The organism is Mesorhizobium silamurunense, assembly GCF_014843905.1.
Classification (GTDB): Bacteria; Pseudomonadota; Alphaproteobacteria; order Rhizobiales; family Rhizobiaceae; genus Mesorhizobium; species Mesorhizobium silamurunense.
In genome coordinates this window covers 1-57,671 of record NZ_LPVS01000037.1, presented here as the reverse complement: position 1 = coordinate 57,671, position 57,671 = coordinate 1, and the positions used below count along the sequence as shown (strand labels likewise).

Sequence of the window (57,671 nt, the reverse complement as noted above, 5' to 3'; positions counted from 1 at the left end):
GGCGATCGCAGTACTGCCAGTGTCGGATAGATCTCTCAAGTGGAACACTCTTGGCGTAGGGGATGTTGTAGGAGATCCCGCCGCCCTCGAAGCTGGAAAAACCAGCACAAAGGGTAATTTCGGCCATCAAGCGGGCGTCCGGGGTACCATGCCTGACCTGGACTGGCTTCTCCAAAGCATCGATAAGACGCCTGCAACCGTCCACGCCATGGTTTACAGGTGGGAATCCGTTCAAAAGGGAAGTGCCGGCGGCCCTGGATCTCTCGATGCCTTTCTGCGCCTCATGATAGCGATTGTGGCGCGTGTAAGCGTCAACAGTTGTGGGGAGAACATCGCAGTAGGGAGAAAGGTCCTGGAGTAGCTGGGTGTGTTCCCGCAGCAGCGCGACTCCAGCTCGCGGTTGCAGGAGCGTACGGCCATTAGCTGCCGCTCGCGCCAGGGCTATCGGAAACTTCTTCCTGTCCTCCATATCCCGATGACGAGATATGGCGCTCGCGAATTCAACGTCGCGGCCCGTGGGCCAGGTTTGGAGGACCTGTTCTCGCTCAGACTGATAATCGGCCCGAGATAGCTTCTTATTCTCGATCATCATCATGTTGCACTTCAATCATCTGACACGAGGTTGGACCTGGGTGATTAGATCTCTTCAACGAGTGTCTGGAGGCCGGCCCTGACTGCAGCTGACGGGTGGGTGGACGCTATGTTGGCCAGAAGAGGAAACAGATATCCTGGATCGCGCAGATAGCGCGCGTTGCGAGGAGCGAGCACCCGCTTCCCATGCTCGTCCGTTCCCAGGCTGGAGATGCATTCCCGGGGATTGAAGCTGGTCGATGCAGCCAGGTAGCCACCCGTCCCAATTACCCATGAGACTCGCGACAGGTCGCGTCCTGCCTGTATCGTCACAATTCCATCGGCGGTGCAGACTTCATGACTCCGCCCTGAATGTCGCATGACAGATTGCGCTATGTTGGCACTCGCGAGGACGGCATCGAACCGGGCCTCGTGGACTTCCTTCGTAAGCGTTTCCGGACAGAGAGCTGCCTTTTCGACAAACTCCGCGAATGCGGATCCTTCGTCCAGATTTTCTAAGGGGTAGAGTTTGCGCGCAGCCATTGCGGCGGTGCGGGCCGATACCCGCATTCCGAGGTCGCCTTCGACGGTTCGTTTGATCTTGCCTTCGGGCAGCCCGCGACGGATGACGCCGCCTTGGGTCTTCTCCTCATGCGCCGAATAGACGTCGGTGGTCGCTCCCCCCATGTCGATGATCATGAACTCCCCGAACTCCGGGGCTAGCTCCGCGATCGATCGGCAATACTCGAACAGCGAATACGGCGTGGGTTGAGGCTCGCGTCCGGTGGCAATAATGATCTTGTCGAGGCCCTTGCCTTTGGTGATCCGCTGGAGGAACAAGTCCCGAATCGCGGCGCGAGCCGGCTCAGGGTTAGGACACTCCAGACTCGGCAGGAGGTTTTCGACGCAGACAAGATCGTGCCCTGCAAGGGTGCCTTCGACTTCGTCGCGCGCGTCACGGTTGCCTGCAAACACGACGGTGGCACTTAGGTTGGCTTTCGCCAAGGCTGAAGCGTTTTTGATCGGGTAGTGACGGTTTCCTCCATCAGATCCGCCGGCGAGCAGAATGATGTCCGGGTTGGATGCGCGAAGAGCAGAAATATCGGCCGAGGACAATTCGTAGGCGAAACTGTTGGTTATTTTGGCACCTGCGGAATAGGCGGTAAGCTTTGCCATCTCCGCTGTCAGATCGGGCACTATCCCAATTGCAGCAATGGCCAGTCCGCCCTTTGCCGACGAGGAGTAAAAAAGCTCGTCGGGATTTCCGGCTTCGGTCAATTCGGCAACGACGCTTTCGAACCCGCGCGAAAGATCATCGACAGTGGTTGGTCGTGCCGCCCGTTTCGTCACATGCAGGCTATCGTGATCCGATAGCACAAAACTCGCGCCCTTCGTCCACGTGGACCCGATGTCGACCGAGACGAGTCTCATCCCACATTTCGCAGCGAGGCGACCCCACTACCGGCTGTGCCGGCAACGCGCCTCTTTTCAATGTCGGTTTTGAGCAGGTCGGCGACCACCGCAAGGTCGACGCTTGGCTTGAACACGCGATCAAAACCCATCCCCATGAACAGGGCCTCGATTGCCGAGAATTCACGTTTCCCAACCACCAGGTTGCCGCCGACATAAAGCAACATGTCTGCCAGCCCGCGCTCGATGCAGCGGTCCCTGAAGCCCATGCAATCGATCTCACCATGGCCATAAATTGACGAAACAAGGATCGCCTCGGCGCCAGTTTCGATCGCTGCATCGATAAACTCATCCTGGCTCACCATGACCCCGAGATTGACCACGTCGAAACCGAGTGGCTCGAGCACGCTCATGATGATTTTGTTCCCCACTGCGTGACAGTCGGCTCCAATCACGCCGAGAACCACTTTGAATGTCGGTGCAGCCACTTGGAACTCGCCTTTCGCTATTCACCGCCGGGTCTGTTAGCCACTTGTGCCAAGAAGTCAATATTGCTTAATGCTTGCAAGCGATAGATAAGGTTTGCTTATCTTTGAGATGCGAAGCGGGCCGCCCTTGAAATGCCGCTGGGATTGCCAGCCTTGTCTTGATGTCATTCGGTGATCATTGCGCGTTGACCGGTCGTCGGCCGCAACTTTGGAGACGACAGCCATTGGCGCATTTCTCACGAGCCTTTTCAGCGACGGTCTTGAATGCTTCCGCCGAATTTTATACAACGATAGCATGATAGTATACGATAGGCAATGGGTTGCATCCGTGTTCGACGACGGAAAGCCGCCTGTGGTCGCGACACCCGATGCTGTTTGCGTAGGTCAGCAGTAGGGGATCGCGGTCGACGCCCCGATCGTAGCTGGAAACGTTCGCCGCTCGAAACGATGGTCAACATTGTGTGCAATGATGTTCGCCGATCGAAGCGGGAAAGTTCCATGGCGTGATGGCGCCGACAACGCCCATCTGTTGCTAGATTGTCTTGCCGTAAATGCGGTGGGCCCCCTTGGCGTACCACTGCAGATACGCAGCCGACTTTCGATCAGGCTTAGAAAACCGCGCCAAGTGGTGAATCAAGTGGGGGCCGGACAACTCCTCGGCTGGTTTGCTGGCGGCGACAGCCTCGTGCCGCGCCACTGACAATCCTATTTCATAGGTCCTTGCATATACGAACGGCATCGTACATTGCGGCATGGATGTCTCTGCTGGCTACAGCGTCCCCCAAACGATACAGTTCGAACTCCCCTTGGGGATTTACACATTCTGTCTGCAGTCGTCCCGCCGCAAAAGCAGTGAGATCGTACATACCTCGGTTCACAGATCGTTCTACAAGATCGAAATAGATGCCGTCGTTCGGAATTGTACCGCATTCGATCACAACTTGCTCGACGCTTCTTTTCTCTATCAAATTCGAGTATTCGTTGCGTATCGTAACCTCGAAAGCGTTGCCTCGCCGTTCGACCTTCGTCACGCGCCGGTCGGGAGTAAGGACGACCCCCTGGCTGTAAAGATACTTGCGATGAACGATGGCATTCGTCGTTCCAATCTGATGCCCTACCTCGACATCCGGGGTGATCAATTCAACCTGGCTTCCCGCCGCGGCCAGATACTGGGCTGCGACGGGGCCCGCGTGACCACCATTGTCGTCATAGACCAGAACGTTATCGGCTGGCTTTACTGAGCGATCCAGGACTTCCCAGCTGCTTACGGCCAGCTCCCCCCCTTCAACGAGAGCCATGTTGGGCAATCCGCCAGTAGCAACGATGACGACCTCGGGGTTCAACGAAGCAACGTCGTCGGCTTCGGCATAGCTATTGTAACGGATGTCGACATCGAGCGCCTGAAGCCGATCTGCCAGCCATCGAGTAATGCCGATCAAATCGCGGCGCCATTCGAGTTGAGAAGCCAAAATAACCTGACCTCCCAATTCATCGGCTGCCTCGAAAAGGGTTACATGGTGCCCCCGTTCGGCTGCGACCCTTGCGGCTTCCATCCCCCCGGGACCACCTCCAACGACGACGACCTTTCGTTTCGCACCACTGGTCCGGGCAATCTTGTGCGGGATGAACGACTCTCGTCCTGTCGCGACGTTGTGCACGCACAGTGCATCTCCGCCCTTGTAAATACGATCGATGCAATAACTTGCGCCAACACACGGGCGGATTTCGGCTTCACGACCCGTCCGATATTTCTCGACGAGGTGAGGATCCGCGATATGGGCTCGGGTCATCCCGACCATATCAACGATTCCATCCTTTATGATCGCGTCCGCGGTCGCAAAGTCGGTGATGCGGGTGGCATGGAGCAGCGGCAGGCGCACAGCCTTGCGCACATCTCGAGCAATGTTTGCATAAGTCGGGCTTGGATAGGCCATGCCTGGGACTGTTGAAGCGACGCCTGCATTGGTCCAGTTGTTTGAGCCGTTGATGTTGAGGAAATCGACCAACCCGGATTTCTCATGGAGGCGGGCGATCTCGATCCCCTCGTCAAGACCAATCCCACCCTCCAACATTTCGTCCGCAGTGTAGCGGATTCCGACAATGAAATCAGGGCCAACGCGGTCCCTAATCGTGCTCAATACCTCGAAACCGAAGCGGAGTCGGTTCTCCAGCGATCCCCCGTACGCGTCGGTCCTTTGGTTCACCAAGGGCGACCAAAATTGGCCGATCAGATGGCCCGCGATGAGGAGCTCGCACCCATCCAAGCCTCCTTGCTGACATCGTGATGCCGCGTCCGCGTACGATGTCGCCACCCTTTTGAAATCCCCAGCCTCCATTGCCTTTGGAAAAGAACCGTGAGCCGGCTCTTTCAAGTTTGACGCAGACAATGCAGGCAGCCAGCCATCCCGGTTTGCATGTGTGCGGCGACCCACATGGCTCAACTGGCACATCAAAGCGGTGCCGTGCCTATGAATTCGTTCCGAGAACCGCGTAAAATGGGGTATGATTTCGTCGCTTCCGACGTATAGCTGACCGAACGAAGGCGGAGAGTCTGGAGCAATTGCCGAAGCGCCGCCGAACATCGTCAACGCCAGTCCGCCCTTCGCTTTCTCTTCGTGGTATCTTTGGTACCGCTCCGTGGGCATCCCGTGCTCGCCATATGCCGGGGCGTGCGAGGTGCTCATTATTCTGTTCTTAAGCGTTAGGTTCTTGATCGTGAACTCCTCGAAGAGCGCCCGGTACGCCGCCGGTTTCGCGCCAGAGGTCGTAGCGGCAACTGGCTGAGCATCACTCATTTTTTGCCCTTTCCTTCAACGAGTCACGCAGCCACCCGGCGGGGCGTGCCGTTGGCAGATTTATAAAAAATTGTCGAAGCGTATCCAATCATGCCGATTTGAAATAGGAAAGAGTTGAATTGCATCCGAACATCAAAACGTGAGCTGAAAGCCGTTCCCGCCTGAAAGCGGCAAACGGTTGGGCCAAGGCCTGCTCGCGATTGTATGCAATCAATTAATTGTGGATAACATTATCAAGCGTTTGCCTGCCGTTGGCGCGACATCCACCCACATGAGCTTCGACTGACAAGCTATGAAAGCCAAAACATCCGGCTACGTGTTCGCTCTCCTGACTGTGTGCACGTTCGCGGCCCTCGACGGCTTCAGCAGATTGCTGGGTGAGAAATACTCGCCATTCTTTATCACAATGGTGCGATTTTGGGGCTTTGCCGTTTTCGTAAGCATATTGGCCGCGACGTCACCGGGGGGAATGCGGAGCGCTATTCAAAGCCTAAATCCGCTTCTCCAGATCGCAAGGGGATTGCTTCTGGTTTCGGCAAGCGCCCTTTGCGTTTGGGCCTACAAGTATGCCGGGCTGGCGACAAGCATGGCAATTCTCCAAGTCACCCCTCTTCTCGTGACATTTCTTTCGGTGCCGTTGCTCGGAGAGATCGTCGGTTGGCGCCGTGCAACTGCCGTCGTCGTCGGGTTGATCGGTGTAATAATCATCATAAACCCAGTCACCGTGCATGGTGACTTTGCGCTGCTCCTGCCTGTTAGCGGTGCTATCTTGAACGCTCTATACGGTGTCGGAACCCGAGCTGTCGGCCGGCGAGACAGCTTTCAAACGAGCGCATTGTACACCGGCGTCTTTGGAGCGGTATTCTCAACCGTACCCGGAGTTCTGTGCTGGGAATCCATCGAGCACTCGGATTGGCTGCCCATGGCCTCGCTCTGCCTGACCGGCGCGCTGGGCCACTACTTCCTCATCCGCGCCTATGCGGTTCTCGAGGCGCTTGAGGTCCAGCCTTTGATCTATCTGCAACTCCTATTCGGCATCGCCGTCGCTGTCGTGTTCTTCAATGAGGCGCTTACCTGGAACATGGGCGTCGGAGCATTTCTGGTAGTCGGGTCGGGGATGTTTTCAGTGTGGCGGGAGCATTCTCAAGCAAAGCGATCGAGAACAGCGATACCGTAGTTCCCTGGCTGGCTCGCTGGAGCTGTGAAATTGGAAGTTTTCGACCTGAACGACGGGCCATGCGTTGGCAAACAAAGGTCGTGATGCCGTCGACGCGCGGCGCGACCGGTCCGTCGGGAAGAAAGGCGTTTGACGAAAGATTTGGAATACATTATCCAATTTTAGCCCGATGAGGATCTCGGGTGATAAGCCAAGGAAATGTTCCGTGGGCCTCCTCGCTCCCCGTCTTAACGTCATCAAGCCAAGCCCGAGCATGGCGGTCACCGCTCGCGCGATCGAAATGCGCGCAGCCGGGATCGACGTCATCGGCCTGAGTGCTGGTGAGCCGGATTTCACGACGCCTTTGCATGTCGTCGAAGCCGCCTATGAGGCGATGCGCAGGGGAGAGACGCGCTACACGGCGGTGGACGGAACGGCAGCGCTGAAGAAGGCGGTGGTGGACAAGTTCAAGCGCGAAAACGGCCTCGACTACAGGCCTTCAGAAATAACAGTTGCGGGCGGCGCAAAGCAGATCATCTACAACGCCCTGCTGGCAACGCTCGCGCCGGGCGACGAGGTCATCGTCCCCGCGCCCTATTGGGTTTCTTATACCGACATCGTGCTTCTGGGCGAAGGCAAGCCCGTGGTCGTTCCATGCGGAGAGGAGCTTGGCTTCAAGCTCACGCCGTATGCTCTGCACGCGGCCATCACCACCCGCACGAAATGGCTTCTCCTGAATACCCCCTCCAACCCGACGGGCGCCGTCTACAGCCGTGACGAGCTTGCTGCGCTGGCCGCAGTGCTGCTCGACCACCCCCACATTCATGTCCTGACCGACGACATCTATGAGCATATCCTGTTCGACGGCCGCGCTTTCCACACGATCGCCGCTGTCGAACCGCGGCTGAAGGAGCGCACGCTGACGGTCAACGGCGTGTCGAAGGCCTATGCCATGACAGGCTGGCGGATCGGCTACGCCGGCGGCCCGGCACAGCTGATCCGCGCCATGGCGACAGTGCAAAGCCAGAGCACGTCCAATCCGTCGTCCATCTCGCAGGCCGCAACCATTGCTGCACTGGAAGGACCACAGGATTTTCTGGGCCCACGAGCGCTTGAGTTCCAGTCCAGGCGCGATCGTGCATTGGAGCTCCTGCGAGCAATCCCCGGGCTTACCTGCCAGAAGCCGCAAGGCGCTTTTTACCTCTATCCCAACTGCTCGGCGCTGATGGGTCGCCGGCGTTGGGATGGTTCCCTCATCGATAGCGACGAGGATCTATCGCTCTATCTGCTCGATCAAGCGCGGGTCGCGGTGGTGCAAGGTTCGGCCTATGGCTTGTCGCCTCATTTCCGCATTTCCATAGCCACGTCGATGGACCTGATCGAGAAAGCAATCGGGCGCATCGCCGAGGCTATCCAAGCGTTGCGGTAGCGGCTATGGACCTGAAGTTCGTCCAGGAACTTATCGACCTCGTCTCGCGATCGCCGATCGGCGAGTTGCAGATCGAACGCGATGAACTTCGCGTCCGCATCGCCAAGCAGGCGTCGGCGCCGCAGGCCGGATCGCCATTGCAAGCAGTGCCGGTTGCCGGCGCGACCGCCGCCGCACCTTCGGATGCCACCGTTGCCCGGCATGCGATCCGCGCGCCGCTCACAGGCATGTTCTATCGCTCCGCCGGCGAGAATGAACCTCCGCTCGTCTCGGTGGGCGACATGGTCGAGGAGGGTCGCAAGATCGGCGTTCTCGAAGCCATGAAGACTTTCAACGTCGTGGAATCCGATCGCGCCGGAAGGATCGTCGAGATCGCTTTCGAGGACCATGCTGCCGTGCAGTCGGGCGACGTGCTGTTCGTTCTGGAAGAGGCGGGCTGAGCGCAATGTTCGACACCGTCCTCATCGCCAATCGGGGTGAAATCGCGCTGCGCATCCTGCGCTCCTGCCGCGACCTCGGATTGAAGACTGTGGCGGCCTATTCGGAAGCCGATGCGAGCCTTCGCCACGTGGCGCTGGCGAACAAGTCGATTTGCATCGGGCCGGCGGCTTCGGCCGACAGCTATCTCAACATCGCCGAGATCATCACGGCCGCGCAACTCACCGGCGCAGGCGCGATCCATCCAGGATACGGCTTCCTTTCGGAGAACGCGGCCTTCGCCGAGGCGGTGGAAAATGCGGGCCTTGTTTTCATCGGGCCGTCGGCGGCGGCGATCCGCATCATGGGTGACAAGGTTGCAGCGAAGCGGGCGATGATGGCTGCCGGCGTTCCCTGCGTTCCGGGCTCGGAAGGCGCGCTGCCGCAGGACGATCAAGCGGTGCGGGCCACTGCCGGAACGATCGGCTATCCGGTCATCGTCAAGGCGGCCGGCGGCGGAGGCGGGCGCGGCATGCGCATCGTGCGGGCGGAAGGCGCGTTGACGGAAGCCGTAGCGCTGGCACGCGAAGAAGCCGGCCGGGCCTTCGGCAACCCGCAGGTCTACCTGGAAAAATTCCTCGAGCATCCGCGCCATGTCGAAATCCAGATCCTGGCTGACCGGCACGGCAATGCCGTCTGGCTGGGCGAGCGGGACTGCTCCATGCAACGGCGCCACCAGAAGATCATCGAGGAAGCGCCGGCACCCGGTATCGCCCGTGAGGCGATCGCCGGCATCAGCGGCCTCTGCGCCCGCGCCTGCCTGGCGATCGGCTACACGGGCGCCGGCACGTTCGAGTTCCTCTATGAGGATGGGCGATTCTATTTCATCGAGATGAACACCCGCGTGCAGGTCGAGCATCCCGTCACTGAACTGGTTACTGGCATCGACATCGTGCGCGAGCAGGTCCGGATCGCACTGGGCGAGCATCTGTCCTTCAAGCAGGAAGACATCCGCTTCGAGGGCCACGCCGTCGAATGCCGCATCAACGCCGAGGACCCTTACAGCTTCCGACCGCATCCGGGACGGGTCGAGCGCTGGACGCCGCCGGGCGGCCCGGGGATACGGGTCGAGTCTCACCTCTACTCCGGCTACACCGTGCCGCCCCATTACGATTCCCTGGTGGCCAAGCTGCTCGCGCATGGCGCGACGCGGGCCGACGCAATCCGCAGGATGAAGGGGGCGCTGGCCGAGATGGAGACGGCCGGTATCGCCACCAACGCGCCGCTGCACGGCATCTTGATGGAGGAGCCCGGCTTCGCCGCCGGGGGGTTCGATATTCATCATCTCGAACGCCTGATCGAAGGCGGCCTGCTCGACGGGCGAGGTCCGCGATGACGGTTGAGGAGATCGAGAAGCTGGCAGCCTGGTGCGCGGCTGCGGGCGTCAGTGAGATCGAACTGGCGGAGACGGGCTTTTCGCTTCGCCTGCATATTCAATCCGGCAATGCCGAGCCAGGCGCGATGGTGGCCGAAGCCGCAAAGGCCGAGGCGGTCTTCAAGGGCGTGCGTGCGCCAGGCGTCGGGATATTCCGTCTCGTTCACCCGACGACCGGCCATCCGGTTGTCGAAACCGGCCGATCGGTCCGAAAGGGCGAGACGGTCGGTGTCTTGCAGATCGGCGCCTGCCTGAAGGCCATCGTCACGCCGGCGGACGGCGCGCTGGGAGCTGCGTTGGTCGAGGACGGCACTGTCGTTGGTTACGGCACGCCACTCTACGAGCTGCTGTGATTTTTTTTTGAGAATTCTGAGGAAGTCGTCATGACGGACAGCGGGCTAGAGGTCGACATCAATTCGGACATGGGCGAAGGTTTTGGCGCCTATAGGCTCGGCGACGACGCAGCGATCCTCGACATCGTCAGCTCCGCCAACGTCGCCTGCGGCTTTCACGCCGGCGATCCAGAGATCATGGCGGCGACCTTTTCGATGGCGCGCTCGAAGGGCGTCGCCGTCGGCGCGCATCCGAGCTTCGCCGACCTGTGGGGATTTGGACGGCGCACAATTCCGCATTCGGCCGACGAGATCGAAAGGCTGGTGGCATACCAGATCGGCGCGGCACAAGCGCTTTCCACCTACGCCGGGCACCCGATCCGCTATGTGAAGGCGCATGGCGCGCTCGGCAACCTGACCCAGACTGACCGCAACGTCGCCGAAGCGGTGACACGCGCCGTCAAAGCAGTCGATCCCGGCCTGATCTGCTTGGCGATCGCGCTTGGCTTCCAGGATAGGATCGCGCGCGAGGCGGGCCTGTCGGTCAAGTCCGAGATCTTCGCCGATCGCGCCTATACGGAAGAGGGGTTCCTCGTCTCGCGCAAGCTGGAGGGCGCCGTCATTCACGACGCCGAGAAGGCGGCGGAGCGTGTGGTGCGGATGGTTACGCAAGGCGCCATCGAGACGATTTCCGGACACTTGCTGAAGACGCCGATCGACTCGGTCTGCGTCCACAGCGACACGCCGGCGGCGGTCGCCATCGCGGCCCGCGTGCGAGCCCGCCTCGAAAAGGGCGGTGTCAGGGTCAGGGCGTTCGCCGCTGCGGTCTGACCTCGGCCGCGCCTTACTTCGACAAGGAAAGGTTACGTCCCTCTCTTAGTTCGCGCGTCAAGCGCCTCAATTGCCTTTCGGATGGTCGAAACGACGAACTCGCGCTCCTCGCCGACAAGCGGCAAGCGCGGAGGGCGGGTCCATTCGGGTGCGCCATAGACCAGATGCTCGGCAAGCTTGATGTACTGGACCAGTTTGACGTGGGTATCGAGATGGAAGGACGGAGTCAGGATGCGATAGAGGGTACGCGCCTCGGCATAGGCGTCGCGCGCGCATAGATTAAACAGCTCAGTGCATTCAGCTGGCCATACATTGGCCATCCCGGAAACCCAGCCCGTCACGCCCAGCGCCGAGCTCTCGACGATCAGGTCGTCGACCCCGCAGAAGATACTGAAACGATCGGCGAAGGCGACCTGCAGGTCGGTGACCCGGCGGATGTCGCCCGATTCTTCCTTGATGCAGACGATCTCAGGCGTGCCGACAAGATCCCGGAGCACATCGACTGTGACATCGACCCCATAGGCGATCGGATTGTTGTAGATCATGATCGGAAGGGCTGAGGCTCGCGCAATGCCCGTGTACCATTCGACCGTCTCACGCGCGTCGCACTTATAGCCGAGGCTCGGAAAGACCATCAGCCCCTGCGCGCCATAGCTTTCGTAGAGCTTCGCATTTGTCTGCGCACTATCAAGCGTCACCTCCGCGAGGCCGGAGAGCACGGGTACCCGTCCCGCCACAACCTCGACGGCGCCTCGGATGACGGCCTCGCGCTCGGTAAGTGTCATCGAGGCATTCTCGCCCAGCATCGGCAGGACTATGACGCCCGACACACCATTCCTCACGAGCCTGTCGATACTGTCCATCGTTGCCTTTAGATCGACTTTGCCGTCGCGAGCGAGCTTGGTCGTCACCGCGGGAAATAGGCCTTTCCACCTAGTCATTGGTTCATTCCCTTCTTTGCGAATTGAGGAAGCTTGCTTGCGATCCCTGTCGTCGGTGATTGCCAACTCAGGCCAGCATCGGCCAGGTATCGGATAGCCGATAGCCGGCGGGAAAGGGGTCATCCGGATCGAGCAGATGCTGCTGCGTCCCTGTGATCCAAGCTCGACCGGCTATCGTTGGGACGATCCCCGACCGATCCTCCAGCATGCATTCCGCCTCGATGCTGCAATCGAACTCTGTTCCAATGACTGATCGCCCTATGAAACGATCGCCGACCTTCATCTGCCCCCTGGCGTGGAGCAGCGCCATGCGGGCCGAGCAGCCGGTGCCGGTAGGAGAGCGGTCGAGCTTGCCCGGGCTGCAGACCACAGTGCTTTTCCCGGTCAGGATACCGTCCTCGACAGCGACAGGGTTGGTGAATTGGCAGAACGAGATGTGATCCCATGCATTCGTCGGGTGCTTGAAACCGAGCTGCTCATTGGCTGCGGCGGTGATTTTCATCGCCGTCTCGGCGATGTCGCGGGCCTCGTCCGGCTCGATCCTGAAGCCGACCAACCTGGCGTCCACCACGACAAAACTGTCGCCGCCGAAAGCTGTATCCACCGTCAGAGTGCCGACCCCAGCGACTTCCAGCTTGACATCCAGCTTGTCGGCGAAAGACGGCAGGTTCCGCACCCTGATTTTCTCGGCTTTGCCGTTTCGGCACTCAGCCGTGACATTGATCAGACCGCCGGGGGCTTCGAGGACGAAATGCGTCTCCGGCTCCTGCATCGGTATGATGCCGGCGTCGAGCAGAACCGTCGCCACGCAAATGGAGTTGGAACCTGACATCGGCGGCGTGTCGTTCGGCTCCATGATGATCCAGCCCATGTCTGCCTTGGGGTCGATCGGGGGAACGAGAAGGTTCACATGGCGAAAGATGCCGCCGCGCGGTTCGTTCAAGACGAAGTTGCGCAGGCCCTGGTCCTTCGCGATGAAGCGCGATTGCTCCCAGATCGTCGCTCCGGGTGGCGGGGCGACTCCGCCGACGATCACATCGCCGACCTCTCCCTCGGCGTGGCAACCGATTATGTGAATGGATTTGGTACTTCGCATGTTGGCTTCCTTGGATGGGTTGCGGTGCCGACGCGATCGGCGGGTGTTGTTTCAGAACCAGACGTCGCTGAGGCGATGTCCGCGCGGGTAGGGGTCTGTGGGGTCGAGACCGTACTGGCCGATGCTGGTGATCCAGGCCTGCCCGGCTATCGTGACGACGACGGCATCCAGATTTTTGACGCGCGTATTCCCAATCACGCGGGAATCGAAATGGGTTCCGATGATGGACTTGTTGCGAAACGGCTCGCCCTTGGCGATCTGCCCCTTTGCCGACATCACGGCAAGGCGCCCCGTGGTGCCGGTTCCGGTCGGTGAGCGGTCGAGCCTGCCATGCAGGCACACGGTGCCGTTGACGCTTTCGACGCGGCCGTTGACGCGCTCGATAGGACCTTCGAAGATCACGTTGGAGACGTCGCGGATCTTCGGGTTTTCCGGATGTACGATCTTAAGCTGTTCGTTGACCGCCTTCTTGATGCGTTGGCCCGTCAGTGACATCTGGTGGGCCTCGTCGGGCTTTATGGCGAAGCCGAGGGCACGAGCATTCACATGGGCGAAAGTCATGCCGCCATAGGAGGTATCTACGGTGATCGTACCAATCCCTTCGACCTCGACGGGCGTGTCGAGGTGGAACGCAAAAGCCGGCACATTGGTGAATTCCACTTGCTTCACCTTGCCGTTCTCGCAGGCGCAGCGGACCTCGATCATGCCGGCCGGTGCTTCCATGTGCAGCCGCGTCTCGGGTTCCTGCATCGGGACAATGCCGGTCTCAAGCGCAACGGTGGCGACGCAGATAGTGTTCGAGCCCGACATGGGCGGGTATTCGGTGCTCTCTAAGATCACATAGCCGAGATCGGCCGTCGGATCACAGGGCGGCAGGATGATGTTGGCGTTGACGTAGGGCGCGCCGCGCGGTTCGAACAGGACAAGCCCGCGTATGTCGTCCAAATGCTGTTCAAGATATTCTTTCTTCTCGAACATCGTCTTGCCCGGCACGTCGATGACGCCGCCGGTGATGACGTTGCCCACTTCGCCCTCGGCATGGCAGCCGACGACCGTGAATGTTTTTGACCAGCGCATTTTTCTCCTCCTGATGGTCGGATCCCAGTTGATCGCGGCAATGAAAGGCTTGGATACGACTGGGACGGCGGTCGAGTCAGACGGCGTCGAGCCCTCGATCAAGAAAATGATCGAGTTGCGCCATCTCCTGCTGAGAAAGGTTGATACCGTCCCTTTCCGACTTCGCACGGGCAAGGAATCGCCGCTGCGAGGGCAGGCGCGCTCCCTGGCCAAGTATCGCCTCGAATAGCGTCTCAGCACGAGAAAGGGGATTTCCGGCACGGCCAGTGGAAAAGGCCTCTGGCGAGAATGCAATGACCAGCTCACCGTGAGATGGATAAAGCGTTGTCGTACCCAGAACCTCGAGCGCCTCTGAGCTGGTCAGGTCCCCGATCATGATACCGGCCAGCAGCTCGATCATGGTTCCGATTGCTGACCCCTTGTGCCCGCCAAACGGAAGCATGGCGCCAGCAAGTGCTGCTTCGGGATCGGTCGTGGGCCTGCCTTTCGAGTCTATGGCCCAGCCTTCTGGCAGCGGCTTGCCCGCACGGCGATGGAGTTCGATCTCTCCTCGCGCGGCAACGGAGGTTGCATTATCGAATACATAAGGCTGGTGTCCAGGACGCGGCCACCCAAACGCAAAGGGATTGGTCCCGAGTAGAGGCTTATTGCCGCCAGTTGGGGCGACCGTCGCATAACTGGGACACATGGCAAGACAAGCAAGACCTCGGTCGGTCAACGCTTCGACCTCGACCCACAGGGCAGAAAAATGCGCAGCGTCATTCACCACAAGCGCAGCTGTGCCGCAAGAACGGGCCCGCGCGGCCAGCTCCGGTATACCCAATTCCAAGGCCGAATTGGCAAATCCACCTTTGGCATCGACTCTAACGATGGCCGGTGCCTGTTGCGGTACCAACTCGGCAACCGCATCCGGATTGACCTTTCCAGCCTTGATCGTTCTCAAAGCTCCCTCTATTCGATAGACACCGTGCGACTTACAAGCATCGCGTTCACCCGCGACGATCACCCGGGTGATAGCGCCGGCCTGGACGGGATTCAGCCCGGCCTTGCTGAAAATCGCCTCGACGCGCTCATGCAGGGCTTCGATGGTGAGGACTACGGTGCTGCTCATTGATGGCCTTCGTGATCTGGCTGCGGGGGCGAGCCGGCGCAGGGTCATGAAAATTTCAGCTCGCTCGCGAAGGCTCTCAGATCCTGCGCGAGCAGCCCAGGTTGCTCGAAGGCTGCAAAATGCCCGCCGCTTGGCATTATTGTCCATTGGCGCACATCGCGAAAAATCCGTTCGACCCAGCTCTTTGGGGGCATCGGCAGCTCTTTCGGAAACAGCGCCACTGCAAGCGGAACGTCGATCTTCGCACCAGGCGGGAATGCCAACGGCCGGGCGCGCGTTTCCCAATAGAGACGCATGGACGAGGCGACGGTTCGAGTGAACCAGTAAAGCGATATGTTGGCGAGGAGGTCGTCGCCCGAGAACGTGGCATTGTCCAGATTGCCGTCGCAGTCGCTCCAGTCGCGGAATTTCTCGATCATCCATGCCGCCAGACCGACAGGCGAATCGGTCAGCCCGTAGGCCAGCGTCTGGGGACGTGTTCCCTGGATATGGCTGTACGCGCCATGAAGGTCCACCCACCGGGCTTTCCTCTCCAGGAAGGCGCGTTCTTCCGAAGTGAGGTCGCCGCCTGGCCCTGCGTCATGCGGCGGCGAATATGAACCGGGGATGAAATTCAGATGCACCCCGGCGAGGTTGCCGGGATGGGCGTATGCCAGAATTGTCGACACGCTGGCGCCGAGGTCCCCGCCCTGCGCCAAATAACGCTCGTAGCCAAGGCGGCCCATCAATTCTGCCCAGAGGTCGGCGACGGCAAACAGGTTGAGACCGGGCCTACTTGGCCGGCTCGAGAAACCGTATCCCGGGATCGAGGGGATCACGACGTTGAATGCGTCTTCTTGCCTTCCTCCATTCGTCATCGGATCGGACAGCAGCGGAATAAGCTTGATGAATTCGCAGAAGCTGCCCGGCCAGCCATGGGTGAGTATGACCGTCCTGGCGGTTGGAACGGCGGCGCGGACGTGGATGAAATGGATGGTGTGGCCGCTGATATCGGTCTGGTAGTGCGGAAGGAGGTTCCAGGCGGCTTCGTGCTCGCGCCAATCGAAACCTGCGCGCCAGTGCTCAACAAATCGCTTCAGCTCCGCCTGCTCCGTTCCTTGGGCCCAGCCTATGCTCTCCAATTGGTCCGGCTCGCGCCAGCCTGAGATGCGCCGTCTCAGGTCGACGATTTCGGCCAGTGGAACCCGGATCGTGAAGGGGCGGATATCCGTGGACATATTCGCTCGCCGGTATGAGTTGAACCAGGGGTGGAAGTCGATATCGCGGCGGCTCGCTATCCGCCGATAGCGGCACGACGACGCCGTGTCGGCCGTCATCCTGGTCGGAGGCGACCAGCCCTGATGCTCCGCGCAGCTAAGAACTCGTCAAGCCGTTGCCTGGCCGTGCGCAACGCCTCGGTCGCAGCTTCGATCGAGACCGGCAGAAAACGCAGGCGCGCACCGACCGGCGCCTGCGCGAGCCGCCAGAGATCGGCTTCGATCACGGTTACGATCTTGGGGTAGCCGCCGCAGGTGTTGGCATCGGCAAGCTGGATGATCGGCTGGCCGGACGGCGGCACCTGAACGGTGCCCGGCACGATGCCATGCGAGAGCAATTCCAGCGGCGAGACGAGCGAAAGAGTTTCTCCGGACAGGCGATAGCCCATGCGGTTGGCATCGCTAGTAATCCGCCATTCGCTGCCGGTGAAGGCCGCATGCGCCTCCGGCGTGAAGGCGTCGAACTCGGCGGCCGGAAGCACCCGGAGTTCGATCGGGCAAGCAGCACCGTTGCAGGTAGCCCGCCGCTCTTCCAGGGCCAGTCCAAGGCCGCCTGGAGGCAGCGTGCACTCTGCGGTGTCGAGCCGAAGCCGATCGCCGCGCGAAAGGCCGCGCCCGCCAAATCCACCGAAACCGCTCTTCGCATCCGTCGCGCGCGAACCCATGACAGGCGGCAGGTCGAGTCCGCCGGCGAAGGCGATGTAGGAACGCGCGCCCGCCCGCGGCGCTTCGAGCACAAGCATCTCGCCGGCGCGAATGTTGGTTGCCCACCACGGTGGGCATAGCCGACCACCGACGGTGATCGGGCAGTCGGCACCTGTGATGGCGAGCGAAATGTCGACATGCGCTTTCAGCCGAAAGGGATAGAGCGCGACCTCAATTCCCGCAGCCGACGGATCGTTGCCCAGCATGAGGTTGGCGAACGCAAGCGCTTGGCTGTCCATGGCGCCGCCATGGCTGATCCCCAGCGCCAGATACCCGGGACGGCCGAGATCCTGGACCGTGTTCGGAAGGCCGGTGGTGAGGATTTCGATCATGTCTCTATTCCCGCGATCTGGAACCGGATCTTGTCTCCGGGCCTGAGCAGAATCGGCGATTGCGCCTGAGCGTCAAAGAGCCTCGCATCCGTGTGGCCGATGATGTGCCATCCGGACGGCGCGGTCATCGGCATGATGCCCGCCTGCGCGCCGCCAATGATGACGGCGCCCTCGGCCACTTTGACCCGAGGGCTGTTGCGCCGCGGCCAGGCAAGCCGCGGATCGAGTCCGGAGAGATAAGGGAAGCCCGGCATGGCTCCGATGGCGGCGACGGTGTAGGTGGCGGCTGCGTGCCGATTGACGGTCTCTTCCAGCGATAACTTGCAATGCGCGGCCCAGCCGGCGAGATCCTCGCCGCGCGCGCCGCCATATTTGACAGAGATCGTATGCTGGGTGCCGGCAATGGCTTGGACGTCGGTGCAGGCCCAAAGTGATTTCAACCGCTCACCGAGCCTGAGCGCATCCATGGCGAGCGGGTCGAACAGCACGAGCAGGTTGTTCATGCCGGGAACCGTCTCGCGCACGCCTTCGAGCGCGCGTGCCGCATTCGCCACAGCCCAGACCAGTTCCTGGGTGGCCTCGTCGAAGCTTGCCTGCGCGCCATCGAGAAGCAGCGCGCCTGATCCCGCTAGGCTGATGCGCGGCGCTTGAGCGACGGCCATGAGCGATCAGTCCTTCACCGGCACCGTATAGTTCAGGATCAGCCGGCCGCCATCGGGATAGATGGTCTGGCCGACGATATAGGAAGCATCGTCGCTAGCGAGGAAGGACGCGACGCTGGCGATTTCCGACGGTTCGCCGCAGCGCCCGCTTGGCGTTCGCGACAGGATGGTCTGGCGCTGCGCCTCGCTGGCCATGACCGAGCTCTTGACCATGTCGGTCAGGATGGTGCCCGGCCCGATGGCGTTGACGCGGATATTGTGCGGAATGAGCCCGACCGCCATCACTGCCGTCAGCTGCTTGATACCGCCCTTGGACACTGCGTAGGCGACGGAGTTGGGAATGGCCAAGATGGCATTGATCGACGACATGTTGAGGATGGAGCCGCCGCGCCCCTGGGCGATCATGGCTCGCGCCGCCGCCTGACCGAGAAGGAACGGCGCCTTGAGATTTACGCGTTGGACCCAGTCGAACGCCTCCTCGGGAAAATCGACGAAATCGTCGAGATGAATGACGCCGGCATTGTTGATCAGGACGTCGACGCCGCCAAAAGCGCCCGTCGCCTTGGCGATGATGCCGGCTGCCATCTCGCTGCTGCATTCTGAAAGATCCGCCTCAATCCAGGTAGCCCGTTCACCGAAATGTTCGGCTTTGTCGCGCATGGTGTCCGCTTTCACGTCTACGAGAACCACGCTGGCGCCTTCATCATGAAAGCGTTCAGCGCAGGCAAGGCCTAGCCCTTGCGCCGCCCCGGTTATGACCACGACTTTCCCTACGTGCTTCACGCTTAAATCCCTTCAAGGTTCTGATAGATGGATATGTTATCCAATCTAGCCTTAAGCTTTATGAGGTTGCAAGTCCGGGGAATGGTCGATTACGCATCCATGTCGGCCATTTCCAAGGCCTCAAGCTTGGGTTACCTGGGCCGGGATCATTTGTTGACACTCCTCAGTCGACTGTGATTGGATAAGATATTCATAATAGCTATGCGGGGAGGCGACTTGGATGGCAGATGGGTGTCGCGAGAACGAGCTGATCAGTGCCTTCCGGGCATTTGCTACCCCGCTGATTAGCGACAACCTAGCTCGCGTTCCTGGAGCAGTTGGGTTGCGGCCATTTCACAAGATGGCCGGCGTCATGGTGGGGAGGGCGCTGACGGTCAAAACGCGTGCTGGCGACAACCAGTTCATCCACCGTGCGCTCGATCTGGTGCAGCCAGGCGACGTCATTGTTGTCGATGGCGGTGGCTACGAGGGTCGGGCGCTGGTCGGCGAGATCATGACCAGCGTTGCGGCCTCGCGCGGCGCCGCCGGCATTGTCATCGACGGGGCCATCCGCGATGCCGGCGCTATCGGCCGCAACCCATTTCCCTGTTTCGCACGATCGGCCATCCATCTCGGTCCCTACAAGGACGGTCCTGGAGCCATCAACGTTCAGGTCTCAGTGGGCGGGATGGTCGTGGGCCCCGGCGACGTCGTCGTGGGCGATGAGGATGGCGTCGTGGCGTTTCCGCTGGACGGTGCCGCGACCCTGCTGGCTGCCGTCAAGGCGCAGGACGCGCGCGAAGCCGAGATCATGCAGAGCATCCGCGAGAATCGCTACAACGGCGCCTATGCCAAATCCGCCAGCGGGAGCCATTGATCGACCGGCCCAGCGCGTCCAAGGGTTGACTTAGTGTATAATATCATCCATCGATCGTATCAAAAAATCCAGCTTCGTATTCAACTTAGAGCGGGAGCCACATTGATCCTGCTAAATCCGCTCGACACCAAGCAGTAGAATGCTTCCGGGCACGCCGCCCGGATGCGCCAACAGGGGAAAATGGAGAGACTAATGGTTGATACCTTCAAGCGGCTTGCTTGCGCCACCGCCCTTGCCGGGCTGGCCCTGACGACGGGTGCCACAGCTGCCGAAATCAAGATCGGCATTGTCGCCCCAATGACTGGTCAGTTGGCCAGCGAGGGGCAAGACATGGAGAACGCGGTGAAGATGGCGATCGACGCGGCCAACGCCAAGGGCGGCGTCAATGGCGACAAGATCGTCATGACCACGGCCGACGATGCCTGCGATCCGCAGCAGGCGGTGACCGCGGGCAGCAAGCTCGTCTCGGAAGGCGTGACGGCAATCGTCGGCGGCTACTGCTCGGGCGCCGTTCTTCCGACATTGAAGATCTATGGCGACGCCGGCGTTCCCTTCGTCATCATCGGGGCGAATTCGACCAAGCTCGTCGCTGCCAACCCGGGCAACGCCTTCCTTGCCAATTCAACGGGCGATATGCAGGCGACGACGGCTGTCGAGCTCTTTAAGAAGAACGGCTACAAGAAGATCGCCGTCATAGATGAAGGCGACGCCTATTCGTCCGACCTGGCAAAACTGACCGCCGAAGCCTTCAAGAACGCAGGCGGCGAAGTTGCCGCCAAGGAAACCACCACTGCCGGCGAGCAGGACTATTCGGCGGTCGTCACCAAGGTGAAATCAAGCGGCGCGGACGCTGTGTTCTGGACCGCCTACCATGCCGGCGGCGCGCTGCTTACAAAGCAGCTCAGGCAGGCCGGCTTCCAGGGCGGCATCGTGCTCGGCGACGGCAACAATTCGCCGGAATATCTGGAGATCGCGGGCTCGGCCGGAGAGGGCGTATTTCTCCTGTCCCCGCCGACCGTCGATCTCCTCTCCGGCGCGGCCGACTTCAAGGCCAAGTACAAGGAAGCCTACGGCCGCGACGCTGGCGCCTACGCGGCTCTCTCGCACGACGTCGGCGACCTCATCGTGGATGCGATCGGGCGGGCCAAGTCGACCGATCAAAAGGCAATCGTGGCGGCGCTCAAGGCCAGCGACTTCAAGGGCATGGCCGGCGAGATCAAGTTCACCGAGAAGAACACGCTGCAGACGTCAAACTTCCGCCCGGTCGTTGCCAAGGGCGGCAAATGGGTTGCCGCCGAGTAACGGCGAAGACAGCTAGACGCCGAGGCGGCTCGTGAGTCGGCCTCGGCGTCATTGCCCGTTGTCTTGCCCTGGTGGCTGGCGCCTATCGATGCTGCGCCCGGCACGACATTTTCAATACCCGCAACCGGAGCATCAATGACGCTCGACCTTGTCATCCAGCAGCTGGTGAATGGCCTCATCGTCGGCTCGTTCTATGCCCTGATCGCGCTTGGCTACAGCATGGTCTTCGGCGTCATCAAGCTTCTGAATTTCGCCCACGGCGATATCTATATGAGCGGCGCCTTCGTCGGCCTCATGGTGTTTTCCTTCGTCGGTATATGGGTCGGCAACGGCTGGCTTGGCGTTGTCTGCGCTCTGCTGGTGTCGATGCTGGCCGTCGGCTTGCTCGGTGTCGTCATCGAGCGCTTCGCCTACCGGCCGATGCGCAATGCGCCGCGCCTCTCGATCCTGATCACGGCTCTCGGCGCCTCGATGGTGCTGAACGGCACCGCGCTCGCGCTCACCGGGGGGCGGCATTTTGCATTCAACACGGATCTTGGTTTTGCCGGCATCGACATCTCGGCTGTTCACGTCACCTACACGCAGATCGTGCTTGTCGGCGCCTCGATCTTGTTGATGGCCGGCATGCAGGCCTTCGTCTCGCGCACCATGTATGGCAAGGCGATGCGCGCCGTCTCGATCGACATGGCGGCGAGCCGCCTGATGGGAATCGATGTCGACCGGGTGATCGCGCTGACCTTCTTCATGGGCTCGGCGCTCGCCGCCGGCGGCGGTGTCATGGCCGGCGCCTACTATGGCAGCGTCCATTTCTTCATGGGCTTCGTCATGGGGCTCAAGGCCTTCACTGCGGCCGTCATCGGCGGCATCGGCAGCGTGCCAGGCGCCATGCTCGGCGGCCTGCTGCTCGGCCTGCTCGAGGCCAATGGGTCTTCCTTGCCCTTCGTCGGATCGGAATGGCGCGACGTCTTCGTGTTCGGCGCGCTGATCCTGTTCCTGGTTTTCAAGCCGACCGGCGTTCTCGGACGCTCTGTCGTGGAGCGGGTGTGATGAGCGAGGAAGTGAGGACCTTGCCCACCGTCACGCAGCCGCCATTGCTGCACAGATCGCTTCTGCTGCCTGGCCTTGCCGTGCTCGCCTTGGCACTGGTGCTGCCGCAATTCGCCAATGCCTATGTGACAGAGGTGGCGACCACGGCGCTGCTCTATGTCGTGCTATGCCTCGGCCTCAACATAGTCGTCGGCTACGCCGGTCTGCTTGACCTCGGCTATGCCGCCTTCTTCGCGGTCGGCGCCTACACGACCGGCATCCTGACCGCAGAATTCGGCTTCAATTTCTGGCTCACCATTCCAGTCGCCATGGCAGCTGCCTGCGTAGCCGGCATTATCATAGGCGCGCCGACCTTGAGGCTGCGCAGCGACTATCTGGCGATCGTGACGCTGGGCTTCGGCGAGATCGTGCGCATAATCGCCCGCAACCTTGATATCACCGGAGGCGCTAGCGGTCTTTTCGGCATCGAGCGGCCGGAGATCTTCGGCTTCCGCCTGATGCAGGTGCAGCATTTCTACTATGCGTTCCTGACGCTGGCGCTGCTTACGCTCTTCGTCTGTCTGAGTGTGGAGCGCTCGCGTATTGGACGTGCCTGGTTCTATGTCCGCTATGACGAAGACGCAGCAGCCGGTATTGGCATCAATCGCGTCTCCGCCAAGCTCCAGGCCTACATGATGGGGGCAGTGATCGCTTCCGTGGCGGGATGCCTCTATGCGGCCAAGATGACCGCCATTTCCCCGGAAAGCTTCACCTTCAACCAGTCGCTTCTCATCCTGCTCGGCGTCGTGCTGGGCGGCATGGGCCGCATCCCCGGTGTCGTCCTGGGCGCCATTCTGGTTGCCCTGCTTCCGGAAGTGCTGCGTGGTGCGGGCACCTATCGTCCGCTGGTGACAGCCGTGGCGCTGCTGGCAATCATGCTCTTCAGGCCGAACGGCCTGTGGCCGGACAAGCGGGTGTGACGATGGCCCTGCTCGAAGTCCGCGACCTGCGTCTCAGTTTCGGGGGATTGAAAGTCCTTCAGGACATTTCGTTCTCGGTCGAAAAGGGCGCCATAAACAGCCTTATCGGGCCTAATGGGGCCGGCAAGACCTCACTCTTCAACTGCCTCACCGGCTTCTACAAGCCGAAGGGCGGCTCCATCCAGCTGGGTGGCCAGCCGATCACGGGGTTGCCGCCGCATCGCATCACCGCGCTCGGCCTTGCCCGCACATTCCAGAACATCAGGCTATTCAAGGAAATGTCGGTCCTGGAAAACGCCATGTCCGGCCAGCATTGCCGCAGCCGCCACGGCATTGTCGCAGCGATTCTGCACCTGCCGTCACAGCGACATGAAGAGGAGAGGATACGCGAGGTTGGGATGCGCTGGCTCGATTTCGTCGGCATCGCGGAGCACGCGCATCGCCTTGCTGGCGGCCTTTCCTATGGCGACCAGCGACGGCTTGAACTTGCAAGGGCTCTGGCTTCGACGCCCGAGCTCATCCTGCTGGACGAACCCGCCGCGGGCCTGAATGAGCGTGAGAAGCTCGATCTCGTGCATCTTATCCGCCGCATTCGCGACGAAACCGGCGTAACCGTGCTGCTGATCGAGCATGATATGGGCCTGGTCATGCAGGTTTCGGAAAAGATCGTGGTGTTCGACTACGGTCAGAAGATCGCCGATGGCGCGCCGGAGGCCGTGCGGGCAGATCCCAAGGTCATCCAAGCCTATCTCGGTACGGAGGATTGATGGACTCCGAAATTGTCCTTTCGGCCGACCGAATCGTGGCGCGTTATGGCGCGATCGAAGCGCTCCATGGCGTCAGCCTTTCGGTCAGGCGCGGCCAGATCGTGGCTCTGCTCGGCGCGAACGGCGCCGGCAAAAGCACGACCTTGCGCACGCTGTCGGGCCTCATCGCGGCGTCATCCGGCAGTGTCCGGTTCCTGGGCGACGACATAACCAAGGTCCCCGCCCACCGTCTGCCTCACCGCGGCCTCGTCCATGTTCCGGAGGGGCGGCGCGTTTTCGGTGACATGACGATCAAGGAGAATCTCGACCTGGGTTCCTTCACACTGGCCGACGATGTCGAGCGGCGTCGGCGGATGGATCATGTGTTCGAACTGTTCCCGATCCTGGCGCGTAGGCACAATGGCGACGCAAGGAACCTGTCCGGCGGCGAGCAGCAGATGTTGGCGATCGGCAGGGCCTTGATGGCGGCACCGAAGGTGCTGCTGCTCGATGAGCCATCGATGGGGCTGGCGCCGCAACTGGTCAAAGAGGTCATGAACATCGTGCAACGCCTCAACCGTGAGGGCGTGACGATCTTGCTGGTGGAGCAGAACAGCAAGGTCGCCCTGAAATTCGCCGATTACGGTTATGTTCTCAAGGCCGGGCGCATTGTCCTCGAAGGATCTGGCAGCGAGCTAGCCAGCAACGATGCTGTCATCGGTGCCTACTTGGGAAGCACAGCGGCCTGAATTTGGTCGGGCCGGTTGCCATGCAATTCGGCGCCTTCGGGCGACGTGCACGAAGTGTTCCGTCGCGGCGGCATGGTTTGTTATTGCGCCTTGTTGTCTGTCGGCACCGGTGCGTCCTGTGGGATCAGCATTTCCTGCCGCAGATCATCCCAAACTGCCTTGGGCACGACGGCCGCCATTAACCGCACATTGTCCCTGACCTTGTCTGGCCGCTTGGCTCCCGGGATGACCGCGGCGACAGCAGGATGAGGCGCGCAAAATTGCAGCGTAGATCGAATGTCGGCACCATGGCGCTCGCAGATCGCTGCCGGCTACCAACAGTCGACCAATTTTGGTCGACAACACGAAATCGCTGCGTGGATATTGCACGTTGCCGAAGCGATGTTCGGACAGGCCAGCGCCGTAGTTGGGCGCGGTGTCAAAGTAGCGAACACCAGTTTCCCATGCGGCGTTCAATGCCGCTTCCGCGGTCGCTTCGTCGACTGTCTCGAACATGTTGCCGAGTGGGGCGCCGCCAAAGCCCAGCGGACCGGGAAGTTTGAAATTGGGCATGAGGCGATCCTGACCTTCGCGACCGGTGGCTACGCGGAGCGTCGCATTACCTTCCCCATCGGACCTCCCAAAGGGTGCGCCTCAATGAAGCAGCCCTCTAGAGCAATTCCAGGAAAAGTGTGAAGCGGTCTTCCGTCCGGAATTGGAGCGGTCCGGCGATCCTTCAAACGCTGAACCGCTCCAAGCAAACGATATGCGCGGCGAAATGACCCCTGAGCTCAGATGTCCTTCACAAGACGGAGCGCGTCATAGATCGCCGCATGGGTGTTGCGTGCCGATACGGCGTCTCCGATCCGGTAGAGCTTGAAGGTCCCTTCCTCGTTCTCGACTCTTGTCTGGGTCTGTCCGTCGATCAGCTCGCCATAGTCGACCGCACCGAGGTTCTTCGAAAAAGGCTTCAGCGCGAAATATAGGTCGTCGTTGGGCCGCGTGCCGTGATTGACGACGATCTGATCGTGCCTCTGCTCTTTGCTTATGCCGCCATAGTCGCTGCCGATGGTCGCGATGAGATGATTGCCTTCCTTGCGAACGGACTCCAACAGGTAAGTCACCGTGAACGTCACGTCCTTGTTCTGCAGGGCTCGCATGTAAGGCACCAGGTTCATCGCCATCACTTCCGGTGAGAACGACCGGTCGCGGGTCATGATCTCCACCTTCGCGCCGGTATCGGCGATAATCTCGGCGGCCTGTAGCGCGGCGTGGTCTCCGGCGTCGTCGTAGATCAGGACATCGCTGCCCGGCCTGACATCGCCCGCGATGATGTCCCAAGCCGAAACGACCAGATCATTTCCGCTGGTGAGAACTTCGACGTGGGGCATCCCACCCGTCGCAATGATTACAACATCGGGCTTTTCGTCCCTGACGGTTTCGGTCTCGGCCCATGTGCCGTAGCGGAACGTAACACCGAGCGCCTCGCACTGCGCGAGCCGCCAATCCACGATCCCTATCATCTCACGGCGTCTCGGACTCTGCGCGGTCAGCAAGATCTGACCCCCAGCCTTGCCCGCTGCCTCGAAGACCACGACTTCGTGCCCGCGCTCGGCCGCAACCCGGGCCGCTTCCAGCCCGCCCGGCCCCGCTCCGACGATGACAATTTTCTTCTTTTCTTGCGCTTTGGGGACGCTGTGCGGCATCGTTTCTTCACGCCCTGTGGCGGGGTTGTGGATGCACAGGGCCATGGCGCCTTGGTAAATACGGTCGAGGCAGTAATTGGCTCCGACGCAAGGCCGGATATCGTGCTCGCGATTCTCGAGAATCTTGCGCACGATATGAGGGTCCGCCAGGTGCGCCCGGGTCATGCCGATCATGTCGACTTTGCCTTCGGCTATGGCGTACCTCGCTGTCGCGACGTCCTGAATTCGCGTTGCATGGAACACAGGAAACTTAGTCGCGGCCCTCACTTCTCCCGCGAGTTCGAGGTGAGGCGCGCTGGCCATGCCCATGATCGGGATCTGGTCGGTAAGACCAGCATCGGTCTCGATATGTCCCTTCGTCACGTTCAGAAAATCAATCAGGCCGCTGTCCTTCAGCCGCCGTGAGATTTCCAGACCCTCTTGCTTCCCGTACCCAACCGGCGTGTCCTCGTCGGCGACATAGCGGACACCCAGAATGAGGTCCGGCCCCACGCGCTTTCGTACCGCCGCGAGAACCTCCAGCGAGAAACGCATCCGGTTTTCGAGCGAGCCACCGTACTCGTTCGTCAGTTCATTGCTCATCGGTGACCAGAACTGGGAGAGCAGATGTCCAAACGACTCAAATTCAACGCCGTCGACGCCACTTGCCTTCATGCGCTCGGCCGCGTCGGCGAAATCCTTCTTGATCCGCTCGATGTCCCACGTCTCCATGAGCTTTGGAAAGGCTCGATGCGCGGGCTCCCGCTCGAGGGTGGGGGCAACGGCAGGAAGCCAATCTCCCTTGTCCCATCGGGTGCGTCGGCCCAGATGCGTCAACTGGATCATCACCGCCGCGCCATGTTCATGGCAGGCGTCGGTCAGTTCGCGCATCCAACGAACGACTTCATCCTTGTAGGCCAGCACGTTGTTGAATACCGGCGGACTGTCTCGGGAGACGGCGGCCGAGCCGGCTGTCATGGTCAACGCAAGACCTGCCTTGGCCCGTTCAACGTGATAGGCGCGATATCGTCCTTTCGGCATCCCGTCTTCGGGGTAGGCGGGCTCATGCGACGTCGTCATGAGCCGGTTGCGAAGCGTCAGGTGCTTGATCGTGAAAGGTTGCAGAAGAGGATCGTTCAACATCGAGCTGCGCTCCGATATAGCGGTTGCTACCGCCAAAAATTAGAGAATGTCCGACCGCCAGCGCCGGCGTTTTAGATTCGCTTGTCAGTCACCATCTTTGTCCTGAGATAGGCTTCAAGGCCTTCGGCGCCACTTTCAGCGCCGTAGCCGGATTCGTTGACGCCGCCGAACGGGGTTTCGGCCTCGTGCACTGACGTATGGTTGATACCCACCACGCCAGCCTCCAGTTCCTCACTCGCCGCGGTGGCGACCGACCCATTGCGAGCAAATACGTAGGCCGCGAGGCCGTATGGCAACGAGTTGGCTCGGCTGATGACCTCGTCGAAAGACCGGAAAGGCGTGATTAGCGCCATCGGGCCAAACGGTTCCTCGTTCATTGCACGTGCACCGTCCGGCATGTCGCGCAGAACGGTTGGGGCGTAAAAATACCCTTTCCTGTCGATGCGCTCGCCGCCGAGAGCGAGGCGGGCGCCTTTCGAGACAGCGTCCTGCACAAGCTCGTCCATCATGCCCAGGCGTCGCCCGGTGATGAGCGGCCCCATCTGCACACCGTCCTCGAGGCCGTTGCCGACGACCACCTTCCGGCTGCATTCGACGAACCTGTCGATGAATTTCTCGTAGACATTTTCGTGGACATAGAAGCGGGTGGGCGAAGTGCAGACCTGCCCGGCATTGCGATATTTCGCTGCGGTCAGCACATTCACGGTGTGATCGAGGTCCGCATCGTCGAACACGATCACCGGGGCGTGCCCGCCCAGTTCCATCGTGCACCGTTTCAGGGTCTCGGAGGCCAGCTTCTGGAGAAGCTTCCCAACAGGGGTCGATCCAGTCAGCGAGACCTTCTTGGGGATCGTCGAAGCGATAAGATGTTCCGAAATGGGTGCAGACGGACCGAACACGATGTTCAGAGCTCCGCCTGGTACACCTGCGTCATGGAAGCACCGACCGATAGCCACCGCCGTCCCGGGGGTCTCGTCGCTCGGCTTGACGATGATCGTGCATCCAGCCGCCAGGGCGGCAGCGATCTTCAGCGTAACGTTGCCAGCCGGGAAGTTCCATGCTGCAAAGCCCAGCGACGGCCCGACCGGCTCCTTCAGCGCTGTCTGCCGAACGTCCAAACTGCGCGCCGGTATCACGCGCCCATAGGCACGCTTGCCTTCCTCGGCATACCAGCGCGTTGCGTCAGCGCAGAATTGCAGCTCCCCTTCGGCCTCGCGCAGCGACTTGCCGTTTTCCATGGTAAGCGTGCGGGCGATCATCGGCTTACGCGCCTCGATAAGGTCCGCTGCCCGGCTCAGCACCGCCCAACGAAAGGCAGCCGTCGTCTTCTTCCATCTCAGAAATGCGCGCCCCGAGGCCTCCAGGGCGCGGTCCAGATCCTGTGCCGATGCACATGGCACAGCCGCAATCTGCTCCTCGGTGGCGGGATTGATCAGGGGATGGCTGCGACCATCGCTGGCCGCCGCCCACTCTCCGTCGATAAGGAACTCGAGCTTTTCGTTGTACATCGGCTGTTTTCCCACGTCCTTGCCAACGGTGCTTCGACCGGTGAGGCTCGGCAAGATTTCTATTTGTGAAGCTTGTAGCGTGTTGTATAAAACATATGCATGATGATATGCAATCGAAAGATATCGCATATCGTGCTTCAACGGGCTTGAGGTAGTGACCCGAGCGCGTCGAGCTAGGCATTGGCGGCACTGTGCCGCGGCGTAAGGAGATGGAATGAGCGCGGACGGGCAGCATGTCGAGGTCGCAGTGATCGGAGCGGGGAGTGTCGGTCTAGCCGTCGCGCACTATCTCGTCCGCAACCATGGCGTTTCGCGCATTGCGATAGTCGACCCGCGCGATCCCATGAGCCTCACTTCGGCGCAATCTGGCGAGAATTATCGCAATTGGTGGCCTCATCCGACGATGACGGCTTATACGAACGACAGCATCCGGCTCATGGAGCAAATCGCGCGCGAGACAGACAACAGGATCAGCATGACGCGCCGCGGATATGCGTTGTTGACGCGAAGGAGCGATCCGGACGATCTCATCGAGGATCTCTACCGGGGCTACGCCGGACAGGCCGAAGATCTCATTCGCATTCATGAGGGCAACGGTGCCCACTCAGCTTACAAGCCGGCCTTGTCGGCTAACTGGGAAGATGCGGCTGATGGCGTAGACGTGCTTCGCGACAGGTCGTTTATCCGCCAGACTTTTCCCGCCTACGCCCACGACGTCGCGACGGTACTCCACATTCGTCGGGCCGGCTCTATCAGCGGCCAGCAGCTCGGCCAATATATGCTCGAAACGATCAAGTCCGCAGGGGGGCGCTTGATTCGCGGTGAGGTGGTCGGCATCGACGGACCGGCGCCCTTCGTCCTTTCTGTCGCAACAAAGGGAGAGGTTGTTCGTCTTCGTGCCGAGCGCATCGTCAACGCCGCCGGACCCTTTGTACAGAACGTGGCAGCGCTGTTGGGAGAAGACTTGCCCGTCTCCAGCGTCTATCAGCAGAAGATCGCCTTCGAGGACCATGAGGGCGCCGTTCCTCGCAACCTGCCGTTCTCCATCGATCTTGACGGCCAAACGCTGAACTGGACCGAGGAAGAGAAGGCCATCCTGGCCGATGATCCAGCTACCGTTCATCTGACGAAATTTATCGGCGGTGGCATACATTGTCGTCCGGACGGAGCCGAGGCCGGGAAATGGATCAAACTCGGCTGGGCCTTTAACGAACGGGCCAGCGATCCGAACGAACCAGAGCCTACGGACGAGCATTTCCCAGACATAGTGCTGCGCGCCGCAAGCCGCCTCCAGCCCGCGCTTGGCGCCTATGTCGGCCGCCTGCCGCGAGGCGCTCATCATTATGGTGGCTACTACACGATGGCCAAGGAAAACTGGCCACTGATCGGTCCGATGACGACACCTGGGGCGTTCGTGGCCGGGGCATTGTCAGGCTTCGGCACAATGGCGGCCTGCGCGACGGGGCTGATCTGCGCCGCCTGGGTGATGGGGACCGAGCTTCCCCCCTACGCAAGGATGCTGAGCCTCGATCGCTATAGTGACCCAGCGATCATGGCGGATCTGGCAACTCTTCAAAGCAGGGGCATGCTGTGATGCGATGGCGTTGGCGGCCGTCCGACAGTCAAGCGATCGCGTGGCGGACGCCATGAGAATCGGATTCGTCGGCACGGGCATCATCACCGAGGCGATCGTGAGAGGCCTTCTGAAGGCGGAATTCCCGGTTGTCGAAATCCTGGTCTCGCCACGCTCCAAGCCGACAGCAACGAAACTGGCCGCTTTGTCGCCTCTCGTGCGGATCGGTGAAGACAACCAGGATGTCGTAAGCGGTTCGGATATCGTCGTCCTGGCCGTGCGACCGCAAATCGCGGAGAAGGTTCTGCGCCCCCTGCAATTTGCGCCAAGCACGATCGTGGCCAGTCTGATTGCCGGCGTTCCGATCCCGACATTGCTCGATTGGATTGGTGCGGACGTCGATATCTCGAGAGCAGTTCCATTGCCGTTCGTGTCGGACCTGAACGGCGTGACTGCCGTTTATCCTGGGTCTGACGCGCTGACCGCAATCTTCGCTGCCTTGGGCACAGTGATCAACTGCGAGACGATTGACGAGTTCGATGCTTTTGCGGTGGCCGGCGGATTGATGGGCGCGTATTTCGGCTTCTCCGAGACCTGCGCACAGTGGCTCGTCTCCGCGGGAGTACCTTATGGCAAGGCGAGGGCCTATCTGGCGCCCTTTTTTCATGGGTTGGCGGGCAGTGCGGTCAGGAACCCGGAGAAGAGCTTCGAGGATTTGCGGATCGGCCATACCACCGTCGGTGGCTTGAACGATCAGTTATTCGAACAATTCCGAAAGGACGGTGGCTTGCAGGCGCTGACAGCCGCGCTTGATGCCGTAGGAGAGCGCCTCAGGCAGGCACGCCGAGAGGCATGACGAGTGAATCCCGCGTGGGCGGGACTTCGATTGCAGCAAATATGCAGGAGGCGACGTGAAGACCGATATTTTGATCATAGGCGGCGGTGCAATCGGATCGGCGGTCGCCTATTTCGTGAAGCTAAGATCGCCCACTACGGCTGTGAGTGTGGTGGAGCGCGACCCAACCTATGGGCTCGCCTCTACCCCAAGAGCATCAGGCGGCGTGCGGCGACTGTTCTCACTTCCCGAGAACATCGAACTGTCGAATTTCAGCATACCATTCTTCGAATCCTTCCCCGATACGATGGCCATCGACGGAGCAAAGGCGGAGATCGGCTTCAAGAAGAACGGATATCTCTTCATAGTGCCGCCTTCGGCGCGCGACATGCTGAAGAGCAACTTCGAGACTGAACAGAGGCTTGGCTGCAACGTCGTGTGGCTGGAGCCGGACGAGCTGAAGCACAAGTTTCCCTCGATGAATGTGGAGGATCTTGGTGCGGCGGTTTACTCTCCCGATGACGGATGGCTCGACCCGCACAGCGTGCTGATGGGCTTCCGCAAGAAGGCGCGGTCGCTCGGCGTGGAGTATCTTGCTGACGAGGTTACAGGGTTGGAGCGTGCTGGCAGTCAGGTGATAGCCGCTACGTTGAAATCCAATGGGCGCGTAGAGGCAGAGCATTTCGTCAACGCAGCCGGTGCATGGGCGAAGGATATCTGCGCAATGCTCGGAATCAAAGTGCCGATTGAACCGTTGCGTCGCTTCGAGCACTATTTCGAATCGGAGGATCCGATCGAGCCGCTGCCCTATCTAAAGGATCCGGAAAGGCTGGCCTTTCGGCCTGAAGGCAAGGGTTATTCGGGTGGTATTCCGACGCTGGCGGAGCCGCGCGGATATAATTTCGACGTCGATCATGACTACTTCGAAAACGTCGTATGGCCGGCGCTTGCCCACCGCTTCCCGCAGTTCGAGCGCACAAAGTGCAAGAACACGCTCCCCGGCCTTTATGATCAGAACGACTTCGATGGCAACGTCATCATGGGGGCAGGAGCTGACGGGCTCGGCAATTTCCATATGCTCGCCGGTTTTTCCGGTCACGGCCTCATGCATGCGCCAGGATGCGGCCGAGCCATCGCCGAGCTCATCCTCAACGGCCGCTACGAGACGATCGATCTGACGCGCTTCGGCTGGCAACGCCTTGTCGACGGCAAGCCACTTCCTGAGCGGGGCATCATCTGAGGTTAGGCAATATTGGCCACCGCCTGTGTGGCCCGGACTGACAACGGCTATCGGCCCGCTTCCATTCGCCGGCTGCTCGCCTGCAGGGATTTTTGGGTCTGTTCGATATGTCTCTCCAACAAATCCACGGCCTCGTCAATCTTCCCCTGCCTACAAAGGTCGAGCAGTTCATGATGCTCTTTCTGCGGGCGAACCTTACCGGCCGCCCGCGATACCTGACGGCGTATGAAGCGGCTGACGTGCCCATAGTTAGCCTCAATCATGGCGAGCAGCTTCGGCCTGCTGCAGGGCGCATAGAGTGTCCAGTGGAAATTCCAGTTCATCTCCCCCCAGGCTTCTGGGTCTGAAGCCGCGTCATAGCGGTCGAGAATTTCCTGCGCCACTTCGAGGTCTTCGATTGCCATGTTCGGGATGGCCAGTTTCAAAGCCCTGGTTTCGAGCCCAATTCGGATATCCAACATTTCGAGGACATCTTCGAGGGACAGCCCTTTGACAACCGCACCCTTGTTGGCATGGAAGATGATGAGGCCTTCACTCTCCAGCTGTCGCAATGCCTCGCGTACTGGAATGCGGCTGGTCCCGAACTGCTCCGCCACCTCATCCTGTCGAAGTTGATATCCGGCTTCGAACTCGCCGGCCAGAATCGATGCGCGCAATCCGTCTCTCACAAGTTCAGGCGCGGGTTTGCGAGCTGGTGCTTGCTTGGGTGCCATTTATGAACCTATGGTCAAAGGTGGAATCAATATTTATGCAATTGTGTAAGATTGCATATGATTGTTTGTCAATCCCCTTGGACTTTTGGTGCACATTCCAACCTTATGCGTGCACGAAGATCTGGAGGACTCGGCAACGCGTCACTCGTTCTTCCCCTTCTGGGAAATCAGCGTGCCGCCGAAAGCCCAGTTGTCCGCGTTCACGTCATTAAAAACGATGCTAACCGACTCGGGCGTGCAGTTGCAGAACTCTACCAAGGCATTCGTAATCGCCTTTGCGGTTTTCTGCTTCTGCTCCACGCTCCGACCCTCTGACAGATCGATCCTGATCCAAGGCATTTTCCATCTCCTCAGTTGGCCCCGATGTGGGGCACGGAATCCGGTTGAAACGAAAGTTTGAGTTTGACACGACTTTATACGATAAAATAGAATGGTATCCAATATGTGACATTTGCATTTAAGAGCGGTGGCAGTGGAGCCTTCCAACATCTATGGGGACCGTATCGCCTTGGATCCTGCAAGGGCGCGCTTTGATTATATCGTCGTTGGGGCCGGGTCCGCTGGATGCATCGTTGCCGCGCGACTTAGTGAAAACCCGGCAATCCGCGTTCTGCTCGTCGAAGCCGGGGGATCCGATCGCAGTCCTATGATCTCCATGCCGGCTGCTTTGCCTTTCACTTACCAAAGCAAAAAGCTCGGTTGGGGCTATGAGTCAGGCCCTGAGCCCGAACTCGGCGGAAGAATGATCGACGAGAAGCGCGGCCGCGTAATCGGCGGCACCTCATCGATCAATGCCATGATATTCAATCGCGGCAACCCGATGGATTTCGATGGTTGGGCCGAAGGCGGATTGCCAGGGTGGGACTACGCGCATTGCCTGCCCTATTTCCGCAAAATGGAAACTTTTGCTGATGGAGCCAACGAGTGGCGTGGCGGCGATGGACCTATGTTCATCAGCCGATGCAAAGCCGAGCACAAGCTCTTTGACGTATTTCTGCGGAGCGGCGAGCAGGCTGGCCACGAAGTGGCGTCCGACCACAACGGTTACAGACAAGAAGGCGTCCATATTGCCCAGGCTTTTGTGCACAAGGGGCTCCGCTGGACTTCGGCACGGGGATATCTTCATCCGGTCAGAGACAGAGAAAACCTGGAAGTGCTTTCCCGCGCTCATGTCAACAAGGTCGTAATCGAGAATGGGGCCGCCACAGGGATCGAGATTTCTAAGGGCGGCAATACCAGGACGGTAACCTGCAATCGCGAAATCATTCTTTGCGCGGGCGCATTCAACAGCCCTCAACTGTTGATGCTATCGGGCATCGGTGACGCCGATGATCTGCGCAAGCACGGAATTGCGCTCAAAGCCCATGTGCCGGCGGTCGGCCGTAATCTGGAAAATCACCCCGGTGTGAACCTCCAATATGCGACCAGGTATGAAGATTCTCTGGTCTCGCAACTGAACCTTTTTGGCCAAGCCAAGCTTGCAGTTGATTGGGCTGTGCGTAAGAAAGGACTCGGCGCAAGCAATTTCTTCGAAGCCGGTGCATTTCTTCGGACACGCCCAGACGTGGCTTTTCCAAATATGCAATTCGAGTTTCTGCCGCTTACGCGACAGGTTAAAAACGGCAAGCTGGTAGCAATTCCCGGTTTCCAGTTTTGGATGGACCTTTCGCGCCCCGAGAGCCGAGGTGCCGTGACCCTGCGATCGGCCGATCCTGCGGCACCTCCATCCATCGTCTTCAACCATCTGGATTCTCCGCAAGACGTTCAGGACTTCATTGACGGCGTGCGGCTTGCTCGCGACATGATCCATCAGCCGATCTGGGACAAATATCGGGGCACTGAACTGACCCCCGGCGCGGACGTGCGCACAGATGCGGATGTCGAAAGGTTCGTCCGGGCCAATCTAGGGACGTCCTATCATCCCTCGGGCACCTGTCGCATGGGCGCGGACGACGAGGCAGTGGTCGATGCCGAGGCGAGGGTGAAAGCGGTCCGCCGCATTCGTGTGGTGGACGCTTCCATCATGCCCAGAATCGTAACCGCCAATCTAAGTGCCGCCATCATGATGATGGCCGAGAAAATCTCGGATAGCATTCTCGGAAAACCTGCCTTGGCGCCATCCAATGCACCGTACTACCGCGCGCCCGACAAGAGTGCGCGAGAGCAAATTTCGTCGATTAAGCAAAGGTAATCAGGATGAAGATCCTTGTGCCCGTGAAGCGGGTTGTGGATGCCAACGTGAAGGTCCGGGTGAAGTCGGACGGTTCGGCGGTCGAGCTTGCCAACGTCAAGATGGCGATGAACCCGTTCGACGAGATCGCGGTCGAAGAGGCGATCCGGCTGAAGGAAGCCGGCAAGGCGGAAGAGATCATCGTCGTCTCGATCGGTCCGCAGCAGGCGCAGGAAACGCTGCGCACCGCGCTCGCCATGGGCGCCGACCGCGCCATCCTGGTCAAGACCGACGAGCAGACCGAGCCGCTCGGCGTCGCCAAGGTGCTGAAGGGCGTGGTGGACGCCGAGAAGCCCGGCCTCGTCATCCTCGGCAAGCAGGCGATCGACGACGATAGCAACCAGACCGGCCAGATGCTGGCGGCGCTGTTGGGCTGGGCTCAAGGCACCTTCGCCTCCAAGGTGGAGCTCGCCGGCGACAAGGCCAAGGTGACGCGCGAGGTCGATGGCGGCCTGCAGACGGTGGAGCTGAAGATGCCGGCGATCGTGACCGCCGACCTTCGCCTCAACCAGCCGCGCTACGCCTCGCTGCCCAACATCATGAAGGCCAAGAAGAAGCCGCTCGACGAGAAGAGCCCGGCCGACTACGGCGCCGACGTCAAGCCGCGGCTCAAGGTGATCAAGACCGAGGAGCCGGGCGGCCGCAAGGCGGGCGTCAAGGTCAAGAGCGTCGCCGAGCTGGTCGACAAGCTCAAGAACGAAGCCGGCGTGCTGTAAGCGATCGGGAAAGGAACACGAAAATGGCTATTCTCCTCATCGCCGAACACGACAACGCGACCCTTTCCGACCAGACCGCCAAGGCGCTGTCGGCGGCCCTCCAGATCGGCTCGGACGTCGACGTGCTGGTCGCCGGCAAGGGCGCCAAGGCCGCCGCCGACGCCGCCGCCAAGCTGAAGGGCGTTCGCAAGGTGCTGCTGGCCGAGGCCGACGAGCTTGCTGAGCGCCTGGCCGAGCCGCTGGCGGCTCTCGTGGTTTCGCTCGCCGGCTCCTACGACACGATCGTCGCCCCGGCGACCTCGTCGGGCAAGAACGTCGCGCCGCGCGTGGCTGCCCTGCTCGATGTCGCACAGGTGTCCGAAATCATCGAGGTGGTCTCACCCGACACCTTCAAGCGGCCGATCTATGCCGGCAACGCCATCCAGACCGTGCAGACCACTGACGCCAAGAAGGTGATCACTGTACGCACCGCTTCCTATCCAAGCGCCTCCCAAGGCAATGCGGCTGCCGTCGAAAATGTCTCGACGGCAGCCGACCCGGGCCTATCCAGCTTTGTCGAGAACAAGCTTTCCGAGACCGACCGTCCGGAACTGACCTCGGCCAAGATCATCATCTCGGGCGGCCGTGCGCTTGGCTCCTCGGAGAAGTTCCAGGAGGTCATCCTGCCGGTCGCCGACAAGCTCGGCGCCGCCGTCGGCGCTTCCCGCGCCGCGGTCGATGCCGGCTACGCCCCGAACGACTGGCAGGTCGGCCAGACCGGCAAGGTGGTCGCGCCCGACCTCTACATCGCCGTCGGCATCTCCGGCGCCATCCAGCACCTCGCCGGCATGAAGGATTCCAAGGTGATCGTCGCCATCAACAAGGATGAGGAGGCGCCGATCTTCCAGGTCGCCGACTACGGCCTCGTCGGCGATCTCTTCGTCATTTTGCCGGAACTGCAAAAGGCTTTGTGATGGAAAGAGGTGATGTGTGCCCCAGTTTGTATAGCGACAAACACTTTTGCCAACAGATGTGCCGTACTAGGAGGCGTGCCGAACTCTGCGATCAGCGCGAGCGGTTTAATAGCTAGTATTCAACGCATCTTCGGCGGGAATTTCGCGTTTCCGCCGGGTCAGATAGTCGCGTAGAGCTTCATCCACGGCTTGGTCGAGTTTTGGCTCTTCATACTCGTCCAACAGCCGTTTGGCGTATTCCAAAGCTCTGCCGGTAATCTCGACGCTGCCTTCAGCTTGCCATTGCTCTATGGAGTTGTTGTCAAACAATTTCGGCATGTAGAAGCCACGCTCGAAATTGGCCTGGGTATGTGGGTGCCCAAGGAAGTGGCCGCCGGGCCCGACATCGCGCACTGCCTTCATCGCTTCGTCGAAATCGTCCCACCGCACTCCTTCGGCCATTCGATATCCCATCGCGCACATGTCGGCGTCGACGACGAATTTCGCGACAGAGCACTGCAGACCTCCCTCGTTCCATCCGGCAGAGTGCCAGATGTAGTTCGCGCCGGCGTGAAGAACAGCGTTCAGGGTCATCGCGCTTTCATAGGCTGCCTGGGCATCGAAGACCTTGGAGCCTCCCAACATGTTCGAACTCCGCCACGGCACGCCATAAAAGCGCGCCATCTGCCCGATCATGAAATTCATGAGGCTGATCTCGGGTGTACCGGCCATTGGTGCCCCAGACCTCATCGACACTGTCGATAGGAAATGCCCGTAGATCGCCGGACTTCCTTTACGAATTACCTGTGTATATGACAGGCCAGCCAACGCTTCTGCGTTCAGCTGCGCCACCGTAGGGGCGGCAGAGGCCGGCGTGTTCGCACCTCCGAGGGCGAAAGGGGAGCAGAGTATCGGCTGGTTCCTGCGACTATAGGCTCGTATCGCGCCCAGCATCATTTCGTCCCAAAGCAGCGGGCTATTGCAATTTGCGTTGCCCGTTATGACCGGCGTCGTATCCATTGCATCGGCGCCGAACAGAATCGCGGCCATGTCAAGCACGTCTTCGGCGTTCCGCTCTGTGGTCGCCATCCCCATGAAAGTCTTGTCTGAGTACTTGATTGAAGAATAGGCGATCTCCAAGTGGCGATGGCTTACCTTCACATCCATGGGCTCGATGATGTGGTGAGACGTGGAATGCAGAGCCGGCGACATTTGCGTCAACTTTACCAGCATCTGGAGATCCGAGAGCGTGGCCCAGCGACGCTCATTGTCGAGTCCTCGGATGTAGGGAGCGCCTCCCATCGGCACGAAGATCGAGTTCTGGCCTCCGAATTTGAGATCCTTGGCCGGGTTCCGAGCGCGATAGGTCCAACCCGAAGGGATTGTTGAGATCAACTGACGCACCAACCCGCGATCGAGGTGAACCCTGTCGCCACGCACGTCGGCTCCAGCGGCTCGCCAATCGGCCAGCGCCACTTCGTCGCGAAAGACGATTCCGACCTCTTCGAGAATGGACATCGACGCGTCGTCGATCCGGGCGATCTGTTCCTCGTCCATCACCTCGCAGGTTGGGATGCCTCGCCTAAGAGCCGGCAGCATATCGAAGACCGGAGCGGTGCGCAGTGCCCGCCTTGCATTCCGGCCGCCGCTGCGCCCTGTTTTGGCATGCTCCAGACTTACTCCTGCATCCTGTCTTAACGCTTCCGCCATATCACCTGTCCGCCCGTCCGGAACGAGATTCATTCTGTGCTCGAATGATTTCACAGGGCGCAAGGGAAATGAAATGCCAAATCCTAAGGTAACGCATGATCTTAAGTCATGCGAGATGCGCACCTCGGCTAAAAAATCGCGCATGAGAGCCAAAAGCCGGTTGGGAGTCGCGCGATCTCCGGGTTTTCCCATGCTTTATGCAAACAAGTTGGCAATGGCATGATTTTTTCACATGCATGGGTGCATTGACTCTCGGCTGCCTCACATACTATCCACGGCTGCTCCTTCGATAGATCGCATCACTCCCGGCGCGCGGCGCGTTCGCGCGCCGGAGCAAGATACTTGGAACAACGGGCAGGAATCTCGCAATGAAAATCAAGGCGATAAAGCTCTACGCAGTCTCCCTTCCGGTGGTCGGCGGCGAATACAGAATGGCCTCGACAACGACCCGCGTGCTTGACACGACCATAGTGGAGCTGATGACGGACACAGGGATCATTGGCTACGGAGAGGTTTGCCCTGCGGGAACTGTCTATCAGCCACAACACGCGCTGGGCGCACGCGCGGCTCTTCATGAGGTTTGTCCTTCTCTGATCGGGCTAAATCCACTTCACACCGAAAACATCGCCCGATCCATGGACCTCGCTCTGAATGGTGCGCGCTACGCGAAGGCGGCAGTCGATATCGCGCTGTGGGACATCGCCGGGAAAGCGTACAATGCCCGCGTTTGCGATCTCCTGGGCGGTGCGGTTCGGGGAAAAGTCCCGTCCTATTATTCAACGACAGTCATGTCGCCACAGGAGACGGCATCGCTTGTGGCGGAGAAACAGCGAGAGGGTTACACCCGAATCCAGACCAAGGTAGGCGGCAGGTCCCTGGAAGAGGACATCGCAACAATTCGCAAAGTTGGCGAAGTCATCAAACCCGAGGTTAGATGGGCAGTTGACGTGAACCGCGGGTGGTCGACGGGGGACGCTATTACGGCTTCACGTCTGACAGAGCATCTTCCTTATGTTCTCGAGCAGCCTTGCAACACTTATGAGGAAGTTGCCAGTCTGCGAAATCAAGTCAGGCATCCCTTGTATCTCGACGAGTCCACCGAGCATCTTGGCGTGATTTTGAACGCTGCGGTCAACAAGACCGTAGACGGCTTCGGCCTGAAAGTTACAAGGCTCGGTGGGTTGAGCAGCATGCGGACAGTGCGGGACATCTGCCATTTCGCACATCTCCCTTTCAGCTGTGACGATGCGTGGGGAGGCGACATCATCGCAGCCGCCTGCGTCCACCTTGCTGCGACCGTGACACCTTCGCTGTGCGAAGGCGCATGGATCGCTGCGCCGTATATTGATGGCCACTACGACCAGAACGGCGGGATCACGATCGAGAACGGCTGGATCGACGTTCCCACTGGCCCAGGTCTGGGCGTTGTCCCCAAACCGGATGCTTGGGGAAAGCCCATTCGAGAGTACGGCTAAGGCGTCGTCGCGCTAAGTCTTCGAGCCCCGGCGGCCGTGGCCGCGTCACCCTGGGTGCGTGGTGCCACCATCTGGCGCCGAGACCACGATCCGGGCGCAGATTAACCCGCGGGTTTCGCCCTTGGAAGTTGGTATCTGAGAAACTCTGTCCAAGGCAGCGCCCTTTTGCTATTCAGGAAGACATTGGTTCCGCCTCGGCTACAGGCGTCCGAGGTCAGCCCCGATGTCGTTTAAGAAAAGTGTTCCGTCTCTCACGTCTTTGGTCGCCTTGGATGCCGCCAGTCGGCACAAGAGTTTCACACTGGCCGCTCGCGAACTGGGGGTGACGCAGACGGCCGTCAGTCGTCAGATCATGGCCTTGGAAAGCTATCTCGGGACACAGCTGTTTTTTCGACGTCACCGATCCATCGAGCCAACTGCCGAGTGCGCGAGGCTCGCCGCCGCCCTGAATCGACACTTTGCCGGAATAGCGGACAGTGTTGCAGAATATCGCGCCGCATCAACGAATGGCACCATCACGATCGGGGTGACCACGGCCCTGTCGCAGCTTTGGTTGTTGCCGAGGCTCGTTCGATTCCGGAACGACTATCCAAATGCGCGAATTCGCGTCCAGTCGACTGACGACAGGATCAACCTTGAGGCGGGAGAGGTCGACGTTGCGATCCGCTATGGGGTCGCCCCTTTCAGGGATGGAGACGTTGTCGAGTCACGCGGCGACATTCTGTTTCCCGTGTGCTCGCCCGACTACGTCCAAAGGCTTGGTTCGACTGCCGCCCGATTTTGGGAAGGCCGCTACGAGCTTATCAACGAAGATATGAAGGAACCGACGTGGTACACGTGGCAGGATTGGTTCTCCGAGCTGGGCATCCAAAACAGCGTGTTTGCCCCCGCGTTGAGTTTCAACCATTACACCGCTGTGCTGTACGCGGCTCGGGCCGGGCAGGGGATAGCGTTAGGCTGGAGCCTGCTGGTCCAGACATTCCTTGATGATGGAACCCTCGTCCGACTTGGCGATGCGAGCATCAGCGCGGCGGGTAAGTTCCATATAGTCGTTGCGCGACGCGCTCGGCGGAATCTGGTTCTAGACCATTTTGTTAGTTGGTTGATCCAGGAGTTGAGGGCAGGCTCCGACGATGCCGAGACGGACCGGAACGACCACGTGACTTCGCCCAACGCTGACCCTCTCTAAGCCCAGATATCGCCGACAGTGAAGCCTTCGGGAAATGGATCGTCGTAATCGAGCACGAGCGTATTTAGGCCAAAGATCCAGCTAGTGCCGGTGATTGTCGGCACAACCGCGCGGGTATTCCCAATGGTCGTTTCATCGACAAGTCGTCCGGTGTAGACGATGCCCATGATGCTTTGGTGACGAAAATCTTGGTTGAGCGGCAGTTCGCCCTTGGCATGAAGAACCGCCATCTTTGCAGAAGTGCCCGTGCCGCTCGGGCAACGATCAAGAGCCCCCGTCCAGGTGGACGGATCATCCCATGAGAACTCACCCGTGCCCATGGTTACGGCATTCCTCCAATCGGCGTTTGGATCGTCGGTTGGGCCTGACATCTGAGAGACGGTGATTCCGACGCCTGGATAGTTCGGGTGGGCCACCGGGAGCTGTTCGACGGCTGCCTGTCGGATCATCGAAGAAATCCGGGCGATCTCCTTCCCGTGCTCTGGGACGAGCTTCAGACCCTTGAATTGTCGGATGTCGGTGATGACGTAGAACATTCCCCCCCAGCCGACATCGACGGTAACCTTACCCAGATGCGGTACGTCGATTACCGCATCGAGGTGGGCGGCAAACGCCGGCACGTTCTTGAAAGTGACGCTCTTGACCTTTCCGTTCTGACACGCCGCCTTAATCCTGATGAGTCCAGCTGGCGCCTCGAGCACCAGCTCTGTCGTGGGCTCCTTCATCGGAAGGATGCCCATCTCGAGCAAGACGGTAGCAACTGAGATCGTGTTCCCTCCCGACATCATCGGATATTCGATCTGTTCCAGGATGATATAGCCGGCGTCGGCCTCCGGATGGCTCGGTGGCACGATGATGTTGCAGCAATGTGCCGGATATCCCCGGGGCTCGCGCAAGACCAGCTTGCGCAACTGATCATCGTTCTTTTCAAGCCATTTCATTTTTTCATAGGTTGAAGCTCCGGGAATATGCCGGATGCCCCCGGTAATGACTCGCATGGGAATGCCCGAATGCGTGTCGACCGCATGGATCGTCCTTTTGAATCCCATGGCTTTCCTCGCTTCTTCTCCGAGATATGATCGCTCGGAACTGGGTTTGGCACGCGACGTTCGGTGATCTTGGCCGGGACCATTGCTCGCTGTCCCGCAAGGAGACCGCACCGGAATGTCAGAACAGAAACGATGCAATGGCCGGATCTTGCCCGGTCCGGCCATCGGCGGAATCCATGCCGCGGATGGTCTCCATGTCGTTGCCGTCCAGCTCGAAGCCGAAGACATCGAAATTGGCGGCGATACGGTCCTGATGGTTGGACTTCGGGATGACGATCAGGCCTTCCTGGAGGTGCCAGCGAATGATAACCTGCGCCACCGATTTGCCGTGCTTCCTGGCGATCGCTTCCAGCGTCGGGTCGGCCAGCAGCCGGCCGCTGCCAAGCGGGCTCCAGCTTTCGATCCTGATGTTGTGCCTGGCATGGAAGTCACGCTTGTCGCGCTGCTGGAAGCGCGGGTGCAGCTCGATCTGGTTGACGACGGGCGTGACACCGGTCTCGGCGATGATGCGCTCCAGATGGTCCTGGTTGAAGTTCGACACGCCGACCGACTTGATGCGGCCGGCTTCTCTCAGCTCGACCAGCGTCTTCCAGGCCTCGACATATTTATCCTGGCTGGGCACCGGCCAGTGGATGAGGAAGAGATCGATCCGGTCGATGCCGAGCTTCTGCATCGTGTCGTCGAAGGCGCGCAGCGCGGTATCACGCTGGTGGGCGCCATTGCGCAGCTTCGAGGTGATGAACAGCTCGGACCGCGGCACGCCGGCGGCGCGGATCGCTTCGCCGACACCCTCCTCGTTGCGGTAGCCCTCGGCGGTGTCGATCAGGCGGTAGCCGGCGTCGATCCCCCAGCGCACGACTTGTGACGTGATGCCCGGATCGACCTGCCACACCCCAAGACCGATCTGGGGAATGCCGGCGCCGTCGTTCAATGTCAGCTGTTCAGGCATGCGTATTTCCTTCTGCCCGGTGGGTTGCCCCGGCCCGGCTAGTTTTCGGCAATCCTCGTCGATGACGGGTGGTTGGCTGGTCAGAGCCCCCTTGGCTCCGGCCAAGGAGACTCCCGCGATCTCGTGCCGGTTGCCGCCGATCAGCGAGACCGCGCGGCTCGATTGAACGAGGGTGTAAGCTCCGTCATCAGCGATTTGTATTCTGTAAGCATATTGTCATAGAGCGGCTTCAGCGCGCGATCAGGCTCGAACTCTGAGTCATATTCCGCGAAGGAGGTTGCCGTCTCTTCTACGGACCGCCACAAACCAGCGGCCACCCCCGCCAATATTGCGGCCCCCAGGCAGGCCGCGATGTCAGTTGTCTTCATGGTGCGGACCGGCAGGCCGCACGCGTTAGACTTGATTTGGCACCAGGTTCGACTTTTTGCGCCACCGCTCAGCGACCTGACCTCCGTCACGCCGACGCCAAGAGCTCGCGTCCCTTCGATCATTCTCAGCAGCACCATGGTAACGCCTTCCATGATCGCGCGCGCAAAATGGGCTCTGGAATGCGCCAGCGTCACGTTGAGGAACACGCCTTTAGCCTTGGCGTTGGTGTCAGGTGGGCCCGATCCCTGCAGATGAGGCAAGGCGAGAAGCCCTTCGGCACCTGGAGCAACGCTCGCCACCGCCTGGTCGATAAGCGAGTAGACGTTGACCCCTCCGGCCTGTTCCTTCTCCAACTCCGCGGCCCAGAAACTGTCTCGGAACCATCGGATGGCCATTCCGCCAGTGGAGAAGGCATGCAGCATGTACATTCCTGGGATGCCGCTTGCGAAACACGGCATTTCTCCAGCGGGATCGATCAAAGGATGATCGGTCATCGCCACCGAAGCGAGCGCAGCGCCAGTGCTTTCCGAAAAAATTCCGGGCCGCACGTTTCCAACGCCGATGGCGCCACAAGCCTGATCGAGTGCGCCAAGGCAGATCAACGTGTCGGGAGAAAGCCCGAACTCGGCCGCCGCCGCCGCGTTCGCCTTGCCTATGGCCGTGCCCGGCGGCATGATTTCTGGAAGCTGGGACTCCTTCACCCCAAGGGTGTCGAGCATCTGCGGCCAGTATCGACGCGTATTGATATCCCAATACATGGTCGAGCAGAGCAGTGAGTCCTCGGAGACATATTTGCCCGTCAGCAGGAAGATGAAATAGTCTTCGATGAGCAGGAACTTCGCGGTCCGCGCGAACACGTCGGGCTCGTTCTTCTTCAACCACAATATCTTGGACGCAGGCCAGATCGCATTCATGCCCACTTGGCCGGTTGTCTTGTGGACGACTTCGCGACCGAGTTGCGCTTCGATCCAGCTTGCTTCGTCGTTTGCCCGCGTATCCATCCAGACTATGGCCGGTCGCAACGGCATACCGTCTTCGTCGACAAGAAAAAGCGTTTCACCCTGGGCTGAAATACCCAGCGATACGATGTCGTCCTTCGATACCTGCGCGGTCGCGATGGCGCTGGCGATAGCCGATTTGAACGCGTCGACGTACGATCGTGCGTCGAGCTCCACAGCCCCGGAGAAGGGGGTGAGCAAGTTATATTCGCACGTGTGACTTCCCCGGTCGGAACCACGCTCGTCAAAAACCGCAGCTTTGATGGCGGTGGTGCCGATATCGACTCCCAGAACAAACTTCACGTTCAACTCCTTCCTGCTCCTGGTGCCAGCCCGACGAGCCTGACTATTCGCTTGGCGCCAGGCTCCAGGTCACAAGCGCCACGTCCAAGCCGATGTTCGTCAGTTGATGCGGCTCCGAAGGGGGCACAAGAACGGCGTCGCCCTCATGCATTTCATAATAGGTTTCACTCACGCGCAGCAGCACGGTGCCGCGTGCGCAGAAGAAGACTTCGTGAGAATTCGGGTGCCCGTGATCAACGGCGCCCGTCTGGCCCGGATTGAGCTGAGACGAACCAAAAGTCAGCTTTTCAGTCTTATAATAAAGCCTGCATACCTCCGGCCCTTCCATGAAGATTTTCGTGTCCGAGGGCCTTTTGATTGCGCTGTCCATTGTTTTCTCCTTTGAGTGCGGATTGGATCTAAAGGGCGTCCATCAGGTCGACGACCTTCTCTAGGTTCCGGCGGAAGTCGCCGTCGGGCACGAAGAATTTGTCGAATAGAGCGCTCCCCATCGTGAAGGCGAATGGGTTTATCTCATTCACGATCGCAAGCCGTTCGGCGCTGGAAATACTCCCGGCCATGATGACGTCCGTCGTGGCGGAGGCCACAACCTTCTTGGCCAGGTCGACGGGATCCCCATCGACGTAGCGATAAGCGACTAGGTCCAGGCCATGCACACCCGCGGCCTCAAGGCGCTTGCACTCGTCCAGGATTTCCCTTGTCGTGCCTCTCAAAAGCACTGGGCTGCCGTCGACGTCTCCGACGAAAGGAAAGTATTTTACAGGGGTCCCCTTCAGAAGTTCCGCCACCGAAGGGTAGAACCGGGTGCCAGTCAGATAATCGAAGCCGCACTCGATCGCGAGTTTCGCGTTCTCCAGACAGGACTCTTCCGTGTAAGTGACGACCTCCAGAAACGTGACCTTGCCGTTGGCTTTCATTGTCTCGACGAGCGCGCGGGTGTCGTTCTTGGAAATTCCCACATTCTTGAAGCCCCAAAACCTGACCGGCAGGTCCTTGCAGGAATCAAAAACCTCATCTGCATCTTCAACGGTGATGTCGTTCTGCGTCAGCATCACGATAAGCTGGGATTCCATCGGGCTTTCTCCGGACTATCTTTTTGGGTCAACATTCCGAACGGACATAATATTGCTCAGCCCCCAACGACCGCTAACGCGTTGAAGCTCTGTGAAGCTATCTCGTCGATTTTCAAAGCAAGCCGTGTGCCAACTGCGTACCTACCGCATGGGCCGGCATTGCCCGCAGCGCACACTCGATGGCTCGATCTGTAAGTCGCATAAACGTCGTAATATGACGCGATGTGTTTTGGACAATTGCCGCGGTTGACTGGCGACTAGAGGAGGAAATGTCTCACAAAGACGCGTTTAGGAACGCGCATTCGATATTTCGTCGCAAATAGGAACGAAATGTCGAAGTTATCGGTTTTAGGATAGCCTCTCGGCAGGGGCGGGCGGCTTGGCAGCCATCAGTGTCTCACCTTTTTTCGCCTGCGAGCGCGAAAGGATTTCACGTCGATCCCATATTCCTGAACCTTCCGATACAGTGTGCTGCGTGAAATGTCGTGCTTTGCTGCTATGGTGGTGAGATTTCCGTGGCAACTCTCTAAAGCGGAGACCAGCCACTTGCGAAAGTTCTCCTCGAGGGATTCGCACTCGCTGGCCAACTGCTCCCTCGGCTCACTGTCGATATTACCCCTGACCGAGTGCGGAAGGTGTCGGCGGGTCAGAACCTCCTCGTCACACAAAATGAGCGCTGTTTCGCACGCGTGTTCAAGCTCGCGAACATTGCCCTGCCAGTGTTGCTGCAACATCGGGTCAAGCCAGCTAGACGAGATCGTGACCTCCCGGCCTTGCGCCTTCGATAGCGTTCGGATGAAGTATTTTATTAGAAACTCGGTGTCCCCAGTTCGCTCACGCAACGGCGGGACGTTGATTTCAACACTATTGAGTCTGTATAGGAGGTCTTCCCTGAACATGCGCAGATTTACGAGTTCATGAAGGTTCACATTGTTGGCGGAAATAACATTCACATTAACTGGGATTGGAACATTGCCGCCGATACGAGTGATTTCATTTTGCTGAAGGGCTCGCAAGAGCTTGCCTTGGGCCTCCATTGGCAGACTGCCAATCTCGTCGAGAAAGAGCGTTCCATTCTGTGCGAGTTCGAACTTTCCGACGGCTCCGTTTTTGCTAGCGCCTGTAAAAGAGCCGGAAACATAGCCGAACAGTTCTGCCTCTATCAGATCACGCGGTATCGATGCGCAAGAAATGGCGACAAATGGCTGGGCATGCCGGGGGCTGGCGTTGTGAATGCCTTGAGCGAAGAGTTCCTTCCCGGTTCCACTCTCGCCCGTTATGAGGACACGGTTCGCCTTCTTGGCGATTTTCTTCGCCAACTGCACGCAATTTTTCAGCTGCGGAGACTCCCCCTGGATGTCTTCGAGGCGATAGTATGCGCGATTTCCGCCGACCTGCGTTATGCCCTGGACGATTTGCTTTTCCGAAGCGAGGAACAATGTCATACCGACAGTTGCGCGATTGGCATCTTGCAGTGGGAGTGCCCGGCAAAGCCACTTTCCTGTGTTGCGGCTCTTGAGTGTGACCGACACGCTGTTCTTCTTATTCGCATCGATCTGGTAGGATATGTCTTTCAGGCTCGGTTCGTCGAAGAAGTCGGCGATATTCTTTCCCACGAGATTTGCCGATTGAGAGTCCAAGAGGTCTTCAGCCGCGCGATTGACATACGTAATGGCTCTTTCATTATTCAAGGCTATCAGAGCATCTGGAAGAGTTTCGCAAATAGAATACACCATTGATCTAAGATAATTTCCCGATTCGTACAGGTGCTTTCTGTGGAGTTGCGAGCTTATGTTATTTGCAGCCGCAGCAACCATAGAAAAAGTTTTCGGACTCGAATTGCTTAGTGATGATGCTATGGACACACATGCGGCTACGTCGCCGGTGGGGTTGAATACAGGAGCGGCATAGCACAATGAGTTATGAAATACTTCCAAGAAATGCTCACTGCCACACAGGGATATTGGTTTTTTTTCCTGCAGAGCCAAGGTTGTTGCTCGCGCACTGAAGTATCTATTATCGCAGTATACGCCAGGTTTATTGTAATAATTTTCCTGCACACTCAGGCTGTCCAAGTCGCCTGCTACCGACAAGATTACGCCCTCACGTGACGTGAGCATTGCGATGAACTGAGCGCTGCTGGTCGAGAAAAGCACCATCTCCAGAACCGGCTCGGCAATCTCAATGAGTTCCGAATACCTCTCTTTCAGCGCCTCGAATTCGTCGGCCGGCATAGTGAGAGCGTCAAGCACCTGTCGCGGGTTTATCTGGTGGTCGCGGCAGTTGGTCCATGCTCGGTAGACGTAGTCGGGGAGCGACTGGCGTTGAATGGGTTTGCCGTCAATGAACTGCTCCCACATCTGACGAGTATGAACTGTACGAAGGTCGCCCAAAATCATCTTCTTCTCCGTGTGACTCGCGTTCAACGCCGGTATCGGGCGCCTGAGGTGCAGAGCACGCCACTTTTCGTATCATAAAGGCACGTTGCTAAACGTCATGCAAGGAAATGTGTCAAATTTATACGTTAGGTTCGCGCAAGCAAGGCGACTCTTGTCAATCCAAAGGCAGAAAACGTCGCTTTTTGTGACGTTTTGGTCTCTCTGGCAGCGAAGACAAGAGCCCACGCGCACCTTCGCTAAGCCTGCGGCCCGCAACTACTCCCAAAAAGGACTAGGTTTTTCCAATTGGCACGGAACCTGCATTTAGGAGGGCACCGTCATTGGTCAGCCAATCGCGGCTGAGTGGAAAAGGGATGAAAAGATGAGCGAGCTTCGTGGCGTTTTCACCGTTGTTGCAACTCCGTTCAAAGAGGATGGCAGCATCGACTATGGGGCGTTCGGAGACAATCTCGACCACTACGCCGACAAGGGTGGCTATGGCGTATGCGTTGCAGGCACGCTCGGCGAATATAGCGCGATGTCAGTCGAAGAACGCAAGGCTCTCTTCGAATTCGCCGCCAAGCGGTTGAACGGACGCTGCCCGCTGATGGCGGGGACCATCGCCACCACAACCGGGAAAGTCATCGAATTGACGAAGCATGTCGGCGACAACGGCGGAGTAGGCGTCCTACTGCTGTCGCACCCTGGTCTCGGCCTCAACTCTGAGGAACTTTACACTTATTACACCGACGTTGCGAACGGCACCGATGTGAAAATCATGCTGTACAACAACCCAGGCAGCAACGGCATCGACATGCCCTTCGACCTGGTTAGCAAGCTCAGCCAGCATCCCAACATCGTGGCGATCAAAGAGTCCTCGAACGACGTGAAACGCATTTCGAGGATTGTAGACGAGCTCAATGGCCAGCTTACGCCGGTCTGCGGGTACGAAGACATGTACTACGAGGCGTTCAGCGCGGGCGCTCGCGGCTGGGTCTGCCTCGGGGGCAATATCGCGCCGCGGATGGTTCGGGACTTGTTGGAACTGGTTGAAAGCGGCCAAACCGAAAAGGCACGTGAGCTGTCGAAGAACTATCGTCCCCTGGCGAGATATTTCGAGAACACGTCGAAGTTCATCCAGGCCACCAAGTACGCGATGGACAAGGTTGGCCTCCAGGGGGGCTTCTGCCGCCGTCCCCGGCTACCACTCTCGCAGGCCGAGAAGTCCGAGATCGATGAGATCTTGGAAAAGACGAAGCTCTACTGATGGGCAATAGAGCGCCGACCACTGCTCCAAGCCTTTGTTGCTAGGAGCTAGGAAGCCGACCATGAAAGAGGTTAGCCGTTTTCCCGCGCCTGTTGGTGATCTGGGCTGGTTCAGCACAGCTACCAACAAGGATCATAGCTTTGCAGATTCGAGCGTGATGGAAGCCGACTATGATTTCATCGTGGTCGGCGCCGGCTTTGCCGGCGTGAACGCCGCGTCCCGGTTGGCCGAGAACAGGCCGGGAGCGAAGATCGCGCTGTTTGAGGCGTTGCAGGTCGGGATGGGGGACAGCGGCCGGAACGCGGGATTCATGATCGATGTCCCTCATGTGACCGTCGGCGATCCCAAAGTCGATCTCGAGCATCACAGATGGCGCTTCCGGTTGAACACGATCGTCATCAACCGGATGCGAGAACTCAAGAACAAGCACAATCTCCAGATAGATTGGCGTGAGTCCGGCAAATTCCTGGCTGCCCGCGAAAAGCGGTTCCTTCCAGCTCTGGACAATCTGGCGCGATTTCTCGACGCGATCGACACCGAGAGCAAGGTTTTCGAGCGGGCGGAGCTGGCTGGAAAGCTCGGTACCGAGTACTACATACGGGCTCTTTTTACCCCCGGAACGGTGCTCATCAACCCCGCGGAAGTTGTGCGTGGGTTGGCGTCCGTCTTGCCGCAGAACGTCCACGTCTTTGAGACGACGCCTGTGTTGCAGGTTCTGGATGGGCCCACTCCGAGCGTGCGCCTTGTGAACGGCAAGACCGTCCGCTCGGGCAAGATCATCCTAACGGTGAGCGCGTTCGCAAACCATTTCGGCATCCCCCAGGCAGGCCGCCTATACGGCATCAACAGCTTCGGCGCGTTCACGCGCAAGTTAAGCGATGAGGAGTTGACCACCTTCGGAAACGTCGAGCCCTGGGGATGCACCGCGGCTCACCCGGCCGGCACTACTGTGAGATATACCGCATCCAGGCGAATATTCGTTCGCAACGGCCTATCGTTCTCGACCCACCAATGCACTTCGCCCGAGCGGGTCCACCGTGCCCGCAACAAGTTGCGCAAAGCTTTTGTTTCGCGATTTCCAAAGTTGGAACACGTGAACTTCGAGTACGTGTATGGCGGCATGATCCCGCTGACATTTAATACTCAGTCGTTATTTGGTGAAGTCGGTAGGAATGTCTTCGCCGGCACCGTTGGCGATGGTCTTGGCCTGACGCGCAGCAGCATGCTCGGCCTATATCTCGCCGACCTGGTCTGCGGGATCGACAGCGAGGAACTTCGATATCTCGCGAAGACCAACGCGCCGAGTTGGTGCCCTCCTGAACCATTTCTGACGATGGGAGCGAACCTGCGGCTCGCCTGGGACGAGTTCCAAGCGGGCGGAGAGATCTGACGCCCATCCGGGGCGTCGCTGATTTTGGGAATTGGTTTGGCGAGCGGAAAGCTCGCCAAAGCAGGCGCAGCTGATGAGCCGCCCGCGTCGGAGAGCCTTCTAAGGGCGAAGTGTAAGAGGAGGAGTGAAACTAGAACAATTCGCAAGAACTTGAATCAACGGACAAGACTTAAAAAGGGAGCATGACATGAAAATCTTTGTTAGAATATTCACGGCAATCGCCTTGATGATCTTCGCCATGGCGCCTGTTAAGGCTGATGAGAAAGTCATAAAAGTGGGCAGCCTTTCCTGGGAAGACCAGATGGCGATCTCACTTGTAACCTCGAAGTTCCTTGAGAAAGAGGGATTCAAGATTGAATTCACCAAATTCTCCGAGTGGGGCATCGCATACGCCGCGCTCCAGAAAGGTGACGTAGACATCCTTCTTTCCAATGTCGACTACATCGCCTCCGACTATTGGGCCAAGTTCCATAGCAAGCTCGAGAAAGTATCGATCGTCTCGTTCGGTGTCGTGCAGGGATTGGTGGTGCCTTCCTATGTTCCTGTCGATTCAGTCGATCAGCTGAACACGATCGCCGATAAGGTCGGAGGCAAGATCATCGGCATCGAGCCCGGTTCGGGTCTTATGCGCGAGGCTCACAATGCCCTCAAGGACTATGATCTGAAGTACCAGATCATCGACGGCAGCACCGCGGCGATGGTTGCCCAGCTCAAGTCATCGCTGGAGCGCAAAGAGCCTATCGTCACCATGCTCTGGACGCCTTCATGGATGGCGAAAGTGTTCGACGTGAAGTTCCTGAAGGATCCCAAGGGTTCGTTTGCGCCTCCGCAGGCCTATTACTGGATCGCCAAGAAGGGCTTCTCGGAAAAGAACCCCCACGCTCGTGAAAGTCTTGCCTCGGTTTACCTGCCGCTCCAGGACAACGTCGACATCAACTCGGCGATGAACGACGGCAAAACCATCGAGCAGGCGGTCGACGATTGGTGGCAGAAGCACCAGGCGACTGTCGAGAAGTGGTCGGTGATGTCCTCTGAATAACCTTCAACCAGTCGGCACCCGGCGAAGGCCGGGTGCCGCACTTAGCTTTGCCGCTTTCAGCTATGCCAGGGAGGTATCATGGACAAGATCAAGCAAGCTAACACTGTCACTCGTCCCAAGGTGGTCGAGTGCCGTTCTGTTTGGAAGTTCTTCGGTGCGAAGAGTTCCGCTGCGGTGGACGCTGCGAAAAAGGGCACGCACGACAAAGACCAGATCCTAAAGGACTTCGGCGTCGTGGTCGCTGTGGCCGATGCCTCTTTCGAGGTGCTTGAAGGCGAGACGTTCTGCATAATGGGACTTTCGGGCAGCGGGAAGTCCACGCTCATTCGCCACTTCAATCGTCTTATTGAACCAAGCGTCGGCGAGGTGATCGTACGCGGAGAGGACGTCTGCAAGATGGCCGAAGGCGATCTGAGGGCGATGCGTGCCAAGCATATAGGGATGGTGTTCCAGCATGTCGCGCTCCTTCCCTATCGCACTGTGCTTCAGAACGTCTCCCTTCCGTTGGAGGTTCAGCAGCTGTCCAAAAGCCAGCGAACGGAGACCTGCTTGGCTGCCCTCGAGAAGGTCGGTCTCAAGAACTGGGCGGAGCGCTATCCGAGGGAACTCTCGGGCGGCATGCAGCAACGCGTGGGAATAGCACGCGCCCTGGCTGCAAACCCCGAGATATTGCTCATGGACGAACCATTCAGCGCGCTGGACCCGCTCATCCGCAAGCAGTTGCAGATCGAATTCAAGCAACTGTCTACCCAGCTCAACAAGACGTCCGTCTTCATCACTCACGACCTTGAAGAAGCCATCCGGATTGGCGATCGGATCGCCATCATGAAGGAAGGACGAATTGTTCAAATCGGAACCCCCGAGGAAATCGTGCTCAGGCCGGCCGACGACTATGTTGCCGACTTCGTTGAGGGAATTTCCAGATTGCACCTTGTGAAGGCGCATTCGATCATGTCGAAGCCGGGCGCGGTCCAGGGCGATAAATCCTCGATGCCAACCGCCTTTGTCGACGACGATCTTCAAACGTTGATCGATAGCTCGCTGCAACACGGAGCCGACCGGATCGCGATTAGCGATCGGAACAGTACCGTCGGCATCGTAACACGCGAGAACCTTCTCAAGGCCGTGCGGGGCATCGACGTCAACTGAACGGGCATAGGGTCCAGCAGGAGGGCAATGTGATGCCGGATATAACAGACTCCTTTGATTCAGTCGTGAACGACGCCCTGATGTGGGTCAACGACAACGCCACGACGTTCTTTGATTCATTTCGGGCAATTCTCGACTTCGTGTTCAACCTGATCGACGGGCTCTTGGGGTTGACGCCGTATTGGGCGTTCATCCTGATTGTTCTCGTGGTCGGTTGGTTTGCAGTCGGACGCGTTTTCGCCGTCGCCGCAGCTGCGGGCCTATGGCTCTGCCAGGCGATGGGGTTGTGGTCCGAGACCATGAGCACTTTGACGCTTGTCCTGAGCTCAACGCTGATAGCGCTTCTGATCGCGATCCCAAGCGGCATCCTCGTGGGTCTGGCGGCGGGATTGACGAAGGCGAGCGATGTGGTGCTCGACTTCATTCAAACGATGCCGGCATACATCTACCTGCTTCCGGGGATTGCGTTGCTTGGCTACGGACCGGCAACCGCAATGTGCGCGACGACTTTGGTCGCCATCCCCCCCGCGATGCGTCTGACGGCCCACGGCATTCGCATGACGCCCACAGAGTTCCGAGAGCTGGGCACGGCTGTCGGAATGAAGCCGCTGCAGGCGTTGTTCAAGATCCGGATTCCGTTTGCGTTCCCCGCGATCCTGGCTGGTGTCAACCAAAGCCTCATGCTCGGCTTCGGTATGGTGGTTATCGCCGGCATCGTCGGTTCTGGCGGTCTCGGCCAGACCGTCTACGACGCTGTGCGGACCCTGCAGATCGACAAGTCGATTAACGCCGGGATAGCCATCGTCGTTCTCAGCATCGTTTTGGACAGATTTTCCCAACGGCTTGGTTCGCTTGGATCGGGAGGTTCACATGGATAACGCGCAGCTTTCTCCGGGATCAGTCGTAGCGCCTGCATTGTCGTGGTTGAATCTGAACTATCATGATGTTTTCGCCGCGATAACGACATTCTTCGATTTCCTGGTGACCAGCATTATCGAGGTGCTATCCCTCGGACCGGCACCGGTCGTGGCAGGCGTCCTGGCGGTGATCGCGTTGCTTTTTGCAGGATGGCGCCACGGCCTGCTCACGCTGGCCGGGCTCTTCCTGTGCATGTTGCTGGGGATGTGGGATGCGACAATTCAGACGTTGGCTCTGGTCATGGTTGCCGTTGTGTTCTCTGTCCTATTTGGCATTCCGATTGGAATTCTCGTGTCGCGCAGCTCGCGTCTCGAAAGCGCGACACGACCGATACTCGATATCATGCAAACAATGCCTCCTTGGGTCTACCTTGTTCCGGCGGTCATTCTCTTCGGGCTAGGTACAGTACCGGCACTGATCTCGACTATCGTTTATGGTATTGCCCCGATGGTGCGACTGACGGTCCTGGCGATGGCGCAGATACCGAAAGAGCGCATTGAACTCGGCAACGCGATCGGTGCGAACAAGATCGACGTCCTGAAGAAGATCGAACTGCCATCCGCCCTGCCAACGCTTCTCGTCGGCGTGAACCAATGCATTCTCCTGTCGCTCGCCATGATGGTGCTGGCAGGGCTTGTCGGGGCTGGCGGACTTGGTTCCGAAGTCACCCGCGGTCTGACCCGCCTCGATTTTGGAGTGGGCTTGCGCGCCAGCTTGGCGATCGTCGCACTGGCCATCATCATGGATCGAGTGTTTCGCGGTGCTATTCCCAAGGTCTACCTCGCCACGAACTAACACTGCATCAAAAGGAAGTCCCACGTCGCCATGAGGCGAGTTAAGAGCCAGTGGCATCGCAAGGTTGGCGTGTGATCCAGGTCGCCGCAGCGACGGCAGCGGCGACCAATTCGGCCAAATCGCCTTGAAAGGGAGTAATGGAATGACGCAGTCGGGTGTTGGCTCGGTAGTGGCAATATGGCGCTATCCAGTCAGTTCTCTCGCCGGCGAAAAGTTACCTCGTGCGCATATTACCGAACGGGGACTTTCAGGAGACAGGCAATTTGCAATCATCGACACCGAAACCCAAGAAACCGTACAACCCGCCAAGAAGGTTTGGGGCAGGGTGCCGCGGCTTCTATCCAGGCAGGATCCTGAGGATGGGCAAGTTCTGGTGTCGTTGGACGGAAAAGACTGGCTTCATCACGATGATCCGCAACTCTGGAAACAGCTCTCAACTTTCTTGGGCCGACACGTCAGCGTTCAACCTTACGGCGCCAAACTCAAGGACAGGATCGCGCAACATCGATACTCGCTGAGCCCAATCCATTTGTTGAGCAGACAAGCGCTCGATGCACTGAAGAGGATCCTCCCGGGAAGCATCATCGATGAGCGGCGATTTCGACCCAACGTGGTGGTCGACCTGAAGTCCGAAGGCGGCAAGCCCCCGGAACTGAATTTGCTCGGTCAGGAATTCAGCATCGGCAATCTACGGCTTCGTGGCACGCAGCCATGCGGCCGCTGCAGCTTCACCACATTGGAGCAATTCGGCGTTCCGGAGGATCGCTCGGTTTTGCGAACCTTGATTACGCAGTACGGCAAGAACTTCGGGATCTACTGCGAGGTTCTCAATGAAGGCTGGCTTGAGCTCGGCGATGAAGTTGTCGCTGATCTTCATTCCGCCCCATCCTCAATTGTGATCGTCGGCGCCGGGCAGGCGGGCGGTTCTACCGCAAGGGTCCTCAGGGAGTGCGGGTATGAGGGGTCGATCGCGTTGTTTGGCGATGAACCACACCCGCCATATGAACGGCCTCCATTGTCCAAGAACTTCGCTGTAGACCGCGACCAGCCCGCCCTGACATCTGTTCTCACCTCTGCCGAAGCCGAGGCGATGAACGTCAATGTGCATCTTCGCGAAACCGTAGTGCACATAGACCGGTCAAAACGGATCGTGGAAACCGCCAGCGGCATGGAATACCCCTATGACCGCTTGGTGCTGGCCACGGGGGGCACTGCGCGCCGCCTGGCAAAGCTGGACCGTGGATATGGGCGCATTCACTACATTCGCACGGCTGACGATGCCGAAAGGCTGAGGCGAGCGTTCAAGAATGCAGCCAGCATGTTCGTGCTTGGAAGCGGCTGGCTCGGCCTGGAGGTGGCTGCGGCGGTTCGCAAGAACTCTATCGACGTTACCTTGTTTGGAAGAGACGCCCGCCTCTGCGCCAAGGCACTGCCTGAAGTTGCCGCCGATTATCTCGAACGTGTCCATGTCGAAAATGGCGTACGGTTCGTGCTTGGAAAGGAGCCTCGGTTCACCGAGCATGCTGACCACGTCGAGGTGGTGTACGACGGCAAGGTCGAAAAGGCGGATCTCTTCGTGGTCGCGATCGGGATAGTCGCCAATGATCATCTGGCAAGGCGCGCCGGTCTTGACTGCAGGGACGGCATTCTTACCGATACCAACGGGGCAACCAGCGACCCTGAAATATTCGCCGTTGGCGACGTCTCGCGGCAGAGTAGCTCAGCCAGGCTTGATGGCATCCGTCTAGAGAGTTGGCAGAACGCAACCGAGCAGGCCAGCCGCGCCGCTCACGCCATGCTGGGAAGGGACGGCCCCTCCTTACCTCTCCCTCGCTTCTGGTCGGATCAGTACGATATCACGATACACATTGCGGGAATGCCCGATCCTTCGGCAATTCCCCAATCAGCCGACGACGGGCCTTACCCATTCTGGCAATTTGAGAATTTCGCAATTGGGGTCAATCGGCCTCGGGAGGTCCACCAGTTCGCGATCTCGCAAGAGCAGGCGTCCGTAGGCAAGCTCAACGGCAATGGCAGCCCTGGCGAAAAACCAGCCGCCAAGGGAACACGGCGCCATTTGCCGGACATGCGTCCGCTGCGGGAGGGACAACTGGAAAGGATCCACGTCGAACCGATCGGCGAGATCGTCGTGGCCCGGGTCGGTGACGAGTATTTCGGCCTGCAAGATAGATGCCCCCACGCGGAAGCGTCATTGTCGGAAGGTTTCCTCGAGGGGCGGCGGCTTGTATGCCCGCTTCACTTTGCCGAATTCGATCTTGCCACGGGGACACCGTACAACGCACCAAAGGGATGCTCCAAGGCCCGATCATTCCTGATCGAGCCCCAGGGAGATCAGTTTTTCATCTGGGTCCCGGATGCCGGCTAGACTAAGTCTGACGCTTGGCACCTGCTCGTGATCAACCCGCTCCGGGCAGGGCGGGCGGTCAACCGATTCAATGGTCACGCCACCGGCTAATGCATGTCGCCCAGAAATGTGCAGCGGTTCTGGGACAACGACATGAATCGTAGTCGCTGTTCTCAGGCCACGGCCTTGAGCGGCATAGGTCTGTAGGCCCAAGGC

General features: G+C 59.3%; 51 protein-coding genes (1 of these 51 running past the window's edge). 27 read left to right on the top strand and 24 right to left on the bottom strand.

From position 1 onward, the window contains the following. The 4 genes from AU465_RS10435 to AU465_RS10420 all read right to left on the bottom strand — a co-directional run. Positions 1 to 595, bottom strand: the start of a protein-coding gene (locus AU465_RS10435) for a methylaspartate mutase subunit E (protein WP_210325054.1). 878 nt of this gene lie to the left of the window's left edge; 595 of the gene's 1,473 nt are visible here — the first part of the coding sequence; its start codon is at positions 593 to 595; the stop codon falls past the left edge of the window. Between the two features lie 41 nt (positions 596 to 636). Beyond that, a complete protein-coding gene (locus AU465_RS10430; RefSeq protein ID WP_192246602.1) occupies positions 637 to 2,001 on the bottom strand; it encodes a glutamate mutase L in 1,365 nt (454 codons plus the stop codon). Continuing rightward, on the bottom strand, positions 1,998 to 2,468 hold the full coding sequence (gene glmS / locus AU465_RS10425) for a methylaspartate mutase subunit S (RefSeq protein ID WP_192246600.1): 471 nt from the start codon (positions 2,466 to 2,468) through the stop codon (positions 1,998 to 2,000). The genes AU465_RS10430 and glmS overlap by 4 nt, the downstream gene beginning before the upstream one ends. 710 nt (positions 2,469 to 3,178) lie before the next feature. Next, positions 3,179 to 5,263, bottom strand: coding sequence for an NADH:flavin oxidoreductase (locus AU465_RS10420; RefSeq protein ID WP_192246598.1), 2,085 nt, complete (start codon positions 5,261 to 5,263; stop codon positions 3,179 to 3,181). A gap of 292 nt (positions 5,264 to 5,555) precedes the next feature. Between AU465_RS10420 and AU465_RS10415 the strand changes: the two genes are divergently transcribed. From AU465_RS10415 to AU465_RS10390, 6 genes are all read left to right on the top strand, one after another. After that, positions 5,556 to 6,440 carry a DMT family transporter gene (locus AU465_RS10415; protein ID WP_192246596.1) on the top strand — a complete coding sequence of 295 codons (885 nt, stop codon included), beginning with the start codon at positions 5,556 to 5,558 and terminating at the stop codon, positions 6,438 to 6,440. Positions 6,441 to 6,645: 205 nt separating this feature from the next. Then, the gene (locus tag AU465_RS10410; RefSeq protein WP_192246594.1) at positions 6,646 to 7,848 is read left to right on the top strand and encodes a pyridoxal phosphate-dependent aminotransferase; all 1,203 of its coding nucleotides are present in this window, start codon (positions 6,646 to 6,648) and stop codon (positions 7,846 to 7,848) included. Between the two features lie 5 nt (positions 7,849 to 7,853). Beyond that, positions 7,854 to 8,288, top strand: a complete 435-nt coding sequence (locus AU465_RS10405; RefSeq protein WP_192246592.1) for an acetyl-CoA carboxylase biotin carboxyl carrier protein — start codon at positions 7,854 to 7,856, stop codon at positions 8,286 to 8,288. Between the two features lie 5 nt (positions 8,289 to 8,293). Next, complete coding sequence (gene accC, locus AU465_RS10400) at positions 8,294 to 9,661, top strand: acetyl-CoA carboxylase biotin carboxylase subunit (protein WP_192246590.1); 1,368 nt, start codon at positions 8,294 to 8,296, stop codon at positions 9,659 to 9,661. Next, a complete protein-coding gene (locus AU465_RS10395; RefSeq protein ID WP_192246588.1) occupies positions 9,658 to 10,053 on the top strand; it encodes a biotin attachment protein in 396 nt (131 codons plus the stop codon). The genes accC and AU465_RS10395 overlap by 4 nt, the downstream gene beginning before the upstream one ends. Before the next feature lie 30 nt (positions 10,054 to 10,083). Continuing rightward, a complete protein-coding gene (locus AU465_RS10390) occupies positions 10,084 to 10,863 on the top strand; it encodes a LamB/YcsF family protein (RefSeq protein ID WP_192246586.1) in 780 nt (259 codons plus the stop codon). 32 nt (positions 10,864 to 10,895) lie between these two features. On the opposite strand, the gene AU465_RS10385 is transcribed toward AU465_RS10390, so the two are convergent. The 8 genes from AU465_RS10385 to AU465_RS10350 form a co-directional block, all read right to left on the bottom strand. Next, positions 10,896 to 11,804, bottom strand: coding sequence for a dihydrodipicolinate synthase family protein (locus AU465_RS10385; protein ID WP_192246584.1), 909 nt, complete (start codon positions 11,802 to 11,804; stop codon positions 10,896 to 10,898). A gap of 67 nt (positions 11,805 to 11,871) precedes the next feature. Further along, complete coding sequence (locus AU465_RS10380; RefSeq protein ID WP_192246582.1) at positions 11,872 to 12,900, bottom strand: trans-3-hydroxy-L-proline dehydratase; 1,029 nt, start codon at positions 12,898 to 12,900, stop codon at positions 11,872 to 11,874. A 51-nt stretch (positions 12,901 to 12,951) separates the two neighbouring features. Then, positions 12,952 to 13,977 carry a proline racemase family protein gene (locus AU465_RS10375; protein ID WP_192246580.1) on the bottom strand — a complete coding sequence of 342 codons (1,026 nt, stop codon included), beginning with the start codon at positions 13,975 to 13,977 and terminating at the stop codon, positions 12,952 to 12,954. 76 nt (positions 13,978 to 14,053) lie between these two features. After that, positions 14,054 to 15,088 carry an Ldh family oxidoreductase gene (locus AU465_RS10370; protein ID WP_192246578.1) on the bottom strand — a complete coding sequence of 345 codons (1,035 nt, stop codon included), beginning with the start codon at positions 15,086 to 15,088 and terminating at the stop codon, positions 14,054 to 14,056. A 44-nt stretch (positions 15,089 to 15,132) separates the two neighbouring features. Continuing rightward, positions 15,133 to 16,305, bottom strand: coding sequence for an epoxide hydrolase family protein (locus AU465_RS10365; protein ID WP_192246576.1), 1,173 nt, complete (start codon positions 16,303 to 16,305; stop codon positions 15,133 to 15,135). A gap of 95 nt (positions 16,306 to 16,400) precedes the next feature. Next, positions 16,401 to 17,381: a 5-oxoprolinase subunit C family protein gene (locus AU465_RS10360; protein ID WP_192246574.1), complete on the bottom strand. Its 981-nt coding sequence runs from the start codon at positions 17,379 to 17,381 to the stop codon at positions 16,401 to 16,403. After that, entirely contained in the window at positions 17,378 to 18,043 is a 666-nt protein-coding gene (gene pxpB, locus AU465_RS10355; protein ID WP_192246572.1) for a 5-oxoprolinase subunit PxpB, read from the bottom strand. Before pxpB ends, AU465_RS10360 begins: the two co-directional genes overlap by 4 nt. Positions 18,044 to 18,049: 6 nt before the next feature. After that, entirely contained in the window at positions 18,050 to 18,826 is a 777-nt protein-coding gene (locus tag AU465_RS10350) for an SDR family NAD(P)-dependent oxidoreductase (protein ID WP_192246562.1), read from the bottom strand. Between the two features lie 220 nt (positions 18,827 to 19,046). Between AU465_RS10350 and AU465_RS10345 the strand changes: the two genes are divergently transcribed. The 6 genes from AU465_RS10345 (at position 19,047) to AU465_RS10320 (ending at position 24,485) form a co-directional block, all read left to right on the top strand. Continuing rightward, positions 19,047 to 19,682, top strand: a complete 636-nt coding sequence (locus AU465_RS10345) for an RraA family protein (RefSeq protein WP_192246554.1) — start codon at positions 19,047 to 19,049, stop codon at positions 19,680 to 19,682. A 192-nt stretch (positions 19,683 to 19,874) separates the two neighbouring features. Then, positions 19,875 to 20,984, top strand: coding sequence for a branched-chain amino acid ABC transporter substrate-binding protein (locus AU465_RS10340; protein WP_246505955.1), 1,110 nt, complete (start codon positions 19,875 to 19,877; stop codon positions 20,982 to 20,984). A 135-nt stretch (positions 20,985 to 21,119) separates the two neighbouring features. Then, positions 21,120 to 22,031 carry a branched-chain amino acid ABC transporter permease gene (locus AU465_RS10335; protein ID WP_192246550.1) on the top strand — a complete coding sequence of 304 codons (912 nt, stop codon included), beginning with the start codon at positions 21,120 to 21,122 and terminating at the stop codon, positions 22,029 to 22,031. Then, entirely contained in the window at positions 22,031 to 22,990 is a 960-nt protein-coding gene (locus AU465_RS10330; protein WP_210325052.1) for a branched-chain amino acid ABC transporter permease, read from the top strand. Before AU465_RS10335 ends, AU465_RS10330 begins: the two co-directional genes overlap by 1 nt. A gap of 2 nt (positions 22,991 to 22,992) precedes the next feature. After that, positions 22,993 to 23,757, top strand: coding sequence for an ABC transporter ATP-binding protein (locus tag AU465_RS10325; protein ID WP_192246546.1), 765 nt, complete (start codon positions 22,993 to 22,995; stop codon positions 23,755 to 23,757). Then, complete coding sequence (locus tag AU465_RS10320) at positions 23,757 to 24,485, top strand: ABC transporter ATP-binding protein (protein ID WP_192246543.1); 729 nt, start codon at positions 23,757 to 23,759, stop codon at positions 24,483 to 24,485. Before AU465_RS10325 ends, AU465_RS10320 begins: the two co-directional genes overlap by 1 nt. Before the next feature lie 144 nt (positions 24,486 to 24,629). Here the strand turns inward: AU465_RS10320 and AU465_RS10315 are convergent, their stop codons facing one another. The 3 genes from AU465_RS10315 to AU465_RS10305 form a co-directional block, all read right to left on the bottom strand. Continuing rightward, on the bottom strand, positions 24,630 to 25,037 hold the full coding sequence (locus tag AU465_RS10315; RefSeq protein WP_192246541.1) for an aldo/keto reductase: 408 nt from the start codon (positions 25,035 to 25,037) through the stop codon (positions 24,630 to 24,632). Positions 25,038 to 25,255: 218 nt separating this feature from the next. After that, on the bottom strand, positions 25,256 to 27,292 hold the full coding sequence (locus AU465_RS10310) for an NADH:flavin oxidoreductase (RefSeq protein WP_192246539.1): 2,037 nt from the start codon (positions 27,290 to 27,292) through the stop codon (positions 25,256 to 25,258). Between the two features lie 71 nt (positions 27,293 to 27,363). Beyond that, a complete protein-coding gene (locus tag AU465_RS10305) occupies positions 27,364 to 28,800 on the bottom strand; it encodes an NAD-dependent succinate-semialdehyde dehydrogenase (RefSeq protein WP_192246537.1) in 1,437 nt (478 codons plus the stop codon). A gap of 214 nt (positions 28,801 to 29,014) precedes the next feature. On the opposite strand from AU465_RS10305, the gene AU465_RS10300 reads away from it, so the two are divergent. From AU465_RS10300 to AU465_RS10290, 3 genes are read left to right on the top strand one after another with little or no spacing between them, the layout of a single operon-like run. Continuing rightward, complete coding sequence (locus AU465_RS10300; protein WP_192246535.1) at positions 29,015 to 30,394, top strand: NAD(P)/FAD-dependent oxidoreductase; 1,380 nt, start codon at positions 29,015 to 29,017, stop codon at positions 30,392 to 30,394. Between the two features lie 52 nt (positions 30,395 to 30,446). Beyond that, on the top strand, positions 30,447 to 31,229 hold the full coding sequence (locus tag AU465_RS10295) for a pyrroline-5-carboxylate reductase (RefSeq protein ID WP_192246533.1): 783 nt from the start codon (positions 30,447 to 30,449) through the stop codon (positions 31,227 to 31,229). A 55-nt stretch (positions 31,230 to 31,284) separates the two neighbouring features. Then, a complete protein-coding gene (locus AU465_RS10290) occupies positions 31,285 to 32,448 on the top strand; it encodes an NAD(P)/FAD-dependent oxidoreductase (protein WP_192246531.1) in 1,164 nt (387 codons plus the stop codon). Between the two features lie 47 nt (positions 32,449 to 32,495). Here the strand turns inward: AU465_RS10290 and AU465_RS10285 are convergent, their stop codons facing one another. Together AU465_RS10285 and AU465_RS37115 are read right to left on the bottom strand one after the other, a co-directional pair. Continuing rightward, complete coding sequence (locus tag AU465_RS10285; RefSeq protein ID WP_246505954.1) at positions 32,496 to 33,104, bottom strand: GntR family transcriptional regulator; 609 nt, start codon at positions 33,102 to 33,104, stop codon at positions 32,496 to 32,498. A 198-nt stretch (positions 33,105 to 33,302) separates the two neighbouring features. Then, positions 33,303 to 33,650: a tautomerase family protein gene (locus AU465_RS37115; protein WP_192246527.1), complete on the bottom strand. Its 348-nt coding sequence runs from the start codon at positions 33,648 to 33,650 to the stop codon at positions 33,303 to 33,305. Between AU465_RS37115 and AU465_RS10275 the strand changes: the two genes are divergently transcribed. From AU465_RS10275 to AU465_RS10265, 3 genes are read left to right on the top strand one after another with little or no spacing between them, the layout of a single operon-like run. Further along, the gene (locus AU465_RS10275) at positions 33,634 to 35,352 is read left to right on the top strand and encodes a choline dehydrogenase (protein ID WP_312891233.1); all 1,719 of its coding nucleotides are present in this window, start codon (positions 33,634 to 33,636) and stop codon (positions 35,350 to 35,352) included. The genes AU465_RS37115 and AU465_RS10275 overlap by 17 nt on opposite strands. Before the next feature lie 5 nt (positions 35,353 to 35,357). Continuing rightward, positions 35,358 to 36,107, top strand: a complete 750-nt coding sequence (locus tag AU465_RS10270) for an electron transfer flavoprotein subunit beta/FixA family protein (RefSeq protein ID WP_192246525.1) — start codon at positions 35,358 to 35,360, stop codon at positions 36,105 to 36,107. Positions 36,108 to 36,130: 23 nt separating this feature from the next. After that, complete coding sequence (locus AU465_RS10265) at positions 36,131 to 37,060, top strand: electron transfer flavoprotein subunit alpha/FixB family protein (protein WP_192246523.1); 930 nt, start codon at positions 36,131 to 36,133, stop codon at positions 37,058 to 37,060. A 105-nt stretch (positions 37,061 to 37,165) separates the two neighbouring features. Here the strand turns inward: AU465_RS10265 and AU465_RS10260 are convergent, their stop codons facing one another. Further along, a complete protein-coding gene (locus tag AU465_RS10260; RefSeq protein WP_312891232.1) occupies positions 37,166 to 38,782 on the bottom strand; it encodes a trimethylamine methyltransferase family protein in 1,617 nt (538 codons plus the stop codon). A 335-nt stretch (positions 38,783 to 39,117) separates the two neighbouring features. Here AU465_RS10260 and AU465_RS10255 point away from each other — a divergent pair, with 335 nt between their 5' ends. Both AU465_RS10255 and AU465_RS10250 read left to right on the top strand, forming a co-directional pair. After that, on the top strand, positions 39,118 to 40,224 hold the full coding sequence (locus AU465_RS10255; RefSeq protein ID WP_192246521.1) for a mandelate racemase/muconate lactonizing enzyme family protein: 1,107 nt from the start codon (positions 39,118 to 39,120) through the stop codon (positions 40,222 to 40,224). Between the two features lie 223 nt (positions 40,225 to 40,447). Continuing rightward, positions 40,448 to 41,413 (top strand): LysR substrate-binding domain-containing protein, encoded by a 966-nt coding sequence (locus AU465_RS10250; protein ID WP_192246519.1) that lies wholly within the window; start codon positions 40,448 to 40,450, stop codon positions 41,411 to 41,413. Here AU465_RS10250 and AU465_RS10245 read toward each other — a convergent pair. The 6 genes from AU465_RS10245 to AU465_RS10220 form a co-directional block, all read right to left on the bottom strand. Next, on the bottom strand, positions 41,410 to 42,462 hold the full coding sequence (locus tag AU465_RS10245) for a proline racemase family protein (protein WP_192246517.1): 1,053 nt from the start codon (positions 42,460 to 42,462) through the stop codon (positions 41,410 to 41,412). The two genes, AU465_RS10250 and AU465_RS10245, sit on opposite strands and share 4 nt — an antisense overlap. A 118-nt stretch (positions 42,463 to 42,580) precedes the next feature. After that, positions 42,581 to 43,411 (bottom strand): aldo/keto reductase, encoded by an 831-nt coding sequence (locus AU465_RS10240; protein WP_192246515.1) that lies wholly within the window; start codon positions 43,409 to 43,411, stop codon positions 42,581 to 42,583. Between the two features lie 140 nt (positions 43,412 to 43,551). Then, complete coding sequence (locus AU465_RS10235; protein WP_192246513.1) at positions 43,552 to 45,081, bottom strand: FGGY-family carbohydrate kinase; 1,530 nt, start codon at positions 45,079 to 45,081, stop codon at positions 43,552 to 43,554. A gap of 43 nt (positions 45,082 to 45,124) precedes the next feature. Continuing rightward, positions 45,125 to 45,451, bottom strand: a complete 327-nt coding sequence (locus tag AU465_RS10230) for a cupin domain-containing protein (RefSeq protein WP_192246511.1) — start codon at positions 45,449 to 45,451, stop codon at positions 45,125 to 45,127. Between the two features lie 28 nt (positions 45,452 to 45,479). Then, positions 45,480 to 46,154, bottom strand: coding sequence for a hypothetical protein (locus AU465_RS10225; protein ID WP_192246509.1), 675 nt, complete (start codon positions 46,152 to 46,154; stop codon positions 45,480 to 45,482). 389 nt (positions 46,155 to 46,543) lie between these two features. Next, complete coding sequence (locus AU465_RS10220; RefSeq protein ID WP_192246507.1) at positions 46,544 to 48,553, bottom strand: sigma-54-dependent Fis family transcriptional regulator; 2,010 nt, start codon at positions 48,551 to 48,553, stop codon at positions 46,544 to 46,546. A 361-nt stretch (positions 48,554 to 48,914) separates the two neighbouring features. Here AU465_RS10220 and AU465_RS10215 point away from each other — a divergent pair, with 361 nt between their 5' ends. The 7 genes from AU465_RS10215 to AU465_RS10185 all read left to right on the top strand — a co-directional run bounded on the left by AU465_RS10215 (position 48,915) and on the right by AU465_RS10185 (position 57,476). Beyond that, entirely contained in the window at positions 48,915 to 49,799 is an 885-nt protein-coding gene (locus AU465_RS10215) for a dihydrodipicolinate synthase family protein (RefSeq protein WP_192246505.1), read from the top strand. 61 nt (positions 49,800 to 49,860) lie between these two features. Beyond that, entirely contained in the window at positions 49,861 to 51,189 is a 1,329-nt protein-coding gene (locus AU465_RS10210) for an NAD(P)/FAD-dependent oxidoreductase (protein WP_192246503.1), read from the top strand. Between the two features lie 187 nt (positions 51,190 to 51,376). Beyond that, positions 51,377 to 52,228: a glycine betaine ABC transporter substrate-binding protein gene (locus AU465_RS10205; protein ID WP_192246501.1), complete on the top strand. Its 852-nt coding sequence runs from the start codon at positions 51,377 to 51,379 to the stop codon at positions 52,226 to 52,228. A 78-nt stretch (positions 52,229 to 52,306) separates the two neighbouring features. Beyond that, positions 52,307 to 53,377 carry a quaternary amine ABC transporter ATP-binding protein gene (locus AU465_RS10200; protein WP_192246499.1) on the top strand — a complete coding sequence of 357 codons (1,071 nt, stop codon included), beginning with the start codon at positions 52,307 to 52,309 and terminating at the stop codon, positions 53,375 to 53,377. Between the two features lie 32 nt (positions 53,378 to 53,409). After that, positions 53,410 to 54,255 (top strand): ABC transporter permease, encoded by an 846-nt coding sequence (locus AU465_RS10195; RefSeq protein WP_192246497.1) that lies wholly within the window; start codon positions 53,410 to 53,412, stop codon positions 54,253 to 54,255. Then, positions 54,248 to 55,090, top strand: a complete 843-nt coding sequence (locus tag AU465_RS10190) for an ABC transporter permease (RefSeq protein ID WP_192246495.1) — start codon at positions 54,248 to 54,250, stop codon at positions 55,088 to 55,090. The genes AU465_RS10195 and AU465_RS10190 overlap by 8 nt, the downstream gene beginning before the upstream one ends. Before the next feature lie 142 nt (positions 55,091 to 55,232). Continuing rightward, positions 55,233 to 57,476 carry an FAD-dependent oxidoreductase gene (locus AU465_RS10185; RefSeq protein ID WP_192246493.1) on the top strand — a complete coding sequence of 748 codons (2,244 nt, stop codon included), beginning with the start codon at positions 55,233 to 55,235 and terminating at the stop codon, positions 57,474 to 57,476. Positions 57,477 to 57,671 lie beyond the last annotated feature (195 nt).

Excerpts from the sequence above, each read along its gene's own strand:
- AU465_RS10430 (WP_192246602.1), bottom strand. The coding sequence starts at position 2,001 with ATGAGACTCGTCTCGGTCGACATCGGGTCCACGTGGACGAAGGGCGCG.
- AU465_RS10420 (WP_192246598.1), bottom strand. The coding sequence starts at position 5,263 with ATGAGTGATGCTCAGCCAGTTGCCGCTACGACCTCTGGCGCGAAACCG.
- AU465_RS10415 (WP_192246596.1), top strand. The coding sequence starts at position 5,556 with ATGAAAGCCAAAACATCCGGCTACGTGTTCGCTCTCCTGACTGTGTGC.
- AU465_RS10405 (WP_192246592.1), top strand. The coding sequence starts at position 7,854 with ATGGACCTGAAGTTCGTCCAGGAACTTATCGACCTCGTCTCGCGATCG.
- accC (WP_192246590.1), top strand. The coding sequence starts at position 8,294 with ATGTTCGACACCGTCCTCATCGCCAATCGGGGTGAAATCGCGCTGCGC.
- AU465_RS10395 (WP_192246588.1), top strand. The coding sequence starts at position 9,658 with ATGACGGTTGAGGAGATCGAGAAGCTGGCAGCCTGGTGCGCGGCTGCG.
- AU465_RS10390 (WP_192246586.1), top strand. The coding sequence starts at position 10,084 with ATGACGGACAGCGGGCTAGAGGTCGACATCAATTCGGACATGGGCGAA.
- AU465_RS10385 (WP_192246584.1), bottom strand. The coding sequence starts at position 11,804 with ATGACTAGGTGGAAAGGCCTATTTCCCGCGGTGACGACCAAGCTCGCT.
- AU465_RS10380 (WP_192246582.1), bottom strand. The coding sequence starts at position 12,900 with ATGCGAAGTACCAAATCCATTCACATAATCGGTTGCCACGCCGAGGGA.
- AU465_RS10375 (WP_192246580.1), bottom strand. The coding sequence starts at position 13,977 with ATGCGCTGGTCAAAAACATTCACGGTCGTCGGCTGCCATGCCGAGGGC.
- AU465_RS10370 (WP_192246578.1), bottom strand. The coding sequence starts at position 15,088 with ATGAGCAGCACCGTAGTCCTCACCATCGAAGCCCTGCATGAGCGCGTC.
- AU465_RS10365 (WP_192246576.1), bottom strand. The coding sequence starts at position 16,305 with ATGTCCACGGATATCCGCCCCTTCACGATCCGGGTTCCACTGGCCGAA.
- AU465_RS10360 (WP_192246574.1), bottom strand. The coding sequence starts at position 17,381 with ATGATCGAAATCCTCACCACCGGCCTTCCGAACACGGTCCAGGATCTC.
- pxpB (WP_192246572.1), bottom strand. The coding sequence starts at position 18,043 with ATGGCCGTCGCTCAAGCGCCGCGCATCAGCCTAGCGGGATCAGGCGCG.
- AU465_RS10345 (WP_192246554.1), top strand. The coding sequence starts at position 19,047 with ATGGCAGATGGGTGTCGCGAGAACGAGCTGATCAGTGCCTTCCGGGCA.
- AU465_RS10340 (WP_246505955.1), top strand. The coding sequence starts at position 19,875 with ATGGTTGATACCTTCAAGCGGCTTGCTTGCGCCACCGCCCTTGCCGGG.
- AU465_RS10335 (WP_192246550.1), top strand. The coding sequence starts at position 21,120 with ATGACGCTCGACCTTGTCATCCAGCAGCTGGTGAATGGCCTCATCGTC.
- AU465_RS10330 (WP_210325052.1), top strand. The coding sequence starts at position 22,031 with ATGAGCGAGGAAGTGAGGACCTTGCCCACCGTCACGCAGCCGCCATTG.
- AU465_RS10325 (WP_192246546.1), top strand. The coding sequence starts at position 22,993 with ATGGCCCTGCTCGAAGTCCGCGACCTGCGTCTCAGTTTCGGGGGATTG.
- AU465_RS10320 (WP_192246543.1), top strand. The coding sequence starts at position 23,757 with ATGGACTCCGAAATTGTCCTTTCGGCCGACCGAATCGTGGCGCGTTAT.
- AU465_RS10315 (WP_192246541.1), bottom strand. The coding sequence starts at position 25,037 with ATGCCCAATTTCAAACTTCCCGGTCCGCTGGGCTTTGGCGGCGCCCCA.
- AU465_RS10310 (WP_192246539.1), bottom strand. The coding sequence starts at position 27,292 with ATGTTGAACGATCCTCTTCTGCAACCTTTCACGATCAAGCACCTGACG.
- AU465_RS10305 (WP_192246537.1), bottom strand. The coding sequence starts at position 28,800 with ATGTACAACGAAAAGCTCGAGTTCCTTATCGACGGAGAGTGGGCGGCG.
- AU465_RS10300 (WP_192246535.1), top strand. The coding sequence starts at position 29,015 with ATGAGCGCGGACGGGCAGCATGTCGAGGTCGCAGTGATCGGAGCGGGG.
- AU465_RS10295 (WP_192246533.1), top strand. The coding sequence starts at position 30,447 with ATGAGAATCGGATTCGTCGGCACGGGCATCATCACCGAGGCGATCGTG.
- AU465_RS37115 (WP_192246527.1), bottom strand. The coding sequence starts at position 33,650 with ATGTTGGAAGGCTCCACTGCCACCGCTCTTAAATGCAAATGTCACATA.
- AU465_RS10270 (WP_192246525.1), top strand. The coding sequence starts at position 35,358 with ATGAAGATCCTTGTGCCCGTGAAGCGGGTTGTGGATGCCAACGTGAAG.
- AU465_RS10265 (WP_192246523.1), top strand. The coding sequence starts at position 36,131 with ATGGCTATTCTCCTCATCGCCGAACACGACAACGCGACCCTTTCCGAC.
- AU465_RS10260 (WP_312891232.1), bottom strand. The coding sequence starts at position 38,782 with ATGAATCTCGTTCCGGACGGGCGGACAGGTGATATGGCGGAAGCGTTA.
- AU465_RS10255 (WP_192246521.1), top strand. The coding sequence starts at position 39,118 with ATGAAAATCAAGGCGATAAAGCTCTACGCAGTCTCCCTTCCGGTGGTC.
- AU465_RS10250 (WP_192246519.1), top strand. The coding sequence starts at position 40,448 with ATGTCGTTTAAGAAAAGTGTTCCGTCTCTCACGTCTTTGGTCGCCTTG.
- AU465_RS10245 (WP_192246517.1), bottom strand. The coding sequence starts at position 42,462 with ATGGGATTCAAAAGGACGATCCATGCGGTCGACACGCATTCGGGCATT.
- AU465_RS10240 (WP_192246515.1), bottom strand. The coding sequence starts at position 43,411 with ATGCCTGAACAGCTGACATTGAACGACGGCGCCGGCATTCCCCAGATC.
- AU465_RS10230 (WP_192246511.1), bottom strand. The coding sequence starts at position 45,451 with ATGGACAGCGCAATCAAAAGGCCCTCGGACACGAAAATCTTCATGGAA.
- AU465_RS10225 (WP_192246509.1), bottom strand. The coding sequence starts at position 46,154 with ATGGAATCCCAGCTTATCGTGATGCTGACGCAGAACGACATCACCGTT.
- AU465_RS10220 (WP_192246507.1), bottom strand. The coding sequence starts at position 48,553 with ATGATTTTGGGCGACCTTCGTACAGTTCATACTCGTCAGATGTGGGAG.
- AU465_RS10215 (WP_192246505.1), top strand. The coding sequence starts at position 48,915 with ATGAGCGAGCTTCGTGGCGTTTTCACCGTTGTTGCAACTCCGTTCAAA.
- AU465_RS10210 (WP_192246503.1), top strand. The coding sequence starts at position 49,861 with ATGAAAGAGGTTAGCCGTTTTCCCGCGCCTGTTGGTGATCTGGGCTGG.
- AU465_RS10205 (WP_192246501.1), top strand. The coding sequence starts at position 51,377 with ATGAAAATCTTTGTTAGAATATTCACGGCAATCGCCTTGATGATCTTC.
- AU465_RS10200 (WP_192246499.1), top strand. The coding sequence starts at position 52,307 with ATGGACAAGATCAAGCAAGCTAACACTGTCACTCGTCCCAAGGTGGTC.
- AU465_RS10195 (WP_192246497.1), top strand. The coding sequence starts at position 53,410 with ATGCCGGATATAACAGACTCCTTTGATTCAGTCGTGAACGACGCCCTG.
- AU465_RS10190 (WP_192246495.1), top strand. The coding sequence starts at position 54,248 with ATGGATAACGCGCAGCTTTCTCCGGGATCAGTCGTAGCGCCTGCATTG.
- AU465_RS10185 (WP_192246493.1), top strand. The coding sequence starts at position 55,233 with ATGACGCAGTCGGGTGTTGGCTCGGTAGTGGCAATATGGCGCTATCCA.